Below are 57,671 nucleotides of genomic sequence, written 5' to 3'. Positions count from 1 at the left end.
GTCGATTCGACGCTGCTCCGCCCGGTTTAACGCCGAGCCGTCAGCCAGTTCTTCCTCACGAGTGGCCAGCGTGCGCGCCAACAACTCCAGGGACGCTTCTTTTTCGGCAACCCTCTCGGCACTCCGTTGGCTCCCCTGCTCGATGTCTGCCTTTTCCTGACGCAGTTCCAGGCGTAACTGCTCAAGCGCTTCCTCCTGCCTGAGCACGGTGAGCTTTTGCTGCGTCAACTCCTGCGCCACTCGGGCAAGATTGGCCAGCGTATCGTCCACTTCAAACAACGAAGCCGACTCTGGCCGGGCAGGTTCAGGTTGGCGGGCTGCCAGCGCCTGCGGTGGAGCGGCGACCACAGGTACCTCGGCAAGTGCTGGCGGTGGCAACTCAACGAGTGGCTCGGCTATTTCAAACACCTCCATGGTTGCCTGGGGCGCCGGTTCGGACACGGGTGGCGCAGGCTCCGAGTGTTCCGCCGCCCTTGGAGGAGAAACCATCCTTGAGGAGAAACGAATCGACGGCACGATCAATGAACTGCTTTCGATGGCGGGCAAACCGGGCGCCGAAGTGCCCAGGGTGATCACCTTCATCACCAGGGATTTCTTGATCGTCAGCGAGTGATGATCTTCGGGCCTGGCGGGGGGCAGCTTGCAACCTTTCAGATCGACGAAATGATAGGGAATCGGCGTCTCGCCGGTGCTCGCGGACTTTGCCCCGGGTGCAGCGGCAAGCGTCAGAATTTGCTTGAAGACTTGGGTCGCTGTTTGCAGATCCTCCTTGGAATCTATCGCCCCCAGAAAGTACCGTTCGGACTTTTTACGCAAAGCCGCAATATACACCCGTGAACTACCGGGCTCCGTCTCTTCATCCAGACTATAGGCAAGGAAGTTCGAAGCAATCTGAGCCACTGCAAAACCACACAGCAGGGCACCGTTGACCGGCGCATCATGCCCGGACTGTTCAAGAACAAGGGTACGTAGTAGCAGCATGATGATCAGGCTCCATTAAACACTGGCGGACTTCGAATACGCGCCAAATAAAAGACGACAGTAATTGAAGCATTAAAAACATAACAATTGTTTCAGCGAGCTATCGCTTGGCACGTAGGACTTATCTTATTCAGGCGTTTCAGCGTTTCCAACACAGCCCATTGAACGTACCATTTTTTAACAGTACGACACTGGACCGCGCCAATCATAAAGTTTTCAAGTTTTGACTTTTCGAACATCCACAACCTGCTGCTCAAGCAGGTTAATCGGGGCATCGATCTAATCGCGCCTTGCCATATCCTTTCAGTAGAAAAGCATAATGATCGAGATAACGAGCCTGACAAAAAAGATGGGCGCAAAAAGCATCATTCATAATATTTCGTTCAACGCCCAACCCCAGGAATGCCTGGGACTATTTGGAAGTGATGGCGCGGGAAAAACAACCATCATCAAAATGATTTCAGGCTCGATCGCCCCCTCTTCAGGCCATATAAAAATATTTGGTAATGATATAGCCCACAACCCACTCCAGGCGAAGAAGATGACGGGCTACCAGCCAGAATCATTACTGAGCCACAACGCAATGAGCGTGAAAGGTTTTCTTGAGTTTATCGCTGGAGTACGCGGATTCCACGGCGCGCAAAAGCGCAAAATGATTGACCGGGCGGTCGCACGGCTGGAGCTTTGGCGGATACTCAAATGCCCGATCGAAACCCTCCCGCCAGGCTTGAAACGCAAGGTCGCCATCGCCCAGGCAATCTTGCATGACCCCAGCCTGCTGTTACTCGATGAGCCAACGGAAGGCCTGAGCGCCGACCAAAAACACAAAGTCAGACTGCTCATCAAGTCGTTGAACGACGAAATGACGATCATTGTCGCGTCCCGGACTCCTGAAGAGCTGACCCGCATCTGTAACAGGGCATTGGTAATCGCCGACGGTCGCCTGGTGGCAGACACCTCCTTGCCCGAACTGCAGCGCAGTTCCCGTCATCACCAGGCGGTCACCCTTGCCGCAGACATGCCGCTGGACCTGCTCGCCCTGGCGGTATTACCCGGGGTCGCCGGCATCGAGCAAGACCGCGAGACCCCCGGCACAGTGACCGTGCTCGCCATACCGGGGCAAACCATTTACCCCCACATCAACGCACTGATCACCCACCGCCGCTGGAAAATCAACGCCCTGAACCTGGAGCCCGGGCGTTTGGACGACGTGGTCCACCATATGAGCCAGGAGGCATCGAATTGAAACGTCTACCGGTCATATTCAAGCGCCAACTTGCCAGTTACTTCTCAGCCCCCGTCACTTATCTGAGCACGGCAGCGTTCGTGACAGCCGCCACTGCATTTGGCTTCCATACAAGCCAGCTATTGGAGCAAAGCAGTGTCGACCTGCACGGTTTTTTCCAACTGCACCCCTGGCTTTATTTACTGTTGACTCCTGTGCTTGCCACCCAACTTTGGGCGGACGAGCACAATACGGGGCCCATGGACTTTCTAAAGAGTCTGCCGGTCACTGGCTTCGAAATGGTTGCCGGTAAATTTCTGGCAGCCTGGGTTGTTTCCGGTGTTGCCTTGATGCTGACTTTCCCCTTGGTTATCACCGTCAACTACTTGGGAAATCCGGACAATACCGTTATCGCCTCCCACTACCTGGCAAGTTGGCTATTAGCCGGAAGTTATCTGTCGGCGGGCTGTTTTATTTGCACACTGACCCATCACCGGGCAGTTATATTTACAGTAACCCTGTGCTTGCTGCTGGCCGCCAGCGGGTTGTCATCGATTCTTGATGCCATTGAACACCAAGCCCCCATCTGGCTTGTTGACCGGATTATCTCCCTGAGCCCATCGACGCGTTTTGATGCCATTGACCAGGGTGTTCTGGCTCTTCAGGACAGTTTGTACTTTATCAGCATGATCGTAACCTTTCTCGCTGCAACGATCATCGCCCTGAATGTCAGAAACGGTTGAGAAGGACAAATGACGATGAGAACGCCACTAAGCGCCAGCCTCACAATTCTCACCCTATTTTTACTCTTTCTTGCATTTAACCTGGTGTGGGCACATAAGCTTCCGAATATACGGCTGGATTTTTCAGAACAAAAAATTCATACACTCTCCTCACCAGTACAGGCACTACTCACCTCACTGGAACAGCCAGTTGACCTGTACTTTTTCAACTCCAGCAAACATCCGCAAAGAACCAACCCGCTGGAAAGTTACAGCAAACGTGTGGAGTTACTGCTCAGGGAGTATGAAAAAATCGCAAAGGGCAACATCAACCTTCACCTTATCGACCCCACCCCTTTTTCAGAGGATGAGTACAAGGCCAGGTTACTGGGACTTGACGACCAACAAGGGTTCTTCGGCCTCGTCGCAAGCAGCGCCGGTCATGGGCCACACAGCATCGAGTCATTCAGCCCGGACCGGGAATCACTGCTGGAATATGAAATCAGCCATCTGATTCATAAGGCGATTCACCCCGAGCAACCCGTCATAGGCCTGATATCCCGGCTGCCAATGGAGGGTGAGCGGGACGAGCGCAACGGCGTGAATACGCCTGCCTGGCAGCTGCTTCAAGAGATGCGCCGCCAATTCAGGCTCGTCACGCTGGAGCCAGGTATCGAGAAGATTCCCGAACACGTCAAAACCTTGATGGTGGTTCACCCCGGCAAACTGCCTGATCAAACCTTGTACGCAATCGATCAGTTTGTGCTGGGCGCAGGCAAATTGATGATGTTTATCGACCCGCTTACCGGCCTGGACGCCAGCCTCACAAGCCCGGAAAACCCCAGGCTGGAAGCGTTGCTGAGCGCTTGGGGCATCCAGATGTCGACGAACAAGGTACTCGCCGATCGCAACTATGCCACCTCAGTGATCATGACCACCGGGCAGTCAGCGGTGCGCCACCCCGCTGCGCTGACCCTGCCCCGCCAGGCGATGGCACAGGACGACATCAGCACCTGGAAACTGCACAGCGTGAATGTCTTGAGCAGTGGCGCACTGGCTCCCGCCAAAAAAAGCCGCATGACCTTTACTCCACTGCTCCAAAGCTCCGGGCAAGCGGCGCTGTTTGATGCCGAGCGCTTCGCCCTGCCAGCACCGTTTGACTCGCTGACCAGGGAGGCAACCGCGCGCGGCCAGCAACAGGTGATTGCCGCCCGCGTCGAGGGGCCTGCCTATTCCGCCTTTCCTGAGGGGATCAACGGGCGTGACGCCAGCGTGCAGAAGTCTGCGTACATCCACGTCGTGGTGGTCGCCGACACCGACCTGCTCAGCGACCGAGTGGCAGGAATGGGCCCAGGCAACCGCACGATGAGCGGAGCGTCGTCCGATAACGCGATGTTTGTCTTGAACACCCTGGATAACCTGGCGGCGCCCGATGCCCTGATGAACGTTCGCCCCCGCGCAGGCGGCGGTCGATCATTACAGGTGCTGCAGGCAATGCGCGAAGACGCTGCACAGACCTACCGGGAAAAATCCGCCGAACTGGTGCAACGCCTGGAACGAACGGAAAAGGAATGGCAATTACTGAACCCCCGCACCCTTTCGCCAGGAGTCCAGGCGATCACCTCCAACGTACTGCTGCAGGCACTCAACAAGGAACGCTTGCGAGTGCCCATGGAAATTCACGCGCTGAAGGTTCAGGCATACGCCCAGGTTCATGCCCTGGAGCGCAAGATTAAGTTGCTCAATATCCTGCCCGTACCGCTGATACTGTGCCTGATTGCGTGGGGTATGTTCCTTGTTCGTCGCCGTCGCCAGCACCTGCCTTCAGCGGCGTTTTACTGAGGGTTCAACGCCGGGCGATCAGCCCTTGACGGGCAATACGGGTCAACTGGCGTATCACTTCGCCCGCATCACTCGCACTCGGCGCTTGAATCACGGCCAGGTCAAAGCTGTTGGATGCAAAGCGCGCGAGGGAGTCGCCGTCTTCGACAAACTGGATCAGAAACGCCGAAGGCCGCCCCGTGCGGCGAGGCCAGCCGTCCAGATAGCGCAGCAGCGTCGGCTGGTGCTTGCCGCCCAGAAGGATTTTCGGATTGCGTTGGGTAAGGTCCGCGGTGATCGGGGCCAGGCGTATGAGGGGGCGTAGTGCATTCATCGTGTCGTGTCTCTGCCTCAAAAGTCTGCGGGCAGGTGAGAGGCAACACCGAACCAGCGCTTTAGCGGAATTTCGAAACCGGCCCATGGGCTCTGGCTTCTGTCGGGACTGTGATCAGTCACCGGTGGCGCCCCGCAATTAGCTGTTTAAATCGGCGCATGGGCAACATCCTAGAGAAGCCGCTAGGGCGGTGTCAAGAATCCCTGGCAACGAAAAGGCCCGCACGGGGCGGGCCTTTAAAGGGAATTTCGCGGGATCAGTGAGTGATGGCGCGGTCGGCAGACAGTTTGCCTGCACCTTCCAGCAACACCGCCAGCGTACCGCCCAGCAGCGCCAGGGCGAACTCATAACCGTTGTTGGCCATGAACAAACCGTTATGGATATGCACCGAGAAAATCGCCACCAGGGAAATGATCGTCAGGCCCAACGCCGCAGGCCGTGCCAGCAAACCGATGATCAGCGCCAGCCCGGCGAAAAACTCGGTACCGCCGGACAACACGGCCATCAAGGTACCCGGCGCCAGGCCGATACTTTCCATCCATTGGGCCGTGCCCGCCAGGCCGCCACCGCCAAACCAGCCAAAGAGTTTCTGCGAACCGTGAGCGGCGAAGATGATTCCGACAAAAATTCGCAGAACGGTCAGGCCGTAGCCGGCGCGGGTGGAGAGGATGCGGGTGATCAATGGGCTCATGCTGATAATCCTTTTCAATGTAGGGGTTGGTTGGCCGCTATATTAATCAGTTTAAACAATGATAAAAGCCGATAAATTGCCTAATTAACATCGAAAAAATAGATCACTTACGCGAGGCAATTTTCGCTGCCGGGGGCTCAAGGGACTCGCGCTCCCGATCAAACGCCAGGTAATACTTGTTCACGCTATTAACATAGCTGACGCCGCCCATTCCCACTTGCTCCATGGCAATGCGCTCGACCTGAAAAAACCATTGATTCGGGTTGAGACCCCGGCGCCGGGCTTCGGCGCGCATTCCCTGAACCCGCTCGGGGCCCATGTTGTAGGCCGCCAGGACGAAGGCCATGCGCTCGCGCTCATTGAGTTTGGGGCTTGAGAAAAACTTGCGCCGGATCATCGCCAGGTACCGCGCGCCCGCTTGCACGTTGCTGTCCAGGTTCTCGATGTTATTGACCCCGACCCGTTGCGCCGCCGACGGGGTGATCTGCATCAGCCCGGTGGGGCCGCCACTGCTGCGAGCACCGGGGTCGAGGGCCGACTCCTTGAACGCCAGCGCAGCCAGGTTCAGCCAGTCCATGCCTTGCTCCCGGGCATGCTTTTGCAGCACCGGACGCAGTTTTTCCAGGCGCTGGCGGTCGGCCCGGGCCAGTGGATAACGTACTTGATAGAGACGGCGGTAGATGCGCTGGAAGGCCACATCCTGGTCGGACGGGGTGCGGTAGGTCTTGAGGAAACGGTCGATACTGGCCCGCAGCATCGAGGCATCCTGGCGTACGAACCAATACTCTTCGCCCGGCTCGCTGATGGTTACTTGCCGGTCAAAACGCAGCTTGGGCAGGATCTTCGCCCAGCGCTCGGCAATCGGTCGCTCGACGATGGTCAGGTGGAAAATCCCGGCCTGGACCATCTCCAGCACGTCCTCCACCGCCAGGCTGGGGTCTACCCACTCCACCTTCACCGGCGGCAACTTGTGCAGCGCCAGTTTCTGGTTGACCTGATTGATCGCATCCGACGCGGCGCTGCCGGTGGTCAGCGCCAGCGTGCGCCCGGACAGTTGCTCCAGTTTGGTAAACCGTCGCTCGCCCTTGAGCCCCACCAGCCACAACGGCACGTCGCTCGCAATCGGGTCGCTGGTGGCAATCTTGTGCGCCGCCTTCACGTCGAGCAATTCGCCGGGCGCTACCAGGTCGCCCTCGCCGCGGGCCAACGCGCCGATCAACTGATCCTTGGCCTTGGGAATAATCTTGAGGTTGATTTCCTCTCCGTCACGGGCGTGACCGTTGAGGTACTGCTCGAAAGCGCGCAGGCGATGGTATTCAACACCGATGGCCTGGCCCTGGACTTCGCCGGAACTGTTGCGACTCTGGTTGACCAACACCCGCAGGGTGCGGCTGCTGCGGATTTCCGCGAGGTCGCGGACCTTGCCGGGTTTGGTCACTTCCAGCGGCCCGTCCAGACGCGCAACCGCCGCCATGGGCAGCAGTAACGTCAGGCACAACACAAGCAACGCCGAGGGTCGGATCATCCGCTCTCCGGAAGAAAGAATACTGCCCATTGCGTCGCGAAAAACGAGGCGTTGGGGGACAGAAACAGAGCGCCATGAGCGCAGGCTTTGGGCGCAAGGGTTGCACGGCAGATGGCGACAAACCAAACACGGTGTTACTTGCGACTTTCAAAGACAGCTTTAACTCGTTGTAGTTCTTGGCTTTTCTTATAAATCTACAGCTCTGATATGCTTTCCGACCGCAGGCGGAGGTAGCACCATGCAACTCATTGATATCGGCGTCAACCTGACCAACCCAAGTTTCGACGAAAAGCACCAGGCCGTTCTCGAGCGTGCCTACGCCGCCGGGGTGAGCCAATTGGTGCTCACCGGTACCAGTGTCGACGGCAGCGAACAGGCCCTGGAGCTGTGCCAGCAGTTGGACGAAAGCGAGCAACGCCTGTTCGCCACCGCCGGTATCCACCCCCACTCCGCGAGTGACTGGAATGCCGAAAGCGCCAGGCGCCTGCGCGGTTTGCTCAAGGAGAGCCGTGTACGTGCGGTGGGTGAATGCGGACTGGACTTCAACCGGGACTTCTCGCCGCGCCCCCAGCAGGAAAAAGTCCTCGAAGAGCATCTGGCCCTGGCCGTGGAGCTGAAACTCCCGGTATTCCTCCACGAGCGCGACGCCAACCAGCGCCTGCTGGAAATCCTGCGGGACTATCGCGATCACCTGTCGGCCGCCGTGGTGCACTGCTTCACCGGCGAGCAGCGCGCATTGTTCAGCTACCTCGACCTCGACCTGCATATCGGCATCACCGGCTGGATCTGCGACGAGCGTCGCGGGACGCACCTGCATCCGCTGGTCAGGGAAATTCCCCGGGGCCGTCTGATGCTGGAAAGCGACGCGCCCTACCTGCTGCCACGAACCCTGCGGCCCAAACCGAAAAACGGTCGCAACGAGCCGGCCTATTTGCCGGAGGTCCTGCGGGAAGTGGCCTTGCACCGCGAAGAGACCGTGGAAGACCTCGCGCAACACACTACCGCTTGCGCCCGCGCGTTTTTTGGATTGCCTGTGCCGGATTGACGCGGCGCATTGACCCATATCAAAACCTGTTGACTCGATAGCGGCACAATAATGGCACCTTGCCAATGCTGTTTCCGCTATCAGAGAAAACCTTCCATGGGTGCCTGGCTTAGCAACATCTCACTGAAGTACAAATTCTGGGCCGTCAACGCGGTCGCGTTCATCACCACCCTGTTGCTGGTGTTGTACGCCGTGCAGCTCGAACAGCAGGCCCGCAGCCACGCCTCCCAGGCGTCGGCGCAAGCCCAGGCGCACTTGCTCGGTGCCTGGCCTGCCGGCCAGCCACTGCCCAAGGGCGAGCACTGGCTGACATTTGCCAAGGGCAAACTCCCACAGCTGGGCGACCAGGATCTGTCAGCCCTCGACTCGGCCAACGGCTGGGTGGATATCAACCCCATGCCACTGTTCGGCGAAAACCCGCTGATGGGCGCCGAGGTGATCGCCCGCGCCGACGGCCAACACGTCGCCGTGCTGGCCTACGCCCCCAGCCTGAGCCAGGTGTTCGAAGAACGTTTCGCCAACTACGCGGTGGCGGTCATGATCCTGATGCTGGCGATGCTTGGCGCCTCACAGTTGCTGATCCGTTTTCTGCTGAGCCAGCTCAACACCTTGAAAGACGTGATGCTGCACGTCGAGAAAACCGGCGACCTCTCGGCCCGCGTGCCCCTGGCCTGCAAGGACGAGGTCGGGCAGATGGCCAGTGCCTTTAACGCGATGCAGGCGGGTTATCAACGGGTGGTCAACACCGTCGCGCGCACCGCCAAGCAACTGGACGACGGCGCCGCACGCCTGGCCAGCAGCATGAACGAGGTGCAGCACGGCATGCTCGGCCAGCAAAGCGAAACCGACCAGGCCGCCACCGCAATCAACGAGATGACCGCGACCGTCTACCACATCGCCCAGCACGCCGGCGCTACCCGCGACCTGTCCCAGACGGCCGACACCCTCGCCGGCAGCGGCCAGGAAGTGGTCAGCCGGGTACAGCGCTCGATTGCCGGGCTGTCCACCGGCGTGCAGCAGACCGCTGAAATGATCCAGAAACTGGCCGAGGACAGCCAGAAAATCAATGGGGGTGGTCGGGGTGATTCACAGCATCGCCGAGCAGACCAACCTGCTGGCCCTGAACGCCGCCATCGAAGCCGCCCGCGCCGGCGAAATGGGTCGGGGCTTTGCCGTGGTCGCTGATGAGGTGCGCAACCTGGCCAAGCGCGTGCAAAGCTCCACCGATGAAATCACGCGCATGGTTTCGGCCCTGCAAGCCGGCACCCGGGACGCGGTGGACTTCATGCAGGAAAGCTCGTTCAAGGCCGACGACTGTGTGCAACAGGCTCAGGAAGCCGGGATTGCCCTCGCCGAAATCACCGGCGCCGTGGCGCAAATGCGCGAGAGCAACACGCAGATTGCCGTCGCCGCCGAACAACAAAGCCATGTGGCCGAGGAAATGAATCGGGCAGTGGTGAGCATTCGAGACGTCACCGAGAACACCGTGCAACAGACTGTGGACTCGGCGACCACCAGCAATGAGCTGGCAACCCTGGCCGGGGAGCTGAGCAAGGCCATCGGCCAGTTGAAGCTGTAAACCTTAAAGGGACGGCTATGGCCCCCATAGCCATCCTTGATTCGCCGCCCCACCCTGCCCGGCCTACACTCTGTTCAAGATGTTTCAACGGACAGAGGAATCACGATCATGGGCAAACGTCATCCAAATCTCCCCGCCTGGCAATGGCGCACCCACCCGCAAAATCATCAGCATGGGACCAATCAAGTGTTGCAACTGCTGGCGCTGCCCCTGCTGGTGATCGGCTTCCTGTTGATGGTGTCCGGGGTGTTCAGCGAGAACCCGGCAAGTGTGGCTATTGGCGTTGTCGGCATTGTGGCGGCACTGGCATTGCAGCACCACGGTCGTCGCCTGGAGGCCCGCGCCAGCGACGCCTCCCATGACCAACACCTGCTGGTCTGAAGCCTCAGGCGAACACCACCACCGACTGACGGCTGATAGCAATCAACTGGCCGTCGGGGCTCCACAGCTGCGCAGCGGCATGCCCGTAGCCGTCGCGGGCATGTTCGATATGGACCAGGTACTGGCACCAGTCCAGGGTGCTGAGGGTTTGCAGCGGCTGCACGAATTCGATGGTCCAGGTCAGGGTGCTGCCCGCGGCCGGTTGGGTCAGGTGCGGTAACACCGACGGGGGCCACGCATCCACCAGCGCCAGGATATGCGCTTCGGTCAGCGGCTCTTCTTTCACATCGCCACGCAAGCGCACCCAGCCGCCCATCTCACGGGATTTATTGCCGGTGAACGGCAAGCCTCCCACACTCCAGCGCATCGCCAGGTGCCGCATGAACTCCGGTGTCACCCCTTTGATGTAAGGCAACTCCTGGCACTCATCCCAGTGTTTGAAGGTGGGCGCCGGTTCGGCTTCAACATCGATCTGCGATGGCCGCGAGGCGCCAAAACTGGCCTGCACCAGGGTCATCACTTCACCGTTCTGCACCACACGCCCCAGCAGTTGGCTGACAGCCTTGCCTTCGCGCAGCACTTCGACTTCGTAGCTTGCCGAAACATCCGGCGCCACCGGGCCGACAAAGGTAATCGCCAGCGAACGCAACGGGCGATCTGCCGGAACCTGCGCACGCAGGGCTTCGTATTGCAACGCCACCACCAGGCCGCCAAAGGTGGCACGACCCTGGGCCCATTCGGCAGGGATCGAAACGTCCAGGGGATGGTTGCGGGCAGCGTCGAGCAAATCACTAAAGCGCATGGCGATCTCAACTTGAAAAAAGGATTGAGGGATCTTAACCACCCGGCCTGCGCCGTACAGCACCTATTCCAGCCAAAAAGCCGGACAGATAGGCCGCGGACTCAAGCGAAGCAGTCAGCGCTCAGCTTATCCAGCACACGATCCGCCTGCCCTTCGGCCTTGGCCATGGTGCGGTGCCAGCCGGGCACGCACGGCTGCAAATCGGGCTCGTGCCCGGCTTGCGCCAGCCATTGCCAGCAATCGTGCCAATCGCCGAGGGCGCCTTGAGCGGCCTTGAGACGGGACACGGCTTTGGGGGGCAGCTTGTCCAGCTCGGGATAAGCCTCGGCCGCATAACGCACGCGCTTGATCAACAGGCGCAGGCGATGACGGTCATGGTTCGGGTCGTGGAGTGCCTCGCCGAGCCGGTTCCATTGCTTGGCCAATCGTTTTTCAATGCGCGCGCGCAGGCCCTTGAGCAGCTTCTGCCGTTGGGAAGCGCGGATAAAGCGGGGGAATGCCTCGAGGATCAACAGCAGTTGCGCCAGCTCCGGCCCTTGTGCGACCGAGCGGTAGGTGGCCGCCTGCTGCCGGGTGCGCCGGTCAGCCGCCTCGTGATAGCCGTGCTGATGGAGGTACGCGGCCAGCACTTCACGGTCGCGAAAGGGTGTAGTCAGTTGGCCGACGGCGCTGGCGGCCTGTTCGAGTTGCTCGACACCGGGCAACCCGCGCAATGGCCGCAACAGGCTGCGCAAGCGCCGCACGGTGGTGCGCAGGTCATGCAGGGCCTCGTCGTCCGTGACGGCGGCGAGGCGCGCCTGGCAGTTCAGCAACCCTACTTCCAGGCCAATGACCTGAGCGACCAACTGATCTACCAACCCTGCCATGCGCTTCCCCTGTTAACTGACTGGCGTGGCGCCTGGCAATACAAACGCCACGTACAACCCTAACGATTACCGCTCCCTGACACCCTGACCGGGATCAACGCCCTGCACGAGACTCACGAATATAGAAGCGGGCTTTTTCGGCCTTGTTCGAGCAGCCTTCGAAGGCTTCGAACTGCTGCTGGGTCTTGGCGCCAGTCAGCAATGAAAGGGCCTTGGAATAACTCACGGTGCCGGCAAAGCCTTCGGCCTTGGCCAGGTCCAGTTCGTGCCACGCAGCGTCCAGTTGCGTGCCGCAGCTGTCGCGATAAGCAGTTTTCCCGGCACAACCGGCCAGGGCCAACACGATCACAGGCACACACATCCAGGCTTTCATCAAATGACACCTCAAGAAAAGAAAAAACAGTCACAGGTGTAGACGTTGCCTACACCGAAAAGTGCCTTATCCGACTGCCTGAATCCGCAGTGCCGATTGCCAGAGCATACCCGAGCAGAGTAGCCCGATCGCGAAAATAATCGGTTGCAGCGCTGATGATTGAAGCGCGCCCCTTGATGGGTGCATTGTGGTCATCTGTTTTGCAAAGGATCAGGTCATGAAGAAACGTGTTGCATTGGTGCTGGGCTCCGGCGGCGCCCGGGGCTACGCCCATATCGGCGTGATCGAGGAAATTGAAAAGCGCGGCTACGACATCGCCTGCATCGCGGGCTGCTCCATGGGGGCAGTGGTCGGCGGAATCTATGCCGCAGGCAAGCTGGACGAGTATCGAAACTGGATCGAAAGCCTCGATTACCTGGACGTGCTGCGCCTGGTCGACGTGAGTTTTCGCCTGGGGGCGATCCGTGGCGAAAAGGTCTTTGGGCAGATCCGCAAGATCGTCGGCGAGATCAATATCGAAGACCTGCGCATTCCCTACACCGCCGTGGCGACCGACCTGACCAACCAGCAGGAAATCTGGTTCCAGGAAGGCTGCCTGCACCAGGCCATGCGCGCCTCGGCGGCGATTCCCAGCCTGTTTACCCCGGTGATGCAGGGCAACCGCATGCTGGTGGACGGCGGCCTCTTGAACCCTTTGCCGATCGTGCCGGTGGTGTCGAGCCACTGCGACCTGATCATTGCGGTCAACCTCAACTCCACCAACCAGAAGCACTACACGCTGCCGGTGATCCAGCGCCCGCCGGCGTTCAGGAGCCGCTTCGATAACCTGGTGCGCTCACTGGGTTCGCACTTGCCGTTTCGCCGCAAGCAGGCCGAGCAGTTGTTAATGCTGGAGCAAGAAGCGCTGTTGGCCCAGGCTGCCGATATCAACCCGTGGCTGGAGTCTGCCGAACCCGAGGCGCAGCAGCCGGCGGCCGCACCGGAAAAGGCCGGCGCGCCGAAGTCGGCGACCGGTTCGTTCATCATCGATAACGTGGGGCCGGCGTCGCTGCTGGATTTGATCAACCAGAGTTTTGAGGTGATGCAGACGTCGTTGGCGCAGTACAAGATCGCCGGGTACCCGCCGGATATTCTGATCAACGTGCCGAAGCGGGTTTGCCGGTTTTTCGAGTTTTACAAGGCGCCGGAGTTGATCGCACTGGGGCGGGAGATTGCCAGCGATACACTGGACCGGTATGAGAGTGAGCAACACTGACGCTTTATGAGCAGTGCTTTTGTGGCGAGGGAGCTTGCTCCCGTTGGGCTGCGTAGCGACCCCAAAATCCTGGGAGCGCTGCGCACGCCAACGGGAGCAAGCTCCCTCGCCACAGGTTGAGCTAACGCTTCAGGCTTCGGTGTTCAATAGCCGATACCCAACGCCGGCCTCAGTCACGATAAACCGTGGCTGAGTCGGATCATCTGCCAGCTTCTGGCGCAGGTGCCCCACCACAATCCGCAGGTAATGGCTGTCCTCGGTATGGGTCGGGCCCCAGATATCCTTGAGCAGTTGCTGCTGGGTAATCACCCGCCCGGGATGCCGCGCCAGCTGCGCAAGCACCGCGTATTCCTTGCGGGTCAGCGCCACTTCGACACCGTCAAGCAGCACCCGGCGATAGGCCAGGTCTACCGTCAACGGGCCAAAGCGCAACGCCGCTTCCTGGGCCTCCCCCGCCGGCGCCTGGCGCAGCAACGCGCGCACCCGCGCGAGAAACTCCTGGATGCCAAACGGCTTGGTCACATAGTCATTGGCGCCGTTGTCCAGCGCCTCGACTTTTTGCACTTCACTGGCTCGCACCGACAACACCAGCACCGGTACCGCGGACCACTCACGAAACTCACGCAGCACCTGCTGGCCGTCCATGTCCGGCAGGCCGAGGTCGAGCACCAGCAGGTCCGGTTTACTCAAGGCGGCCTGGGCCAGGCCTTCGTTGCCGGTGCCGGCCTCGATCACTTTGTAGCCCTGGGAGGCCAGGCTGATACGCAAGAATTTGCGGATCTGCGGTTCGTCGTCAATGACCAAAATCGTCGCAGTCTGGCTCATGGTGTCCAATCAAAATCCGTGAAGAAAAGAGGGTAGCTCAAGGTTCGCTTTCCAGGCCAGGCTGGGCCTGCAATGGCAGGAATAAAGTGATGCAGGTGCCGCGGCCTTCAATGCCGTCGGCCACGCTGATATGCCCGCCGTGGGCACCGACCATGCCCTGGCAGATCGCCAGACCGAGCCCGGTGCCCTGCCCGCCACGATCACCTCTGGCGGCGGTGTAGAACATGTCGAAAATTTTCGCACGCTCCTCCTCGGGAATGCCCGGGCCTTCATCGGCGACGGCAAAAAACAATTGGTTATCCACCACGCCCGCGCTGAGCTTCAAGCGGCCTTGGGGCGGCGAGAAGCGTGCGGCGTTTTCCAATACGTTGACCAGCGCCTGCTCGATCAAGGCCGCATGCACGTAGAGCAGTGGCAGCTCGGGCGGTACGTCGGTGGTCACTTGCAGCGGCGCCAATACCGCGCGCAAGCGGCCCAGGGAACTGCCGACGATATCGCCGGGAGAAACCCAATCCCGCGCCAGCTTCAGGGCGCCGTGGCCCAGGCGGGTCATGTCCAGCAGGTTCTGGATGTAGCGGTCGAGGCGCTCGGCTTCATCGCGGGTGCCTTCCAGCAACTCCCGGCGATCCTCCAGGGGAATCGCCTCGCCGAGGGCCAGCAGGCTGTCGATGCTGCCGCGCATGGAGGTCAGCGGCGTGCGTAAATCATGGGACACCGAGGCCAGCAAGGCACTGCGCAATTGCTCGGTTTCGCCGTGCAGGCGCGCCGCTTCCAGTTCCTGGCCGAGTTGCGCACGGGCCAGGGCCTGGGCCAATGGCTGGCTCAAGGCGGTGAGCAGGCGACGGCGTTGGCCGCTCAATTCGAGACCGGCTTTCGGGCTGACACCCAGCAGGCCCAACGGCCCCTCCTCGCTGGACAACGGCCACCACCACCAGCGACCAAACGGCAAGGTGCCGGTGCCCATGCCTGCCGGCTGATCATGCTGCCAGGCCCAATCGGCGGCGGCGCGTTCGGCTTCGGTGAAGGTGATCGGGCCGCCGGTCTCGACCTTCCAGTCGCCCTGGCCGTCGCGGTTAAGCAGGCACAATTGCAGGTCGCTCCAGCCTTCCAGATGGTGCGCGGCGGCACTGATCACCGCCTGGCGATCGGTGGCGGCGGTGAGCTTGCGCGACAGGTCGAGCAGCTCGGTGGTTTCTTCCTGGGTATCGCGCAACGCCTGCAACTGCCGACGCTGGCGCGCGGCGAGGTTGCCGGTGAGCGCCGCCATCAGCAGGAAGAACAACAGCGTCAGCACGTCCTCTTCACGCTGGATCGCGAAAGAGAAATTCGGCGGGATAAACAGGAAGTCGTAGCTCAGGAAGGACAACGCCGCACACGCCAGCGCCGGGCCCAGGCTGCTGCGCACCGCCACCAGGAGCACGGCGGCCAGGAACACCAGCGAGATGTTCGGCAACGGCAGCACACTGGCGACACCCCAGGCGACGGCCGCCGCGATCACGGTCGCTACCACCGCCAGCGCATAGTCAAACCACACCAGCCCACGCACATCCGGCAGGCGTGGCGGGGCCGGGATTTCGTCGCTGTCGAGGACGTTGATTTCCAGGCCCCGGGCATTACGCAGCAGGCGCGCGGCCAAGCCGCCGCCAAACAGATTACGCCGCCAGCGCGGCCGCGATTGCCCCACCAGAATCAAGCTGGCCCGCCGTTCGGCCGCATGCTGGATCAGCGTCTTCGCCACCTCCCCCGCCCGCAGCAACACCACTTCACCGCCAAGGCGCTCGGCCAGTTGCTGGGCGTTTTGCAGGCGCAGGCGCGACTGCTCGTCACGCACCCGGCCGTTATCCACGTGCACCAGGCTCCACGGCAAATGCCGACGCTGGGCCACGCGGCTGGCGTGGCGCACCAGGCGTTCGGCCTGGGCATCGCCGTCCACGCCCACCAGCAGCCGGCCGCGCACGGCGGGCGCGGCCTGGCCCAGTTGGCGGTAACCCTGGGCCAGGTCGTCGTCGACGTGGGCCGCAGCGGTTTGCATCGCCAGCTCGCGCAGGGCCATGAGGTTGGTCTGGGTGAAGAAGGCGTCGATGGCGGCGCGGGCCTGTTCCGGCACGTAGACCTTGCCGTCGCGCAAACGCTCCAGCAGTTCGCGGGATGGCAGGTCGATCAACAGCAGCTCGTCGGCTTCCTGCAGGACCCAGTCGGGCAAGGTCTCGCGCACTTGCACGCCGGTGATACCGCGTACCTGGTCGTTGAGGCTTTCCAGGTGCTGGACGTTGACCGTGGTGAATACGTTGATGCCGGCAGAGAGCAATTCCTGGATGTCTTGCCAGCGTTTTTCGTGACGGCTGCCCGGGGCGTTGCTGTGGGCCAGCTCGTCCACCAGCACCAGTTTGGGCTTGGCGGCGAGCAGGCCATCGAGGTCCATTTCCTCCAGCATCACGCCGCGGTATTCGGAGCGCAGCAGCGGCTGTTGCGGCAGGCCGCTGAGCAAGGCTTCGGTCTCGGCGCGGCCGTGGGTTTCCACTACGCCGGCGATCAGTCGCACGCCCTGGCGCATCTGAGTGTGGGCCGCCTGGAGCATGGCGTAGGTCTTGCCCACGCCGGGAGCGGCGCCGAGGAAGACTTTGAGCCGGCCGCGGCCGTCCCGTGGCAGTTCGGCTAACAGGGCATCGGCGCGGCCGGAGTCGCTCATGCGGGCAGTCTTCCTTCAGGTGTTGATGTGGATTTCTTAAGTCAGCCTTCGCGAGCAAGCCCGCTCCCACTTTCGACCGCATTCCAAAGATGAAACTCAGTCAACTGTGGGAGCGGGCTTGCCCGCGATTGGCGGCGCCACTGCTTACAACTTTTCCAAGGCCATGTTCAGCGCCAAAACGTTCACCACCGGCGGCCCCACCAGCGGGCTTTCGATGTGCTCGTCCATCAGGCGCTCCAGGGTCGCCACCGGCAGATTACGCGCGGCGGCTACCCGGGCCAGTTGATAGGCAATCGCCTGTGGTGGCAAGTGTGGATCAAGACCGCTGCCGGAGGTAGTCAGCATGGCCATCGGCACCGGCCCCTGGCCTGGCACCAGCAGTTTGTTGGCGTCGTCGAATACCCGGGTAGCCAGCGCCGGGTTGCTTGGGCCGAGGTTGCTGGCACTGCTGGAAACGGTAGCAAACGCACCCGCAGATGGCCGTGGGTGGAACCAGCCGTCACCGGTGAAATCCTGGGCAATCAGGCTCGAACCCCGCACCTTGCCGCTGGCATCGTGTACCAGGCTGCCGTTGGCCTGGTCGGGGAACGCGACTTGCGCCACACCGGTGACAACCAGGGGATAGGCCACGCCGGTGATCAGCGACATCAACACCAGCAGGCTCAGGGCCGGGCGGATCATGTTGGACATTTCAAATTCCTCAATTCGGTCATTGCAACCTGCAGGCGCCGGTGTGCCGGCACCTGCAGGCATCGGGTCAAACCAGGTGCAGCGCGGTCAGCAGCATGTCGATCGCCTTGATGCCCACAAACGGCACCACAATCCCGCCCAGGCCGTAGATCAGCAGGTTGCGACGCAGCAACGCCGCCGCGCTCGCCGCCTGCACACGCACACCGCGCAGTGCCAGCGGGATCAGCACCACGATGATCAGGGCGTTGAACACGATGGCCGAGAGGATCGCGCTCTGCGGGCTTTGCAGGTGCATCACGTTGAGCACACCCAGTTGCGGGTAGATCGAGGCGAACAGCGCCGGCAGGATCGCGAAGTACTTGGCCACATCGTTGGCGATGGAAAAGGTGGTCAGCGCGCCTCGGGTCACCAGCAATTCCTTGCCGATCTGCACCACGTCCAGCAGCTTGGTCGGGTCGCTGTCGAGGTCGACCATGTTGGCGGCTTCACGGGCGGCCTGGGTGCCGTCGTTCATCGCCATGCCGACGTCCGCCTGGGCCAGCGCCGGGGCGTCGTTGGCACCGTCGCCGCACATCGCAACCAGGCGACCGTCGTTCTGCTCATGACGAATGCGTGCCAGCTTTTTCTCTGGAGTGGCTTCGGCCAGCACATCATCCACGCCGGCTTCAGCAGCAATCGCAGCAGCGGTCAGCGGGTTGTCGCCGGTCACCATCACGGTGCGGATCCCCAGCTTGCGCAGCTCGGCGAAACGCTCGCGAATGCCGGGCTTGACCACGTCCTTGAGGTGAATCGCGCCGAGCAATTTGCCGTCGGCACACACCAGCAACGGGGTGCCGCCGCTCTGGGCGATCTTGTCGATTTCCCGGGACAGTGCCGGTTGCAGGTCGCGGCGTTGCAGGCCAATGAAGGCCAGCAGCGAATCCACCGCGCCTTTGCGGAACACGCGGCCCTGGTAGTCGACACCGGACAGGCGGGTTTCCGCGCTGAATGGCACGGAGGTCAACTCATCCGTCGACGGCTCGGCTTGCGGGTGCAAGCCGCGCAGGTATTCGACGATGGACTTGCCTTCGGCCGTGTCGTCCGCCAGGGACGCCAGCAGCGCGCCTTCGGCCAACTCCTTGCCGCTGACACCGGGCGCGGCGATCACGTTGGTGCAACGACGGTTACCGAACGTGATGGTGCCGGTCTTGTCCAGCAACAGTACGTGCACGTCCCCCGCTGCTTCCACCGCGCGACCGGATTTGGCGATCACGTTGAGGCGCACCAGGCGGTCCATACCGGCGATACCGATGGCCGACAACAGGCCGCCGATGGTGGTCGGAATCAGGGTAACCAGCAGCGCTACCAGAAACACCAGCGGCAGGTTGCCATTGGCGAAGTGGGCGAACGGCTGCAGGGTCACGACCACCAGCAGGAAGATCAGCGTCAGGCCGATCAGCAGGATGTCCAGCGCGATTTCGTTGGGGGTTTTCTGGCGTTTGGCGCCTTCCACCAGGGCGATCATGCGGTCCAGTGTCGACTCGCCAGGGTTAGCGGTGATGCGGATCATCAGCCAGTCCGAGACCAGGCGGGTGTTGCCGGTGACAGCCGAGCGGTCGCCGCCGGATTCGCGGATCACCGGGGCGGACTCACCGGTGATTGCCGCTTCGTTGACCGCGGCAATACCTTCGATGACTTCGCCATCGCCCGGGATCATTTCCCCGGCGGCCACACGCACCACATCACCTTTGCGCAGGCTGGTGGCCGGCACGACCTTGAAGCTGCCATCGGCTTCCTTGCGGCGCGCGCTGAGGCCCTCGCTGCCGGCCTTGAGGCTGTCGGCGCGGGCCTTGCCGCGACCTTCAGCCAGGGCTTCGGCAAAGTTGGCAAACAGCACGGTGAACCACAGCCACACGGCGATTTGCACCGCGACGTAGGTCGGTACGGCCACCTCCGGCACGAAGCACAGAATCGTGGTGAGGATCGCAGTCAGCTCGACCACCAGCATTACCGGCGAGCGTTGCAGTTGGCGCGGGTCCAGCTTGACGAAGGCCTGGACCAGCGCCGGGCGCCACAGGGCCGAGATTGCGGTCTTGGCCGGCTCCTGGGTCTTCACGGGAGCCGCGTTTTTTGCAGGCATATTCATTTTCATATCCCCTTAGAAGCCCATGCTCAGATGTTCAGCGATAGGCCCAAGTGCCAGCGTCGGCAGGAAGGTCAGGCCGCCCACCAGCAAAATGGTCACGGTCAACAGGGTCACAAACAGCGGGCCGTGGGTCGGGAAGCTGTTCTGGCCAATCGGTGCGGTCTTCTTCATCGCCAGGCTGCCGGCCAACGCCAGAACCGGGAGGATGTAGCCGAAGCGGCCCAGCAACATCGACAGGCTCAACATCAGGTTGTGGAACGCGGTGTTGGCGCTGAAGCCGCCGAACGCCGAACCGTTGTTGGCACTGGCCGAGGTGTAGGCGTACAGCAACTGGCTGAAACCGTGGGGGCCAGGGTTACTGATGGCACCGGCCGGGCCAGGCAGGCTGGCGGCGATGGCGCCCAGTACGAGGGTACCCACCGGCATCACCAACAAGGTCACCACCAGCAATTGCACTTCCCGGGCCTGGAGTTTCTTGCCGAGGTATTCCGGCGTGCGGCCAATCATCAGGCCGGCGAGGAACACCGCGATCAACACGTTGAGCAACATGCCGTACATGCCGGCACCGACGCCGCCGAAGATCACTTCGCCGACCATCATGTTGACCAGCGACACCATACCGCTCAGCGGGTTGAGGCTGTCTTGCATACCGTTGACCGAACCGTTGGACGCGGCGGTGGTAGCCACCGACCACAACACAGTGCCGGTAGTGCCGAAGCGCGCTTCTTTACCTTCCTGCGGCGCGGCCTGTTCCACCGCCGGGTTGTTCAGCGCCGGGTTGGGCTGGTACTCGGCCCACATCGCGGTTGCACCGCCGATGATGAACAAGGCCAGCATGCAACCGAGGATCGCCCGGCTCTGACGCAGGTCTTTCACGTAATGGCCAAAGGTGAACACCAGCGCTACGGGAATCAGGATGATCGCGCCCAGCTCAAACAGGTTGGCCCAGGCAGTCGGGTCCTCGAACGGATGCGCCGAATTGACCCCGAAGAAGCCACCGCCGTTGGTGCCCAATTGCTTGATCGCAATCTGGCTGGCGGCCGGCCCCAGTGGAATCACCTGGTCAACGCCTTGCATGGTCACGGCGTTAACGTAGTGAGCGAAGGTTTGTGGCACGCCCTGCCACACCAGGAACAACGCAAACACCAGGCACAACGGCAACAGGCCGTAGAGGGTGGCGCGGGTCATGTCGACCCAGAAGTTGCCCAAGGTCTTGGTGGATTTGCGACCGATCCCACGGCACAACGCGACCAGTACGGCGAGGCCGGTGGCGGCACTGACGAAGTTCTGCACGGTGAGGCCGACCATCTGACTGAGGTAGCTCAGGGACGCTTCACCGCTGTAGTTCTGCCAGTTGGTGTTGGTCATGAAACTGATCGCGGTGTTGAACGCCAGGGTCCATTCCTGACCCGGTAATTTCTGCGGGTTCAGCGGCAGGTATTCCTGGAACACCAGGATGCCGAACAGCAGCACAAAACCGGCAAGGTTGAACGCAAGCAACGCCAGCGCGTATTTCTGCCAGCTTTGCTCCTGGTCTGCATCGACACCCGAAAGGCGATAGCAAACACGCTCAACCGGGCCGAACACCGGCGTGAGCCAGGTTCGCTGCCCTTCCATTACCTTGTAGTAGAACCGCCCCAGGGCCGGTGCCGGAATCAGCACCAAGGCAAAGAAGGCGATGATCAGCCAATAGTCATAACTGTGCATAGCCTGCTCCTAGTTCCGATCCGCGCGTAGCAGCGCAACCAGCAGATAAATGAACAGCGCCACAGCCAACAGCAGTGACACCCCGTCCAGAACGCTCATGGAAGTTTCTCCGTCGTGCGGCGACTGCCGCGTGTAGGAGGATTGTCCGCAGGAGTGGCGTAAAGGAACGAGAGCGACGGTATGGGTGGGGCGTAAAGACGGCGTAAAGAGTGGGTTTATGCGGGGTTTACAGGGGGATTTGTGAGCGTTTCCTGTAGGCCGCGCCCTTATCTGGTGCAGGCCCGGAACCCATTCAAACGCCAAACCGTTCCCTCGGCGACAGTTCGGCGCCTTTACGACACGGGCCAGGTGAATGGCATGCCCGCTGCAATGCCCTGAAACATTCCAAACCGTTCAGGGAGAGCTACACGATGAACACACAACTCAAACCCACCTTGGGCACCCTGCATTTGTGGGGCATCGCCGTCGGGCTGGTGATTTCCGGCGAGTATTTCGGCTGGAGCTACGGCTGGGGCGTCGCGGGAACGCTAGGCTTCCTGGTGACCTCTTTGATGGTCGCCGCCATGTACACCTGCTTTATATTCAGTTTCACCGAACTGACCACCGCCATTCCTCACGCTGGCGGTCCGTTCGCCTACAGCCGCCGGGCATTTGGTGAGAAAGGTGGCCTGATCGCCGGGCTGGCAACGCTGATTGAGTTCGTCTTCGCCCCACCGGCCATCGCCCTCGCAATCGGTGCGTATTTGAACGTGCAGTTCCCGGCGCTGGATCCGAAACACGCCGCCGTCGGCGCCTACATCGTGTTCATGGGCCTGAATATTCTCGGCGTGAAGCTGGCGGCGACTTTCGAACTGGTGGTGTGTGTGCTCGCCGTGGCCGAACTGCTGGTGTTCATGGGTGTGGTCGCCCCCGCCTTCAGCTTCAGCAACTTCGCCCTCAACGGCTGGGCCGGCTCCGACACCTTCGGCGCACCGGCGATCGCCGGGATGTTTGCGGCCATTCCATTTGCCATCTGGTTCTTCCTCGCCATCGAAGGTGCCGCCATGGCGGCCGAAGAAGCGAAAGATCCCAAGCGCACCATTCCAAAGGCCTACATCAGCGGCATCCTCACCCTGGTGATTCTGGCCATGGGCGTGATGTTCTTTGCCGGCGGCGTCGGTGACTGGCGCACCCTGTCGAACATCAACGACCCGCTGCCCCAGGCGATGAAAACCGTGGTCGGCGACAGCTCGGGCTGGCTGCACATGCTGGTGTGGATCGGCCTGTTCGGCCTGGTGGCCAGCTTCCACGGGATCATCCTGGGCTACTCCCGCCAGTTCTTTGCCCTGGCGCGCGCAGGCTACCTGCCCTCTTTCCTGGCCAAACTGTCGCGCTTCCAGACGCCGCACCGGGCAATCATCGCCGGAGGAATCGTCGGCATCGCCGCCATCTACAGCGACGGGCTGATCAACCTGGGTGGCATGACCCTGACTGCGGCCATGATCACCATGGCGGTGTTCGGTGCGATCGTCATGTACATCATGAGCATGCTCAGCCTGTTCAAACTGCGCAAAACCGAGCCGCTGCTGGAACGTACCTTCCGCGCACCGGGCTATCCGATCGTGCCGGGGATTGCCCTGGTGCTGGCGGTGGTATGCCTGGTGGCAATGGCGTGGTTCAACGCGTTGATCGGGCTGATCTTCCTGGGCTTCATGGTGGTGGGTTTTGTGTACTTCCAACTGACCGCACAAGACCGCGCCGATGCGCCGGCAGATGCGATGTTGACTGGGCTCTGAGACCTTGCGCAGGAACGGGCCTACAATGAACTACTAAGAAAGCCCGTTACTCAAAGCAGCAACTACCGTGGGAAATTTTTCCACGGTTTGCTGCCTCAAGGAGAACCCTATGCCGTGGTATGCCTGGTTGATTTTAGTGGTCGCGATCGGCTCGATCGTCGGTGGTTTGTTGATGCTGCGAGACAGCGCCAACAAGGTTGAACTGACCGAGGAACAACGCCAACGCGTGGCCGAACGTAACGCCCAAGCGGACGCCAAGGACGCACAGGATCGCTGATCCTGAAGCGGCTCCACCCTGGAGCCGCACAATTTTGTAAACACCCGCCTATGCCCAGGCAAGCTTGGTTAATATGGCCTGATGTTTCGGAGGCCGCCCCATGCGCTATTCACAAGACCACAAAGCTCAAACCCACCAGCGCATCATCAAGGAAGCCTCTGTCCGCTTTCGCCGCGACGGCATCGGTGCGACCGGTTTGCAGCCGCTGATGAAAGCGCTGAACCTGACCCATGGCGGGTTTTACGCTCACTTCAAGTCCAAGGACGAGTTGGTGGAAAAGGCCTTACAAGAGGCCGCCGCGCAATTGGATGAACACTGTGAACAACTGTTCAGCCAGGAACGGCCATTGCACGCGTTTATTGACAGCTACCTGTCGGAATGGCACCAGACCTCCCCGCATGAAGGATGCCCGCTGACGACAATGTCGTCGGAAATGGGCTTGCGCGGGCAGCACAGCCCCACGACGGATGAGGTGCTCAATGCTCGACTCAAGCAGGTTGAAGCGGCACTTGGCAGCCCGAATGCCGGGGAACAGAGCCTGGTGCTGATGTCGACGCTGGTGGGGGCGTTGGTATTGGCGAGAAGTGTGGAGAATGCCGAGCTGGCGACACGGATACTCGATGTGGTTCGGGGAAGCTTGAAAGCAGAACTTGCTGAACAGAAGAAAGCCGGTCGATGACCGGCCTCCTCGCCTGCTTTCAGATCCTCAATTCACCTCAAGCCGGTCGCGGTTCTTTTCCAGAAGCGCCTTGCCGATGCCCTTTACTTCCAGTAACTCATCTATCGCAGTGAAGGGGCCGTTGGTTTCGCGGTAGGCGATGATGGCCTTGGCTTTGGCGGCGCCGATGCCGAAGAGGTCTCGACGCAGGGTTTCGGCGTCTGCGGAGTTGAGGCTGACCTTGGTGGCTTGGTCGACCTTGGTCAGTTGGGTGGTGATGGGGGTTGGGGTTTCGGGTTGCCGGGAGGGTGCTGCAGTGATGGCTAGCGAAATGCTGGTGAAAAAAGTAAAAACGAGGGCTGAGACATAAGCTTTACGCATTGGTGACGCTCCATGACATCGATAAGAGAAAAGCAGCTTTCCGAAGCTGCTTTTCAAACTTAGGCGATGTCCGGGGAGAGTCAAAAACGGGTGAGTTACAGGGTGTAAGTTCAGGGTTCCAGGCGGCGCTGCTGGTAGATCCAGTCGACGATTTCACCGTCCGGGGCGTAACCACTGACGGTGTCACGTAGAAGCTGGCGAACCCGTGTGTAATCGTCCTGGTCGACAGCAGCGAGCAACTCAGTGAGCTTGCCTTTGAGAACGTCCCAGGAAAGATAGTCCTCGTTGGCGCTCATGATCATTGGGTGCTGGGTAGCGACCACGTTGTCACCGATCAGCAGCTCTTCGTACAGTTTTTCACCAGGACGAAGGCCGGTGAACTCGATGGCTATGTCACCGTGGGGATTTTTGTCCGAGCGCACGCTTAGCCCGGACAGGTGAATCATTTTTTCTGCCAATTCGGCAATCCTGACGGGTTCTCCCATATCAAGAACAAAAACATCCCCCCCACATCCCATGGAGCCAGCCTGAACGACCAGTTGCGCAGCCTCAGGAATAGTCATGAAGTAGCGGGTGATTTTCGGGTGGGTCACGGTCAATGGACCGCCTGACTTAATCTGCTTGTGAAATAGCGGAATCACCGAACCCGAGGAACCGAGTACATTGCCAAAACGTACCATGGTGAAACGCGTTTTATTGACCCTTGAAATATTGGAGTTATCTCCAAAAAACACAGGGGCCAATTCGCGGCTCAATGCCTGGAGGGACATTTCAGCAAGACGCTTGGTGCTACCCATGACATTTGTCGGCCGCACCGCCTTGTCAGTGGAGATCAACACAAAGTTAGCCACTCCTGCCTGTAGGGCAGCCTGGGCAGTGTTCAATGTGCCTATCACATTATTTAGCACACCCTCAGCGATATTATGCTCAACCATAGGAACATGTTTGTAGGCAGCAGCATGATAAACAGTCTCGACGTGCCAGGTTCTTAATACGTCGGCTATTTTTTCCTGATGACGCACAGATCCCAAAATAGGCAAAAGACGAACAGATAGCGCCTCCCTGGCAACTCGATGCTCAAGTTCAGAGAGAATATTATAAAGGTTAAACTCGCTGTGCTCGAACAGAATCAGGCAAGTCGGACGCAACTCCAAAATTTGACGGCACAGTTCAGAACCAATAGAACCTCCGGCACCGGTGACCAGGACGGCCTTGCCCGTAATGCAGCGCTCTAAAAGCTCTTCCTGGGCTGGCACGGGATCTCGACCGAGTAAATCCGCGATATCAACTTCCTGGATATCATCGACTTTGACCCGTCCACTGGCCAAATCCATAAAACCCGGAACGCTTCGAACATGCAACGGATAGCCTTCCAGGAAACCCAGAATCTCCCTACGTCGACCTCTGGAAGAGGACGGCACAGCCAGCAGGACTTCCTGTGCGCCCGTGACGTCTATCATCTTTTGAATATGCCTGGAGTTATAAACCTGAAGCCCGGAAATGACCCGATTGGTTATAGTCTCATCGTCATCTATAAACGCAACCGGACGCATACTTCTTCCAATCCGCAACGCGGCAACCAATTGATTACCGGCGGCTCCAGCACCATATATCGCAACGCGCGGGAGTCCGTCGTCGCGGTTGGTAAAGGGAACATATTGAGCGGCAGAAGACCAATCACCCAGAAAAAACTGGCGCATGGCTAAACGCACGCCACCCACCATAATCAAACTCAACCACCAATAATTGAAGATAATAGATCTAGGAACGATAGTCTGATGATTGCTGTACCAATAAACAACAACACCCAATATCAGGGACGATAGACTGACTACCTTGATAATGGTGATAAGTGCGTCATTCCCAAAATATCGCATCACCGCCCGATAGAGCCCGAACCTGATAAAGAGGGGTATCGCCACAACGGGAGCACTTACGAATAACCAAAGGTGTTGAACCAATGGATTGACCATATCATCAATGCCCAAGCGCACGATAAAAGCCATCCATAACGCACACCAGATAAGCACCACATCAACGGTGACCTGGATTAACCTTTTTTGCCTGCGCGGGAGGCCTAGCAAAAATCCCCTGACCTGATCCATAGCTCCCTCAGAAATTCATATATTTTTAACCACAATCCTACAAATAATTCTATCAGGATCACTCCGCTTTAGCTTCCGCTTCACCTGCGCGAAAACGCACTACCAGAGCGATCAAGGGAAGATAGGCAATAATCAACGCAGTGGCTCCGCTCACAAGCGAATAGGCGACACAGGCCGCCAGGGGTAAAAGCCAAAAAACGTTGATTAGACACACCGTCACGGTTACCGGAACGTGCCTGCCAAAATGGCGCGATGCATATTGGTACGCATGGCTGCGATGCGCCTCATAGACAAGGGCGCCACGCAGCAGACGGCGCAACAAAGTGACCGTAGCGTCAACAACAAACACGCCCAGCAGGATGAGCCAGCACCACAGCAAGTCAGCAGATGCCCAGGCTGCCTGAAGGGAGAGCCCTCCCAGCAGAATGCCTATAAAACCACTGCCCGCATCCCCCATGAAAATTTTCGCCGAAGGGAAATTCCAGCACAAGAAACCCGCTGTCGCGCAAGCGAACAATACGTTTACCGGAATCAAGGTGGCATGTCCGGCGATCAAATAAATCACGCACATCCCTAAACAGACACTGATGGCCTCGACACCCGCCAAACCATCAATTCCGTCCATGAAGTTGTAGAGATTGAGCATCCAGACCAGATAAAGCAGCGCACCTACATAACCCACGTAGCCCAAGTCCACCTGCCACCCGAAAAACGCAATTACCGGTAGCCCGCCCGTCCACCAAAGAACGATAGCCGCAGCGATGAAATGCCCCAGTAAACGCCAGCGCGCGGCTATATGACCATGGTCATCCATAAAGCCGATAACGGCGACTATCCCACCTGAGACAAATAATGAAATGAATGCAGGGAAATCAATTTCACCCACAAGATAAAGGCTGATCAAGGAGAGCATGACGGTGACCACGACGGCCACCCCGCCGCCCCGAGGCGTTGGAACAGAATGGGAACTGCGTGCATTCGGAACGTCGATCAAGCTGCGGGACAATGCGTATTTGCGCAACATGCCCGTTAGCAGAAACGACGTCAAAAACACCAACAAAACGGCCAAATAATTCATCTCGCGTTATTCCCCAAGTAGTGTTCTGCGGTCAACTTAAGACCTTCATCGACCTTCATTCGGGGACTCCAACCCAAGAGCGTACGATTTTTTTCAATGTCGACTTGCAAGCTACCGCATAGACGTTGAGACAATGACTTTCTGTTCAGTACCGTCGCGGCAGCGACAAGCAATGCGCTCGGCACTGGTAATAACCGTGCACGACAACCCAATGCACGAGCCATTTTATTCAGCAACTGCGTAGTGGATACATCCTCTCCGTCGCTCACCAAAAACGTTTGATTGGCTGCAGCGGGATGCTCAAGGCAAACACGTATCAAATCCGTAAGGTTATACAGAGATACGAGACTTCTCTTATTGTTGATTGCTCCGAAGGGCAGGATCGCCCCCTTCTTCAACCACGTCATCATCTTGAGGAAGTTAGCTTTGACGCCTGGCCCATATACGAGAACCGGACGAATAATGACCACCTCCATCCCTGTTTCGGTTGCGATACGCTTAAGGCCCTCCTCCGCCTCCATTTTAGAAAGTCCATAGGGGTCTTCGGGGCCAGGAACGTCGTCTGCACGGTAGGGCTTGTCCCGCTGCGTAGACTCGCCATTTACCTTGATTGAGCTGATGAAAATGAAGCGTTTCACACCGCTCTGCGCTGCCTGCGTCGCAAGATTATGTGTTGCCGCCACGTTCGTAATCCTGAACTCTGCCATTGGATCGGTGGCACGTTCATCCATGACGTGCACTCGGGCGGCACAATGAACAACGACATCCACCCCTTCCAAGGCATCCCTGAAATCTGTGTCCGGCTTCAGAGCGCCACACACAAACGTTTCGCAATCGTCCAAAGGATGATCGGGCAAAGATCTGTAAATGGCCCTGGCCGTATACTTTTTATCAACGGCAAGTAACTTGAGCAGCGCACCACCTACAAAACCGCTTGCGCCAGTCACTGCAATACAAGAAGCCTGCTCAAACCCATCAGCGCTCATTCAACAGCCTTTTATAATCGTTCAACAGCAATGTGGCGCACTTGACCGAATCAAAATCAGCACGTGCCCTCGCGGTGGCGCACTCAGCCATGCGTAGGCGCGCCTGATCATCAACTAATAAACTTACCAACGCACTTCCGAGGGCTTGCGAGTTTCTTGGAGGGACCAGCAAGCCGGTGACGCCATCTACAACCGCGTCAGAAAGACCATAAATATCAGTCCCTACAGTTGGCAGCCCCATTGCGGCCGCTTCGATGACTACTGTGCCAAATCCTTCACGATAACTGGGCAGGCAAAGCAAGTCCGCGATAGCCATATATTTCTCGGGCTCATCCGAAAAGCCCACACTGTGTATACGGCTCGCTACTGTGCTATCACCGACAGATTCCACAATCGCCTGGCCGTTGTCCTCAAAGGGCCCCACCAGTACCAAGTGAAAAACCTCATTACTTGACGCGATCCTCTGGAACGCATCGACCAACTCCTGGATGCCTTTGTCCTGGGTGATTCGCCCCACAAACAGTATGACCTTATCACCATCCGAAATACTTAACTGGCTTCTCAACGAAGCGAGATCGTCTGCGGAATACCTGGCTCTGTCAAAGCGCTTAAGATCCACACCGGCCAGTGATCCACATCCAAGAACGGTCAAACTTTCCGGCTTTACAATTTTGCTTGCAACAAGAAACCGCCTCTGACTATCACTGTCGGTATAGCAATGCGTATTCAAAGCGCCAATCAATTTATCGCAGCACTTCAACGTAAAACTTTTAATACCAGACATCGTTACCCAAGGCTGGCCAGTAAACGTATGAATTCGAACTGGCGTGCCTGCCAGGAAAGCGGCAATTGAACACAGCAGGCCCGCTTTGGGTGTGGTTGAATGAACGATATCAAACTTCCCAGACTTGAACGCCCAAAACAGCTTCACCAAGCTGACTAGATCTTTTAGCAGACTGATGTTTCTTGAAATATTTATCGGCTTAAACGCCACATTTCGCAATGTGCCCATTTTCCCTGAAAATTCGTCGTCACTCGCGACCACTGTAATTTCTGCGCCAAGCGCCTGAAGCGTTTGAATCTGAGAGCTCAATTGTGTAATCACGAAAAATGGCACCGTCGAAACACGTGCCACCTTCAATATCCTGTCAGCCAACTCTCACCCCACGGCCCGTTTCGAGATTTGTATATTTTGCCACACATGACGCGCTATCTGTTCAACCAATCCTTTCACGAACCAGGCCGGGAGGCGACTTGGCGCTAGGGTTGCCTGCCGCAGGAAAATCGTATTCGGGTGCATAATTACCATGGTGCTCTTTCGGCCGCATGTCAGCGCCGGGGCGGCATGTGGCGAAAAAAGCTCCCACAGGGGCGATGCTGAGTACCAGCCAATCAGCTCTGCGCGGGACCCGCCGGAACAGACCGAAAATCCCTGGCCGTCCCGGGAGTTCGCACCGTTTGACGGGTATGGCCTCCTCCCAGTGATGTCTGCCGCTGAAGCGATTGTCGAGTAGCAGGAATGACAGCAGACAAGCTCTTGTCAGCACCTGCAGAATTCGTTCGCATCTGTCCAACCGCCAACGTCCCGGTTTTTGAAGATGCAGCCAACCCGATGTGCTAACCACGTCGGCAGTTGTGAATGATCACTACCAGCGTTCAATTTCCCGTTGCAGACTACAAACAACCCGCTTACCCTGTCGCGCAAGTTAGCTCGCTCGAAGTGACTGGGCAAGCGTGTGATACTGTAATTCCCCTACCTTGTTTTCCCGGCCAAACAGGCGAAGAAGTTGATCGCGTTATTGAGGCTGTCACTACTTACTTCTCCAGGGAGGAAATAACTTTGCTGACATTGGTCATTCCCGTTTATCGCAACGAGGACAATCTGCCAGATTTGCTCTCGGCCCTAAATAGCCTGAACACGCAACTCGAAAACGATATAGAGTTCGTGTTCGTTGTAGATGGCAGCCCAGATCGCTGTTACGAGATTCTTCGCGAACGGCTGCCATCGCAGCCTTTCCGGTCAAAGCTCATTTTGCTCTCGCGAAATTTTGGCTCGTTCATGGCGATTCGCACAGGATTGCAGAATGGCAGCGGCGATCGATTTGCGGTAATGGCCGCAGACTTGCAAGAACCGCCGGAACTGGTGCTCGAAATGAATCGGGTTCTTTTACGCCAAGACACCGACGTTGTGGTCGGTGTCCGAGAAGGACGGCAGGATCCATGGGCCAGCCGGATGGCATCCAAGGTTTTTTGGGGCCTCTACCGTCGTTATGTCATTCCAGAGATACCTCCCGGCGGCGTTGATATGTTCGCGTGTAACCGGGCATTCAGGGACACGCTGCTGACACTGGATGAACGACATAGCTCTCTGATTGCTCAAATCTTCTGGCTCGGATATCGCCGAGAGGTCGTCACCTACTCTCGCCAAGAAAGAGTTCACGGCAAGTCAGCCTGGACCTTGCGCCGAAAAGTCAATTATCTGATGGACAGTGTGTTCTCATTCACAGACCTGCCCATCAGGCTGCTTACCCGGGTCGGTGCTTTTGGCTCAGTCATTGCGGCCATTTTTGCCGTCATCACTCTTATTGCGAAGCTGCACGGCATCATTCAAGTCCCGGGCTACGCGATGATTATGCTAACCATCACCTTCCTGGGCTGCCTGAATCTCCTGGGGCTAGGTATCGTTGGCTCCTACGCATGGCGCACTTACGAAAATACAAAAAATCGGCCGTTAGCAATCCCAATGCGGATTGAAGGTTATGGAGGTATTAATGAGCAGCACTAAAAACTTTTTCGTACACAGCCATGCGCTTTGTGAGTCTGAAAATATTGGCGACGGCTCGCGTATCTGGGCCTTCGCACACATCCTTCCGGGCGCTAGCCTCGGTAGCGAATGCAATGTCTGCGACAACGTTTTCATCGAAAATGATGTGATTATTGGTGATCGGGTAACGTTGAAGTGTGGTGTGCAAGTCTGGGATGGCATCACCATTGAGGACGATGTTTTTATCGGGCCGAATGCAACGTTCACAAATGACCTTTTCCCACGTAGTAAGGTTTACCCAAAAACGTTTGCTCGTACGATCATTCGAACGGGTGCATCGCTTGGCGCCAACTGCACCATTTTGCCAGGCCTGACCATTGGTACTAACGCCATGATTGGCGCTGGCGCAGTCGTGACAAGGTCCATTCCGCCCAATGCAATCGTTGTCGGTAACCCTGCGAAGATTATTGGCTATGTCGATGCCAAACCGGTTAATACCACGCAAGATGTTTCCGAGCATACGGCCCCGATGCCAAGTGCAGTTAAAACTTCTGTCAATGGGGTAACATTACACACAATGACGGAAGTTGCTGATATTCGCGGCAGCCTTTCTGTTGGAGAGTTTGAACGCACAGTACCTTTCAAATCAGAACGTTACTTCTTGGTCTACGATGTTCCCACCGCAGAAACGCGGGGTGAGCACGCTCATCGCGTTTGTCACCAGTTCCTGATCGCCGTAAAGGGCTCAATCCATGTAGTTGCCGACGACGGTCGAAACCGAGAGGAGTTCGTGCTAGACAAACCAAACAAAGGGATTTATCTGCCGCCTATGACGTGGGGTATCCAATACCGCTATTCCCATGATGCTGTACTCATGGTATTTGCTTCGCACTACTATGACTCAGCTGATTATATTCGGAACTACGACGAATTTAAGGCGTTAATCTCCGACGCTGGATGACTCAGATGATCAAGTACGTCGCCACTAAAATTTTCAAGAAAGACTTCTCGAGGTTCCTGTTGTCAGGTGGTTTCAATACCATCGTGACCTACGGAGCCTATTTATTGCTGTTGAAATACTTCTCTTACAACACAAGTTATACAATGGCCTATGTTGGCGGAATAATACTTGCTTATGTACTGAATCGCTTCTTTGTCTTTGGAAGTCATAAAGGTATCAAATCCGTAGTGTTATTCCCCTTGGTTTATCTAGCCCAATATCTTGTCAGCCTGATAGTTCTTTGGGCATGGGTCGAGAAGTTGGGTCTTGATGAGCGTGCTGCTCCATTGCTGGCGATTGCTATTACAGTGCCGATGACCTTCATACTTACTAAACTTTTGTTTTCAGAACACCGGACACACAAAGATCCAAGCTAGTCAATCTTGGAAACCTGAAGCTAACCCCCTGGGCAGTCGCCCACAAAAAAGCCTGCGAGAGCAGGCTTTTTTGTGCTGGCTTAAAATTAGCGCTACGACTCACCCACCGTGTAATCTTTGGTTACTCCTAAACCAATATAAACAGCCGCCGCCCCAACCAGCGCAATCAGGCCAACTTTATAAACATCAACGGACATCCAGGGCCCTTGCCGTCCGAAATAGTATTGCCATTCAGGACTCTGAAATCCCAACCCGTTTTGTACTGCAGTTGCAGTGCTGGCTTGAATGCCGAACATGGTAAACAGTGACGCAATTGATGCCAGGACCAGGAAAACCTGCTGGCGCCTCGTGTTTTCGGTCAACGCATAAATAACCACACATGCCGGAAGAACCCCGATCCACTGACGGCTTTCTGATCCAAAACACAGGAATGGAAGAAAAGAGATGACAATAAATAGCAAACCGACCGGCATATTCGTGTTCCCACGGAAGCACCACCGTATGCACTGAGCAGCGACAAGTGGAACAACGAGACCAAAATACAGGAAATGTGAAACCCACGGTTTAAAAGGGGCGCCAACAGCTTGCAACATCAAGTTTTTTATTAAGGGAGGACCTTTAAACCCTGACGAAAAATTGATGATCAGCTTCATTGCCAGATAACTAGCAGCTATCGTGCAAATACCAAGCACAAGACTGCGTATGCTAAGTGACTGTTGAAGTTTAGGGCTGCATAAAAAGCTTGCACCAGCCCAAGCAAGGATGACGATAGCCAACGCCTGGATCGCAATCGAAAACGGAACGAGAGATGCAATACCAGTACTTCCTCCGCTCGCCATGTAGGTTGCCACCTTTACGATTGTGATTTTCCTCATCCAGTAGCAGTAGAGCAACAGCCCAATCACGGAAAAAAAAGCGAAAAGCCTGACTTTAAATCGATCTGTGACGTCGATTTCGTGGTTTTTTTTGTCTCGTTTATAAGGAAAAGCAACCAACCCCAGCGGTACTAAAAACAATCCAGGAAACAGCCACACAAACCAAGCGCACAGTATATAAAGACACACGCTTTTTTGCTTAACCCAACACCACATGGCCATACAGCAAAGAGGGAGTGCCAAGTTATCACTGAGTACCGGATAGAAAACAGGCATCACTAAACCGGCCCAACTGAACATTAACAATGCTACTGAACAACCAGCCTTGCGAGAATCTACACCAAGCGCTCTCAAGCAACTGAAGAGACTTCCCGCACCCACTGCCATCATACCGATATTAAATACCAACTGAACAAGCACCAACGTTGCCGTCCCTGCTCCACCCCAAGCGAATGGAAGCAGTTGGAGAAACCCTGAAAGTCTTACTGAGCGATAGGGATCACCCACTATAGGCTCGCCAGCCGCTAGTAACTTTACATAGCCCAGATAATCATTTCCATCCCAACCTGAACCGTTATTCAGGGGTATAAAACCAATCCATATGTATGCAAGAAGCATCAACATGAACACTGCTATAGCGACATGCATCCCCGATAGGGCATCAGCGTCGCGTGCGAACATTTTCAAAACTAATCCTTCCTTCTTCACGATAGGTTCAGCCACCCGAGCTAAATTAAGCTTATGTGGTAGCCGCGATCCAGTGCGACCTGAAACTTAGCGGCATCACCATCTAAATAGTAGATGCAATATTCCTTGATAAAATCTTGGTTCCGAGTAGCTATGGAAATTAACCAAAAGCTTGCGAAGTAGGTGTATCGCTTCCGTCTTTCGGCCCGTGGCAAGATTTCTGAATCGAACACAACTCAAGACGCACTGCACTCGGTCATATAGGGGATGATCCCGATGCTGCTCAGCAACCATCAATAGGCCATTATGCACAAGATCAAGTTGCTTCATCGTGTTACCTGGGTGCATGCGATATTTTGCCAGTACGAGAGGAAGGACCTCTACAAACTTATTATTCCCTTTAGTCAATCGCGTCCACATATCCCAGTCTTCTATCTTCACTTCCGGGTTGTAACCGCCCGCATCCAAAATGGCCTGCAGCACCACCATGCTCGCGGGCGCTGGCAATTCGGCCCTGAGTAGAAATACCTCATCAAACCGGTACTTCCCGCCCCTTTTTCGAACCCCCCTTTCAACGCCATCATCGTCAATAAGCGACACCGAGCCAAATGACGCTACACAATCGGGATTCCCCAGCATGTGCTCTACTAATACAGCCGTCTTATCTGGATAAAGAATGTCATCAGACGCCAGCGCGGAAAAATAAGTACCCGAAGCCCACTGAAGTGCATCATTTAAAGTTGCTGACAATCCTTTATTTGGCCGCGACACAAACTTAAAACGAGTGAATCGCGCCTCACATTGCTCTAGAAATCTGCTCACGACTTCAGCCGATCTATCTGTCGAACCGTCGTCTATAATGATCAGCTCTATATTTTTATACGTTTGCGCAACAACGCTTTTTATGCTCGCCTCAACAAAACCCTCATGATTATATACGGGCACACACATAGTGACTAATGGACCGAGTGCGCAATCTTTACTATCCAAAACTAACCCTCTGTCAGGAACACGCTATTATCAGCAGATAAACAGAAAACCGACACGTCAAAAACAATACAAATCCAGTAACGCAACACGCCAATCATGCAAGAATCCCTTTTTTCTTCAGAATCACAAACATGGAAAACAGGTATAAACCGTAGGCGATTGCGTGTGCAACTACAGCACTTTTTAGACCAAAAGCAGATAGCGATATCACCAACATATAAAATATCAGGGCAAATGCAATCTCTGAAACTATGAAAATCCGCCAGTATGCCTTGGCGGCCAACACGTAACCTAAAATCCAACTGGCAATTTTCATGACGTCACCAACCATCTGCCAACCGAACAACTCGCGCATCGGCAAAAAATCAGATGTAAAAAGTACTGAAATAATAAAGTCACGTAGCGCGTACATGATCAAACCACATACAACCGCCACCGGAAAAATCACCTTGTAGACTTTCAATATCTCTAACTTTATGGATTTTGCGTCCTTTAACTCTGACAATCTTGGCAAATAGTAGACACTTAGCGTCGTTGTTACCAACATAAGGTTGGCCGTACTTAAACGCCACATAGCCTCCCAATACCCTGCCGCCTCCCATCCAAAGGTTGCCCCAAGATGATTCCGCACAAGGATATGGCTTAGCGGCATACACAACGCTGATGAAAGGGCCATAAGTGTGAACTTAGACAGATTGACAGCCGTGCCTCTGTCTAAGTTTCCAACAACATAGGATAGCTTGAACCATGGAGTCTTAAAGCATATGAACAATGTAATGAAAAAGCTGAGCGACTGGTAGACAGCCAAGGCAACCAATGCTCCAAGCAAGCCATAGAACATTGACATCACTGTTGTAACTAGAATTGCGAATAAGCTCCCCGCAATACTCGCCAACACGTATTTGCCTATCTCCTTTTTCCCATTCAATATAGCCAACATCAAAGTGTTAAATGTAAAAAACACCAATGTCGCACCAAACCAAATAAAAACACCGCTATAACTTTCATCCTTCAGAAACAATGCCGCCAATGTTTTACTGAAAACAATAATCAAAACCGAAAAAAACAGTGATCCTGATAGAGCTATTGTCCCCGCCGTTCGCCACACCCGATGCTGCGCAGCCACATCATCTTTAAACTCAGCTGTATATTTAGTAACCCCTGTATTGACAGCACCACTGGCAAAGGTAGTGATCATTTGTACCGCGTTTTGAAACTGACCAATAGCAGCGTAACCGCCTGGACCGACATAGACAGCGAGGACCTTATTGATACCCAATAGCGTAAGCATTTTTATGAATACAGCAATTGCATTCAACAGGCTCGTCCGTATAAAAGTCATGCCCGATCAGCCATTCCCTGAAAAACTATTACAAGCATCAACAACGCGCCGTGCATCATCCAAACTCAAGGAAGGCCCCATTGGAAGACTCAACACGCGACGGTGCATTTGCTCTGAAACGGGAAAAGAATATTCACGCCACTCGGAATAAGCGGGTTGCTGATGCGGCGGAATTGGATAATGAATCAGTGTTTGTACACCACACGCGGTCAAGTGTTCCTTGAGCGCTTCGCGCTGATCGCAACTGATGACGAAAAGATGCCAAACGTGACTTTCATCGCAACCATCCCCAGTCCCTGTGACAGGCAGCTTGATATTTGGGTTTTTAATACCCTCCAAATAAAGCGTGGCAATTTCTCGCCGGTGCTGGGTTTGCACATCCAAATATTTAAGTTTGACACTCAACATCGCAGCCTGAATTTCATCCAGCCGGCTATTAACCCCTTGATACAGGTTTTTATATTTTTCCTGAGAGCCGTAGTTGCGTAACGCTCTAAGCGTATCGGCCAGTTCTAAATCATCAGTAGTGATTGCACCAGCGTCCCCTAAAGCCCCCAGATTCTTCCCAGGGTAAAAACTAAATCCTGATGCATCCCCCCAACTGCCGGCTTTTCTACCACCAATACTTGCACCGTGCGATTGTGCGGAATCTTCTAAAACAAGCAAATCATGCTCAGCCGCGACTTTCAACAACGCTGGCATATCAGCCAACTGGCCATATAAATGGACCGGTAAGATCACGCGTGTTCTTGGAGTAATCGCTTTTCTGACATTGGATGGACACAAGTTAAACGTATCCGCATCTGGCTCAACTAAAACGGGAGTCAGACGATTTTCCGTAATGGCCAGTATGCTTGCAATGTAGGTATTGGACGGAACGATGACTTCATCACCCTCCTGGATTTTTCCCAAAACTTTCCAGGCACGTAATGTCAAGATTAATGCATCAAGGCCGTTCGCGACGCCGACACAATACCGAGAACCACAAAACTCAGCATATTCCGCTTCAAATTTTGCCAGTTCACGACCACCAATGTACCAGCCCGAATCAATTACACGTGTACAGGCCGCTACCAACTCATCACGGAACGCAGCATTAACCGACTTCAAATCCAAAAAATCTATCATTTCCATGTCCCCAATTATTTTACGGAGTTCCTTAACACTACTGCGCACTCGGGAATATCCTTGGTCGCAGCCACATCAACGCTGACCATTGCGCAATGCCCAATCAATACACCGGGCATGATCGTGACGGTGGCCTTTGGGCAAGCGAAGCCGCCATCCACGACTACTCCATCCATTTCCTATGAGCCCCCCAGATTTCACCGTGGCATTGTTCCCGACAACAACCTCACTTTCAATCAATGCGTGCGCACAAGTTGCATCCATTTTCGATAACGGCACCTCTCAGATGCGACTGCCCCAACACTAAAGCGTGCTTAACCGCAGAAACGCGCAAAGGGAGGGGAGGCGTACAGGCGCAAAAAAGCGGACCGTGCACTTGAGGAAAGTACACGATGAATCCACTGCCTAACCTGTTCTGAATGATATAGCGGCGTTAACGCTGAAGAGGCGTACTCGACCGCTCACGACGCGTTGCGTACCTGACTAGCGCGCCGAATATCGGCCCGATCAGCATACCGACGATTAATGCCAAGGTAACAAACACTGCGGCAGGCCACTGCGCACTACTCCAGCCAAAAAATGACAGGGTAACGGCTTGTTGGTTTTCCAACACAAACGCTAAAATCGCCAAAACGACGACAAAAATAGCTAATATCAATATAAATCGCTTAACCCCGCGCATAATCCTCTCCTACCTAAAAAGACTCAGACGCCGTCTTCCTCATCTTCATTGACTCGGTCTCGCAATTCCTTCCCCGGCTTGAAGTGAGGTACGAACTTTCCGTCAAGACTGACGGATTGCCCGGTCTTAGGATTGCGACCTACACGCGGCGCCCGGTAATGCAGCGAGAAACTACCAAAGCCACGAATTTCAATCCGGTCCCCGGTAGCCAGGCACTGGGACATTTGTTCAAGCATAGTCTTGATAGCAAGCTCCACATCCTTGGATGAGAGGAGCCCTTGATGGGTGACAATTCGTTCGATCAACTCCGACTTCGTCATATTTTTCCCTTCTTTTTCAAGCAGCTAGGAAAAGCGCTTCGAAGGTTTTAGCATGACCGGAGGAATTTGAACAGCCCAAGTATTGACTTATATTCAAAGAGTTGGGGCGTAACTCTCAGAGCCACGGCTTTAGAGCCCGCCACCCCTCGCTTCGCCTAGCGGCACAGAAGCCACTCAAGAGTGATAACTGGCTGATGGAGCCTATGAGCGCGAACGCGCTACCAGCAAGACCACAGCGCCCCAGCCGCAGAACACCGGGACGAAGTTCGCATAACACCAAATCCAAGGCACAAAAAAGGGCGACCGAAGTCGCCCTTTTTCTATGGTCTGACAGAACTTAGTTCTGCTTTTCCATTTGTGCACGCAGCAGGTCGCCCAGAGTGGTAGGACCAGCAGAAGGCTCAGAGGTAGCTGGCTTGTCGCGCAGGCTCTGGATTGCTTCTTTCTCTTCAGCATCGTCTTTCGACTTGATGGAGAGCTGGATTACGCGGCTCTTGCGGTCAACGCTGATGATCTTGGCTTCTACTTCTTCGCCTTCTTTCAGAACGTTGCGCGCGTCTTCAACGCGGTCACGGCTGATTTCGGAGGCTTTCAGAGTCGCTTCGATATCGTCGGCCAGAGTGATGATGGCGCCTTTGGCGTCAACTTCTTTCACGATGCCTTTAACGATTGCGCCTTTGTCGTTCTCTTGAACGTACTCGGAGAACGGATCGCTTTCCAGTTGCTTGATACCCAGGGAGATACGCTCGCGCTCTGGGTCAACCGACAGGATAACGGTGTCCAGCTCGTCGCCCTTCTTGAAACGACGAACAGCTTCTTCGCCAACTTCGTTCCAGGAGATGTCGGACAGGTGAACCAGGCCGTCGATGCCGCCGTCCAGACCAATGAAGATACCGAAATCGGTGATCGACTTGATGGTGCCGGAGATTTTATCGCCCTTGTTGAACTGGCCAGAGAAATCTTCCCATGGGTTAGATTTGCACTGCTTGATGCCGAGGGAGATGCGACGACGCTCTTCGTCGATGTCCAGAACCATAACTTCCACTTCATCGCCGACTTGTACGACTTTCGAAGGGTGGATGTTCTTGTTGGTCCAGTCCATTTCGGAAACGTGTACCAGGCCTTCCACGCCTTCTTCCAGCTCTGCGAAGCAGCCGTAGTCGGTCAGGTTGGTAACACGCGCGGTTACGCGAGTGCTTTCTGGGTAACGAGCCTTGATAGCGACCCATGGATCTTCGCCCAGCTGTTTCAAGCCCAGGGAGACACGGTTGCGCTCACGATCGTACTTCAGAACCTTGACATCGATCTCGTCGCCAACGTTGACGATTTCCGATGGATGCTTGATACGCTTCCAAGCCATGTCGGTAATGTGCAGCAGGCCATCGACGCCACCCAGATCGACGAATGCGCCGTAATCGGTGAGGTTCTTGACGATACCTTTGACTTGTTGGCCTTCCTGCAGGGATTCCAGCAGAGCTTCACGCTCGGCGGAGTTTTCTGCTTCCAGGACGCTGCGACGGGAAACGACAACGTTGTTGCGTTTCTGGTCGAGTTTGATGACCTTGAATTCGAGTTCTTTGCCTTCCAGGTGCGTGGTGTCGCGCACAGGACGAACGTCGACCAAAGAACCTGGCAGGAACGCACGGATGCCGTTAACGTCGACAGTGAAGCCGCCTTTAACCTTACCGTTGATAACGCCCTTGACCACTTCTTCAGCTGCGAAGGCTGCTTCGAGAACAATCCAGCATTCAGCGCGCTTGGCTTTTTCACGGGACAGCTTGGTTTCACCGAAACCGTCTTCAACCGAGTCCAGAGCAACGTGAACTTCGTCACCGACATTGATAGTCAGGTCACCAGCATCGTTGTAGAACTGTTCCAGCGGGATCAGAGCTTCAGACTTCAGACCAGCGTGAACGGTTACCCAGCGAGCTTGGTAATCGATATCAACGATAACACCGGTGATGATGGAGCCTGCCTGAAGGTTCAGGGTTTTTAGGCTTTCTTCAAAGAGTTCCGCAAAGCTTTCGCTCATTTTAATTCCTGTTGATAAGGGCGAAGAATACGCCCATCTCCACACCCCAGACGGTGTGGGTCAGTTTCAATTAAAAGAAGCACCACAGGACTATGACTGGTCCCCTGCGGCCTTCTTGGTCACCCGGCGATATCGCGAATGGCGATTTCACTCAAGATGCGTTGCAGCACCTGCTCGATGGACAACTCCGTGGAATCCAGCTGTATGGCGTCAGCCGCCGGCTTGAGCGGGGCTACCGCACGCTGGGTGTCACGCTCATCGCGTGCACGGATCTCATCTAGCAGACTCGACAGACTAACACCATCGACTTTGCCCTTCAACTGCAAGTAACGGCGACGGGCCCGCTCCTCGGCGCTGGCGGTCAGGAAAATCTTCAGCGGTGCCTCGGGAAAAACCACCGTGCCCATGTCGCGGCCGTCAGCCACCAGGCCCGGCGGCTCCTGAAAAGCTCGCTGGCGCTGCAGCAAAGCGTCGCGCACAGCCGGCAAGGCGGCAACTTGGGACGCCCAGGAACCGACCTGTTCGTTTCGCAGATCATCCGTCACATCGTCCCCTTCCAGGATGATGCGCTGGGGATGACCTTCCGTCGCCCCGACGAACTGCACATCAAGATGGGCAGCCAGCAGCTTCAGTGATTCTTCGTTGGTCAGGTCGACGCCATGGTTGCGCGCAGCAAAAGCCAGCAAGCGGTACAGCGCGCCGGAATCCAGCAGGCACCAGCCCAGGCGCTTGGCCAGGATGCCGGCGATCGTGCCTTTGCCCGAGCCACTTGGCCCGTCGATGGTAATCACCGGTGCTTTGATATTCACAATTGAGCCTCTTGGGCAACACGGATGCCGACTTGGGCACACAGTGTAAGAAAATTCGGAAAAGACGTAGCCACGTTGGCACAGTCATGGATACGAATCGGCGCAGCCGCTCGCAGGGAGGCCACGCTGAAGGCCATGGCAATCCGGTGATCGCCATGGGCATGGACTTCACCACCACCGATTACGCCGCCTTCAATGATAATCCCATCAGGTGTCGGTTCACACTTTACGCCCAACGCCAGCAGCCCATCGGCCATCACCTGGATCCGATCGGACTCCTTGACCCGCAGCTCCTCTGCCCCACGCAATACCGTCCGGCCTTGCGCGCACGCCGCCGCCACGAACAACACCGGGAACTCATCGATAGCCAGCGGAACAAGGGCTTCGGGAATCTCGATACCCCTCAACGGCGCCGCGCGAACACGCAGATCGGCAACCGGCTCGCCACCCACTTCCCGCTGGTTTTCCAGGGTGATATCCGCGCCCATCAGCCGCAGGATATCGATCACCCCGGTACGAGTCGGATTGATGCCCACGTGCTCAAGCAACAGCTCAGAGCCTTCGGCGATCGAAGCCGCCACCAGGAAAAACGCCGAGGACGAAATATCCCCCGGCACTTCTATATGCGTCGCGGTCAGCGAGTGACCGGACTCGACCGACGCCGTTGCCCCCGCCACCTCCACCGGATAACCAAAACCACGCAACATCCGCTCGGTATGGTCACGGGTCGGCGCGGGCTCGGTAATCGAGGTTTTACCCTCGGCATACAACCCAGCCAGCAGCAGGCAGGATTTAACCTGGGCGCTGGCCATCGGCAATGCGTACGTCAGCCCTTTCAGTGTCTGGCCACCACGAATCGTCAGTGGCGGACGCCCTTCCGGCCCGGTCTCGATTACCGCGCCCATTTCACGCAATGGCTTGGCCACACGATTCATTGGGCGCTTGGACAACGAGGCATCGCCCGTCAATACGCTGTCAAAGCTTTGCGCCGCCAGCAAACCGGACAACAGCCGCATGGAGGTGCCGGAATTACCCAGATAAATCGGACCTGGCGCCGGCTTCAAGCCATGCAGGCCAACCCCGTGAATGGTGACGCGCCCGTGGTGCGGGCCTTCAATCACCACGCCCATGTCGCGAAACGCCTGCAGGGTCGCCAGGGCATCCTCACCTTCCAGGAAACCTTCTACCTCGGTGATGCCATCCGCCAGCGACCCAAGCATGATCGAGCGATGAGAAATCGATTTATCCCCAGGCACCCGAATCCGCCCGCTCAAGCGGCCAGCCGGGCTGGCGAGAAACACCAGGTCATCCGCGTTTACAGCAGCATCCATATAAGCCCGACGCGCCAGAATCTTGCTGAAATGCTCCCGCGCCACCCGCGCACGGGTGAACACGCCCAACAACTGATGCCCGTCGCCTGCATCGACCGCGTCGCGCAAGGCGTCGAGATCACTGCGGAACGTATCCAGGGTGCGCAACACCGCATCGCGGTTGGCGAGGAAGATGTCGTGCCACATCACCGGGTCGCTGCCGGCGATCCGGGTGAAGTCACGGAAACCACCGGCGGCGTAACGGAAAATCTCGAGGTTCTCGTTGCGCTTGGCCAGCGAGTCCACCAGGCCAAACGCCAGCAAATGCGGCAAATGACTGGTCGCCGCCAACACTTCATCGTGGCGCTCGACCTGCATGTGCTCGACGTCCGCCCCCAGCTCGCGCCAGAGCCGATCCACCACGGCCAATGCCGCAGGATCGGTTTCATCCAGTGGCGTCAGAATCACTTTATGGCGGCGGAACAGTTGCGCATTGGACGCCTCCACCCCGCTCTGCTCGGACCCGGCAATCGGGTGCCCGGGAACAAAGCGCGCAGGCATGCCACCAAAGGCCTGCCGGGCGGCACGCACGACATTGCCCTTGGCACTGCCGACGTCGGTCAGGATCGCCCGGCCCAGGTCCATGCCAGCCAACAGCGCCAGCAACTTCTCCATGGCCAGGATCGGCACCGCCAACTGAATGACATCCGCGCCCTGGCAGGCAATCGCCAGGTCCGCCTCGCAGCGATCCACCACCCCCAATTCAACCGCCAACTTGCGCGATTGCGGGTCCAGGTCCACACCGACCACTTCGCCACACAGGCCGCTTTCCCGCAGGCCCTTGGCGAAGGAGCCTCCGATCAATCCCAGACCGACCACCACCAGGCGACCGATCATAGGCACAGCAGGTTGCAATGCAGTGACATCAACCACGAGCCAGAACCTTGGCCAGTGCCTCAAGGAAGCGGCTGTTTTCTGCAGGCAAACCGATGGTGATGCGCAGGTGGTTCGGCATGCCGTAATTGGCAACCGGACGTACGATCACGCCTTCGCGCAGCAGGCCCTGGAACACCGGCGCCGCAACTTGGCCGAGATCGACACAAATGAAGTTGCCCTTGGACGGAATCCAGCCCAGACCCAACTCACGGAAGCCTTCCTGCAATTGCAGCATGCCGCTTTCGTTGAGGCGACGACCTTCTTCCAGGTACTCGGCGTCCTGCACCGCAGCGCAAGCCGCTGCCAGTGCGAGGCTGTTGACGTTGAAGGGCTGGCGAACACGGTTCAGCACATCGGCCACCACGGCGGTGGACAGGCCGTAACCGACCCGCAGCGATGCCAGGCCATAAGCCTTGGAGAACGTGCGCGAGACCAGCAGGTTCGGATAGGCCGCGAGGAAGTCCAGGCCGTCCGGCAAGTCGCTGCCTTCGGCGTACTCGATGTAAGCCTCGTCCAGCACCACCAGCACGTGCTCCGGAACGTCTTGCAGGAAATTGTCCAGCACCTCGGCGCTGAACCAGGTACCGGTCGGGTTATTCGGGTTGGCGATAAACACGACACGGGTCTTGTCATCGATGGCCGCCAGCATGGCCGGCAGGTCATGGCCCCAATCCCTGGCAGGAATGACGCGAGCTTCAGCCCCTACCGCCTGAGTGACAATCGGATAGACCGCAAACGCGTGCTCACTGAACACCGCATTCAGGCCCGGCGCCAGATAGGCACGGCCGACCAGCTCCAGAATGTCGTTGGAACCGTTACCCAGGGTCACCTGGTTCAGCTCAACCCGGCACTTTTCCGCCAACAGGGACTTGAGCGCAAAGCCATTGCCATCGGGGTAACGGGTCAGCTCAGCCAGCGCATCACGAATCGCGGCCAGTACCTTGGGGCTTGGGCCCAACGGGTTTTCGTTACTGGCCAGCTTTACGATCTTCGATGGATCCAGATTCAACTCACGCGCCAACTCGTCCACAGGCTTGCCCGGAACGTAAGGCGACAGTTGTTGCACGCCCGGCTGTGCCAGGGCGAGGAAGTTGCCACTCATGTTAAAGCCTCACAAAACCGCTTTCGGGTAAGAGCCCAGCACCTTGAGTGCTACGGCTTCCTGACTGATTTTCTCGAGCACACCCTTGACCAGTGGGTCGCGGTGATGGCCGACGAAGTCGATAAAGAACACATAAGTCCATTTACCGCTGCGCGAAGGACGAGTCTCGATTCGCGTCAGGTCAATCCCGTTGTCGTGGAACGGCACCAGCAGCTCATGCAGCGCGCCGGGCTTGTTGCTCATGGAGACGATGATCGAGGTCTTGTCGTCGCCGGTGGGCGGCACTTCCTGGCTGCCGATCATCAGGAAGCGCGTGGAGTTATCCGGGCGATCCTCGATTTTCTCGGCCAGGCGCGTCAGGCCATACAGGCCAGCGGCCATGTCACCGGCAATTGCCGCCGAATTCCACTCACCCTTGACCCGCTTCGCCGCTTCGGCGTTGCTGGACACCGCCACACGCTCCACGTTCGGATAGTGCGCGTCCAGCCACTTGCGGCACTGGGCCAGGGACTGGGCGTGGGAGTAGATGCGGCTGATGCTGTCGGTCTTGGTGTTTTCGCCCACCAGCAAGTGGTGGTGGATACGCAGCTCAACTTCGCCGCAGATCACCATGTCGTGCTCAAGGAAGCTGTCGAGCGTGTGGTTGACGGCGCCTTCGGTGGAGTTTTCCACCGGCACCACGCCAAAATTCACCGCCCCGGCGGCCACTTCACGGAACACTTCGTCGATCGCAGCCATCGGCTTGCTGATCACGGCGTGACCGAAGTGCTTCATGGCTGCAGCTTGAGTGAAGGTGCCTTCCGGGCCGAGGTAAGCCACTTTCAGCGGCTGCTCCAGTGCCAGGCACGAAGACATGATTTCACGGAACAACCGCGCCATCTCTTCGTTGCCCAGCGGGCCCTTGTTGCGTTCCATCACGCGCTTGAGCACCTGGGCTTCACGCTCCGGACGGTAAAAAACCGGCACTTCGCCTTCAGCCAGGGACGCCATTTTCACCCGTGCAACTTCCTGGGCGCACCGCGCGCGCTCACTGATCAGCTCCAGGACTTTCTCGTCCAGGCTGTCAATGCGTACGCGCAGGGCCTTGAGTTCTTGCTCAGACATTAGCCGTGTTCCTTTTCGAACTCTGCCATGTAGGCCACCAACGCCCTGACGGCGTGGATATCGACAGCGTTATAGATGGAGGCGCGCATGCCACCTACCGAACGGTGGCCCTTGAGGTTCAACAGGCCGCGCTCATCGGCGCCGGCCAGGAATGGCTTGTCCAGACGGTCGTCCGCCAGGCGGAACGGCACGTTCATCCACGAACGATCGGTCAGGTTGATCGGGTTGCTGTACAGGCCGCTGGCGTCGATGAAGTCGTACAGGGTACGTTTCTTCTCTTCGTTGAGCTTGCCCATGGCAGCCACACCGCCCTGCTCTTTCAGCCATTCGAATACCAGGCCCGACAGGTACCAGGCGAAAGCCGGCGGGGTGTTGTACATCGAGCCGTTATCGGCCGCGACCTTGTAGTTGAGCATGGTCGGGCACAGCGAACGCGCACGACCCAGCAGGTCTTCGCGGATGATGTTGACCAGGATGCCGCTCGGGCCGATGTTCTTCTGCGCGCCGGCGTAGATCATGCCGTACCTGGACACATCGATCGGCCGCGAGAGGATGTCCGAGGACATGTCGCACACCAGCGGAACATCACCCACCTCGGGAACCCAGTCGAACTCCAGGCCGCCAATGGTTTCGTTCGCCACATAGTGAACGTAGGCGGCGTCTTTCGAGAGCTTCCACTCGTTCTGACCAGGAATGGCGAAGTAGTCGTAAGGCTTGGCAGTGCCCGCCACATTGACGTGACCGTAACGGGAGGCCTCTTCAATCGCCTTCTGGCCCCAGATACCGGTGTCGATATAGTCGGCCGTGCCGTCTTCCGGCAGCAGGTTAAGCGGGATCTGGGCGAACTGCTGGCTTGCGCCGCCTTGCAGGAACAACACTTTGTAGTCAGACGGGATGTCCAGCAAGTCGCGCATATCCTGCTCGGCCTTGGTGGCAATGGACACGAACTCATCGCTGCGATGGCTCATTTCCATCACGGAGAGGCCTTTTCCATGCCAGTCGAGGAGTTCACCCTGCGCGCGCTGCAGGACTGCTTCAGGAAGCGCCGCGGGACCGGCACAGAAGTTATAGGCTCTCTTGCTCACATCCAATCTCTCTGATCTGGTGGGACTGCAATCAACATCCCGCAACGCGGAACCCTGTAGGAGCTGGCTTGCCAGCGATGCAAACGACTCGGCGCTTCACTTGAACCGAGTTGATGCCATCGCCGGCAAGCCGGCTCCTACAAGAGCGGCGCGGCGTCGTATTTCAAAAGGGACAAACAACAAGGGGGCGAATCTTCATCCGCCCCCTGTGTGTCCGCTTATTCCTGCGGTTCTTCTTCGTCTGCGGCAGCGTCGAGTGTTGGCTCGTCGACGTTGTCATCGCCACCGGCGATCACGTCACCCTCAAGCTCTTCACCTTCCAGCTCCTCACCCTCGACTTCCGATGGCTCCTGGACACGCTCCAGGCCTACCAGGGTTTCGTCGCTGGCCAGCTTGATCAAGGTCACGCCCTGGGTGTTACGCCCCAGGCTCGACACTTCATCAACCCGGGTACGCACCAGGGTGCCCTGGTCGGAAATCAGCATGATTTCCTCACCATCCAGCACCTGGACCGCGCCGACCAGACGGCCATTGCGATCGTTGCTGACCATGGCGATAACGCCCTGGCCGCCACGCTTGTACTCAGGGAACTCGCTGATGGCCGTACGCTTGCCGTAACCACGAGCCGAAGCAGTGAGAATCTCGCTGCCTTCTTCCGGGATCAGCATCGAAATCAGCTTCTGCCCTTCCGGCAGACGCATGCCGCGCACACCGCGGGCGGTACGGCCCATGGCGCGAACGTCGGATTCCTTGAAGCGCGTGACCTTGCCGCCGTCGGAGAACAGCATGACTTCACGCTCGCCGTCGGTGATGGCCGCGCTGATCAATACGTCGCCTTCGTCCAGTTCGAGGGCGATCAGGCCCACGCTGCGTTGACGGCTGAAGGATTCCAGCGGGGTCTTCTTCACGGTGCCCTTGGCGGTGGCCATGAAGATGAAGTGACCTTCGGTGTATTCGTCTACTGGCAGCATGGTGGTGATGTATTCATCACTGTCCAGCGGCAGCAGGTTGACCAACGGACGACCACGGGCAGCACGGGACGCTTCCGGGATTTCGTAGGTTTTCAGCCAGTACACCTTGCCCTTGCTGGAGAACAGCAACAGCGTGGTGTGGCTGTTGGCAACCAGCAGGTGAGCGATGTAGTCCTCATCCTTGACGCCGGTAGCCGATTTGCCTTTACCACCACGGCGCTGGGCCTGGTACGCAGCCAATGGCTGGGTCTTGGCATAGCCACCGTGGGAGATGGTCACGACGCGATCTTCTTCCGGGATCATGTCACCCAAGGTCAGGTCGAGACGGGCATCGAGAATCTCGGTGCGACGCACGTCGCCGTATTCGGCGCGGATCACTTCCAGCTCTTCGCGGATCACTTCCATCAGGCGCACGGCGCTGTTGAGGATGCGGATCAGCTCGCCGATCTGGTTGAGAATCTCCTGGTACTCGGCCAGCAGCTTCTCGTGCTCCAGGCCGGTCAGGCGGTGCAGACGCAGTTCCAGGATGGCCTGGGCCTGTTCCGGGGACAGGAAGTACTTGCCGTCGCGCAGGCCGTATTGTGGGTCCAGGGTCTCCGGACGGCACGAATCGGCACCGGCACGCTCAACCATCGCCACTACGGCGCTGGATTCCCACGGCATCTTGATCAGGGCTTCCTTGGCTTCCGACGGCGTCGGCGAGGCCTTGATCAGGGCGATGACCGGGTCGATGTTCGACAGCGCAACCGCCTGGCCTTCCAGGATATGGCCGCGTTCACGTGCCTTGCGCAGTTCGAACACGGTACGGCGGGTGACCACTTCGCGGCGGTGACGCACGAAGGCTTCCAGCAGATCCTTGAGGTTCAGGATGCGCGGGCGGCCGTCGATCAGCGCTACCACGTTGATACCAAACACGCTTTGCAGCTGGGTCTGGGCGTAGAGGTTGTTGAGGATCACCTCAGGCACTTCGCCACGACGCAGCTCGATCACTACGCGCATACCGTCTTTGTCAGATTCGTCGCGCAGCTCGGTGATGCCTTCCAGCTTCTTCTCTTTAACCAGCTCGGCGATCTTCTCGATCAGACGCGCCTTGTTCAACTGGTAAGGAAGCTCGGTGATGACGATCTGCTGGCGGCCACCGACCTTGTCGATGTCTTCGATGATCGAGCGGGCGCGCATGTAAATGCGGCCACGACCGGTGCGGTAGGCTTCGATGATACCGGCGCGACCGTTGATGATCGCGGCAGTGGGGAAGTCTGGCCCCGGGATGTATTGCATCAGCTCATCGACGGTCAGCTCGGGGTTGTCGATGAGGGCCAGGCAACCGTCGATGACTTCACCGAGGTTGTGTGGCGGGATGTTGGTGGCCATGCCCACGGCGATACCGCTGGAGCCGTTGACCAGCAGGTTGGGAATACGGGTCGGCATGACCGCCGGGATCATTTCGGTGCCGTCGTAGTTCGGCACCCAGTCCACGGTTTCTTTGTGCAGGTCAGCCAGCAGCTCGTGCGCCAGCTTGGTCATGCGCACTTCGGTGTATCGCATGGCCGCAGCGTTGTCGCCGTCGACCGAACCGAAGTTGCCCTGGCCGTCTACCAGCAAGTAGCGCAGGGAAAACGGCTGGGCCATCCGAACGATGGTGTCGTAAACCGCAGTGTCGCCGTGAGGGTGATACTTACCGATCACGTCACCGACAACACGGGCAGATTTCTTGTACGGCTTGTTCCAGTCGTTACCCAGCTCGCTCATCGCGAACAGCACACGCCTGTGCACGGGCTTCAAGCCATCGCGCGCATCAGGCAGTGCCCGACCGACAATTACGCTCATCGCGTAGTCGAGGTAGGACTGTTTCAGCTCGTCTTCGATATTGACCGGGAGGATTTCTTTGGCCAGTTCGCCCATGAGAAGCCTGATTCCTTTTTCGGGTGAAACCTCGTCACATCCATATGGGACGAACGAAGCTCGCCGCTGCTGGCATGGTGCCTGGCAACGACTTACGACAAATCAACGAGTTATGACACGGATCTGCGCATTAAAGGTTACCCCTTGAGGTGACCCTGGAAACCGCCGGATGTTATCACAATCGCCGCCACGCACCTATCCCCCTGATGCGCATGGAGCATAGTAAGTTGACGGATGACAGGCTTGACGGCGACGAGAGGGCCTTAGAGCTGGATCCAAGGCGTTTTTCGCGGGCAAATTGCCTTAATGCAGGCGTTTACGACACATCAGTTGCGCCAGCTTCGCCGTGTCGGGGCGTTCGACGATGCCTTTTTCGGTGACAATCACATCAATCAGGTCCGCCGGCGTTACGTCAAACACCGGGTTGAAGGCGTCCACATCAGCCGCCACACGGGTGCCGCCGACTTCCAGCAACTCCCGGGCATCGCGCTCTTCAAGCGGTACGTCATCGCCGCTGGCCGCCATCATGTCGATGGTGGAGCTGGGCGCCACCACCATGAAGCGCACGCCGTGATGCATGGCGCACACCGCCAATTGATAGGTGCCGATCTTGCTGACCACGTCACCGTTGGCGGCAATGCAATCGGCGCCGACGATCACCCAGGTCACGCCCTTGGTCTTGAGAATGTGCGCGCCGGCCGAATCGGCATTCACCGTGACCGGGATTCCCTCATTGGCCAGCTCCCAGGCCGTCAACCGCGAGCCTTGCAACCAGGGCCGGGTTTCGTTGGCGTAGACCCGCTCCACCATGCCTTCCAGGAACGCCCCGCGAATCACCCCGAGAGCGGTGCCCACGCCGCCCGTGGCCAGCGCTCCGGCATTGCCATGGGTCAGGATTGCCTGGACGTTGCCCTGATGCTTGCGGATCAGCTCCACGCCCAACTGCGCCATGGTGAGGTTGGCTTCACGATCACTTTGGTGAATCGCCACCGCCTCGGCCTCCAGCACCGCCAGCGGATCGGCGTGTTTCTTAAGGCGATCGAGGCAATCGCGCATGCGCTTCATGGCCCAGAAAAGATTCGACGCGGTCGGACGGGTATCCGCCAGCAGCGCGTAGTCCTCTTCCCAGGCAGCCTGCCAGTCGTCGCCCTCGGCGATGTGAGCACGCGCGGCCAGCACCAGGCCATATGCCGCACTGATGCCAATGGCCGGCGCGCCGCGCACCACCATCAAGCGAATGGCCTCGGCCACCTCGGCGGCACTGGTACAGGCCACCCAGGTTTGCGCGGACGGCAAAATACGCTGATCGAGCAGGTACAGTGCGCCATCACGCCACTCGATGGCCTTCACTTTCTCCGCAGCCAACAGTCGATCGCGCATCCCTCACCCCGCACTCATGAACAAAAGCCGCCGATTATAGCGATCCGCCAGCCAGGACGCTCGGGTATACTTCGCCGTTCTTTATAGATGCCTGGGAAACCGCCCTCGATGACACCGACTGCCGCCCCGCTCGACTTATTGCTGCTGCCCACCTGGCTGGTACCTGTCGAGCCTGCCGGCGTAGTGCTCAAGGAGCACGGCCTGGGCATTCGCGACGGGCGCATTGCATTTATCGGCCCACGCGCGGCGGCCTTGAAGCTCAAGGCTACCGAGGTGCGTGAACTGCCGGGCATGCTGCTCAGCCCCGGCCTGATCAACGCCCACGGCCACGCGGCGATGACGCTGTTTCGCGGCCTGGCCGACGACCTGCCGCTGATGACCTGGCTGGAAAACCACATCTGGCCCGCCGAGGCCAAGTGGGTCGATGAAGCCTTCGTGCGCGATGGCACTGACCTGGCCATCGCCGAGCAGATAAAGGGCGGCATCACGTGCTTCTCGGACATGTACTTCTTCCCGAAAGTCGCCAGCGAACGCGTGCACGACGCCGGTATTCGTGCGCAAATCGCCATTCCGATCCTTGATTTCCCGATTCCTGGTGCCAGTGATGCCGATGAGGCCATTCGCCAGGGCGTCGAGCTGTTCGGCGACCTGAAGCACCACCCGCGGATCAAAATCACCTTCGGCCCCCACGCGCCGTACACCGTCTGCGATGAAAACCTGGAAAAAATCCGGGTGATCGCCGAGGAGCTGGACGCGTCGATCCATATGCACGTGCATGAAACCGCTTTCGAAGTGCAGCAGTCCGTTGAGCAGCGCGGTGAACGCCCGCTGGCACGGCTCGGTCGCCTTGGCTTGCTGGGGCCGCGCTTCCAGGCCGTTCACATGACCCAAATCAGCGATGACGACCTGGCTTTGCTGGTAGAAAGTAACACCAGCGTGATCCACTGCCCGGAATCCAACCTGAAACTGGCCAGTGGCTTCTGCCCGGTGGAGCGCCTGTGGCAAGCCGGCGTCAATGTGGCAGTAGGCACCGACGGCGCCGCCAGTAACAATGACCTCGACCTGCTGGGCGAAACCCGCACCGCCGCGTTGCTGGCCAAGGCCGTCGCCGGCTCGGCCACTGCCCTGGATGCCCACCGCGCGTTGCGCATGGCCACCCTCAACGGCGCCCGAGCCATGGGCCAGGAAAGTGAAATCGGCTCGCTGGAAGTGGGCAAGGCCGCCGACATCGTAGCCTTCGACTTGTCGGGCCTGGCGCAACAACCGATCTACGATCCGGTCTCACAGCTTATATATGCCACCGGACGCGATTGTGTGAAACACCTTTGGGTCGGCGGCAAGCAATTGCTCGACGACCGGCAACTGACCCGCCTGGATGAAGAACAGTTGTGCGCCACGGCCATCGCCTGGGGCCAGCGCATCAGCGGACACAGCGAATAACGCCCGCCCTGGCAACGAACGCCAGGGCCGGCAAAACGTTTTATCAGATTTAGAGGATTCCCCATGAGCAACGTCGACCACGCTGAAATCGCCAAATTCGAAGCCTTGGCCCATCGCTGGTGGGACCGCGAAAGCGAGTTCAAACCCCTGCACGACATCAACCCGCTGCGGGTCAACTGGATTGACGAGCGCGTCAACCTGGCCGGCAAGAAGGTGCTGGACGTGGGTTGCGGCGGCGGCATTCTCAGCGAATCCATGGCCCAGCGCGGCGCCACCGTGATGGGTATCGACATGGGCGAGGCGCCACTGGCCGTCGCCCAGTTGCATCAGTTGGAATCGGGCGTGAACGTCGAATACCGGCAGATCACCGCCGAAGAGCTGGCCGAAGAGATGCCCGGGCAGTTCGACGTGGTCACCTGCCTGGAAATGCTCGAGCACGTGCCAGACCCGTCCTCAGTGATCCGCGCGTGCTTCAGCATGGTCAAGCCCGGCGGCCAGGTGTTCTTCTCCACCATCAACCGCAACCCGAAGGCGTACCTGTTCGCAATCATCGGTGCCGAATACATCATGAAGTTGCTGCCCCGCGGCACCCATGACTTCAAGAAATTCATCCGCCCTTCCGAGCTGGGCGCCTGGAGCCGCCAGGCCGGGCTGACCGTCAAGGACATCATCGGCTTGACCTACAACCCGCTGACCAAGCACTACAAGCTGGCGAGCGACGTTGATGTCAACTACATGATCCAGACCCTGCGCGAGGAGTAAGCCTGTGAAGTTGCAAGCGGTTCTTTTCGACATGGACGGTACCCTGCTGGACACCGCGCCGGACTTTATCGCCATCTGCCAGGCCATGCGGGCCGACCGCGGCCTGGCGCCGATGAACGACCAGCACATCCGCGATGAAATCTCCGGCGGCGCCCGGGCGATGGTCGCCGTGACCTTTTCCATGGACCCCGAATCCCCAGGCTTTGAAGAGCTGCGCCAGGAATTCCTGGAGCGCTACCTCAAGGGCTGCGCGATTCACAGCAAGCTGTTCGAGGGCATGGAAGAGCTGCTGGCCGATATCGAGAAATCCAGGCTGATCTGGGGCGTGGTCACCAACAAGCCGCTGCGCTTTGCCGAACCGATCATGCAGCAACTGGGCCTGGCGGAACGCTCGGCGCTGTTGATCTGCCCGGACCACGTGAAGAACAGCAAGCCAGACCCGGAGCCGCTGATCCTGGCGTGCAAGATGCTCAACCTGGACCCGGCCAGCGTGCTGTTCGTGGGTGATGACCTGCGGGATATCGAGTCGGGCCGCGACGCCGGTACCCGAACCGCGGCGGTCACCTACGGCTATATCCACCCGGACGACAACCCGCGCAACTGGGGAGCCGACGTGGTGGTGGATCACCCGCTGGAATTGCGCAAAGTGCTGGATAGCGCGCTGTGCAGCTGCTGATCGGGAATGCTTGAGGTTGATGCGCCTTTGTGGCGAGGGAGCTTGCTCCCGTTCGACTGCGCAGCAGTCGCAAACAGATGGGCTGCTTCGCACCCAACGGGAGCAAGCTCCCTCGCCACAGAAGCCTTAGCCGCAATGAATCACATGGATTTTCTGTGAACTTTGTCGAGGTTGTTTATGTTTGATTACTCCGCACGTCCAGAACTGCTCAAGGGCCGGGTCATCCTGGTCACCGGCGCCGGTCGCGGGATTGGCGCGGCGGCGGCAAAAACCTATGCCGCCCATGGCGCCACTGTGCTGTTGCTGGGCAAGACCGAAGCCAACCTGGCGCAGGTCTATGACGAAATCGAAGCGGCCGGCCAGCCACAGCCCGTGGTGATTCCGTTCAACCTGGAGACCGCCCTGCCCCATCAATACGATGAGCTGGCAGCGATGATCGAAAAGGAATTCGGCCACCTCGACGGCCTGCTGCACAACGCCTCGATCATCGGCCCGCGCACGCCCGTCGAGCAGTTGTCGGGTGAGAATTTCATGCGGGTGATGCACGTGAACGTCAACGCGATGTTCATGCTGACCAGCACGTTGTTGCCGCTGCTCAAGCTGTCCCAGGATGCATCGGTGGTGTTCACCTCCAGCAGCGTGGGCCGCAAGGGCCGCGCTTATTGGGGCGCGTACGGGGTGTCGAAGTTTGCCACCGAAGGCCTGATGCAAACCCTGGCGGACGAGCTGGATAACGTCGCACCGGTGCGCGCCAACAGCATCAACCCGGGCGCCACCCGCACCAGCATGCGGGCGCAGGCGTATCCAGGGGAGAACCCGACCGATAACCCGACACCGGAAGACATCATGCCGGTGTACCTGTACCTGATGGGGCCGGACAGTACCGGCATCAATGGCCAGGCGTTTGACGCGCAATAACAGACACTGGCTGGCTTTCGTGGTGAGCGGGCTTGCCCCGCGCCGGGCTGCGAAGCAGCCCCATTAAAGACACCGCATGCTTTCAGATAAATGAGATGACCGGCTTCAGGGCTGCTTCGCAGCCCAGCGCGGGGCAAGCCCGCTCACCACAAAAGGGCTGGCCCCACATTGGGTTTACAACGCTTAGTTCTTCACCACTTCCTCAAGCGTGAAGCGCCCCAACGGGTTTTGCAGGAAGTTGCTGACGTTCTTGCGTGAGATGTTGATGTACGGGCTGTAGTACAAGTCGATCCAGTTCACATCCTGTTTCGCCATTTTCTGCAGGTCGATGTACATCTGCTCACGCTTCACCGGGTCGGCTTCGATCCGCGCGGCCGCCACCAGGTCCTTGACCTTGTCGTTCTTGTAGCGGGTCATGTAGTTCTGGTTGGTGTCGTGGCCCAACACGAAGGTGGTCTTCTGGTCCGGGTCGAGGATGTCGTTGGTCCAGTACATCACCGAGATGTCGTAATCGCCGTCCACCAGCATCTGCCAGCTTTGGGTCGGGTCGACCTTTTGCAGGTTGGCCGTCACGCCGACCTTGGCCAACTGATCCTTGATCATCACCGCAATCTGCTCGTCGGCTTCGTTGCCGGCGTTGACCACGTAGTTCAGCTTCAAATCCTGGGCACCGGCAGCAGCCAGCAGCTTCTTAGCTTCGGTCGGGTCGTACGGGCGTTGCAGGTTGTTGGCGTAGTGGTACAGCGAACCTTTCGGAATGTAGGAATAGGCCACGGTGCCTTGACCGAAGGTGGCGGTTTTCACCAGCGACTGTTTATCGATGGCCATGTCCAGCGCCTGGCGCACTTCCGGCTTGGCCAGCAGGCCGTGGGCATGGTTGATCAACAGGTGATCTTCACGGGTCGACGGGTCGGAGTGGACCACCACGTTCTTGTCTTTTTTCAGTTCTTCAACCCGGGAGAACGGGACGAAGATCGCTGTGTCCAGCTCGTTGTTCTGCACCATGCGCATGCGCGTATTGTCATCGGTGACCGACACCCATTCCACGCCATCCAGGCTCACCTTGCCGGCCTGCCAGAAGTTCGGGTTCTTCTTCAGAATCACCCGATCACCCTTGCGCCACTCGCCCACGGTAAACGCGCCAGAGGTCACCGGGTTTTCCGAGTAGGCGTCCTCGCCCATGGTGGTCATGGCCTTTTCCGACAGGATCGATACCGTCGGTGAAGCGAGTTGCGAGAGGAAGGCCACCGCCGGGGTTTTCAGCGTTACCACCAGGGTTTGCGGGTCGCTGGCCTTGGCCGTGTTGATCAGGCTGAACGGGTCGCTCCACAGCGAGGCCTTGTTGTCGCGGATGCGCAACAGGCTGAATGCGGCGTCGTCAGCGGTGATCGGCGAACCGTCCGAGAACTTTGCGGCACGCAGCTTGAAGGTATACGTCAGGCCGTCCTTGGAAATGTCCCAGCTTTCTGCCAGCCCCGGTTCCATCTTGGTGCCCAGGTTATCCACGCGCACCAGGGTGTCGTAGACGTTGGCGAACACCCAGGTGTCGCGGTTCTGCGCACTTTTGATCGGGTCAAACGTGGTGCTGTCTTCGCGGCAGCCGATGGTGAGTACACCCGCGGCGTGGGCGATACCGGCGGTCAGCGACCACGCGGTGAGCGTGGCGGCGGCGAGCAACTTCAAGTGACGGGATTGCATGTCATAACTCCTTGTCTATAACGGCGGTTGTTCACGAGTGGCAGATAGGGTCAAAGGCTCTTCAAGCACGCAACTGTACCGATGCGTTTGCACAAAGTGAGTCGGCGGCAATACCTCGGAACACACGGCGCGTGCATGCCGGCAACGCGGGTGAAAGGCGCAGCCATCGGGCAGTTTCAGCGGGCTCGGTGGCTCGCCTGGCAACGGTTCGCTGGGCAGCGGGCGGTGCGGATCAATCTCCGGAATCGCCTGGATCAGGGCCGCCGTGTACGGATGACGCGGCGTGGTGAACACCGCTTCCACCGGGCCTTCCTCGACGATTTTCCCCAGGTACATCACCGCCACCCGGTCGCACAGGCGGCGGACGATGGCCAGGTCGTGGGCGATAAACAGGATCGCCAGGTTCATGCGCTGTTGCAGTTCCAGCAGCAGGTTGATGATCTGACCCTGGATCGACACATCCAGGGCGGCCACGCATTCGTCGG

At 57.9% G+C, this 57,671-nt stretch carries 49 protein-coding genes and 2 pseudogenes (2 of these 51 running past the window's edge); 17 read left to right on the top strand and 34 right to left on the bottom strand.

Features of this window, described 5'->3' with window-relative positions; translation table 11 throughout:
- Positions 1-981: the 5' portion of a hypothetical protein gene (locus tag P3C29_RS00980; protein ID WP_275963721.1), read on the bottom strand. Its footprint begins 222 nt before the window's first position; the window shows 981 of its 1,203 coding nt (coding positions 1-981); its start codon is at positions 979-981; its stop codon lies off the left edge, out of view.
- A gap of 319 nt (positions 982-1,300) precedes the next feature.
- Here P3C29_RS00980 and P3C29_RS00975 point away from each other — a divergent pair, with 319 nt between their 5' ends.
- The 3 genes from P3C29_RS00975 to P3C29_RS00965 are packed head-to-tail and all read left to right on the top strand — an operon-like array spanning position 1,301 to position 4,770.
- Positions 1,301-2,227, top strand: a complete 927-nt coding sequence (locus P3C29_RS00975; protein WP_201122442.1) for an ABC transporter ATP-binding protein — start codon at positions 1,301-1,303, stop codon at positions 2,225-2,227.
- On the top strand, positions 2,224-2,949 hold the full coding sequence (locus P3C29_RS00970) for an ABC transporter permease subunit (protein ID WP_275963720.1): 726 nt from the start codon (positions 2,224-2,226) through the stop codon (positions 2,947-2,949). Before P3C29_RS00975 ends, P3C29_RS00970 begins: the two co-directional genes overlap by 4 nt.
- Positions 2,950-2,964: 15 nt before the next feature.
- Positions 2,965-4,770, top strand: coding sequence for a Gldg family protein (locus P3C29_RS00965; protein WP_275963719.1), 1,806 nt, complete (start codon positions 2,965-2,967; stop codon positions 4,768-4,770).
- A gap of 4 nt (positions 4,771-4,774) precedes the next feature.
- On the opposite strand, the gene P3C29_RS00960 is transcribed toward P3C29_RS00965, so the two are convergent.
- From P3C29_RS00960 to P3C29_RS00950, 3 genes are all read right to left on the bottom strand, one after another.
- A complete protein-coding gene (locus tag P3C29_RS00960; protein WP_003218736.1) occupies positions 4,775-5,083 on the bottom strand; it encodes a hypothetical protein in 309 nt (102 codons plus the stop codon).
- 256 nt (positions 5,084-5,339) lie between these two features.
- Complete coding sequence (locus tag P3C29_RS00955; protein WP_010176187.1) at positions 5,340-5,774, bottom strand: DoxX family protein; 435 nt, start codon at positions 5,772-5,774, stop codon at positions 5,340-5,342.
- Positions 5,775-5,877: 103 nt separating this feature from the next.
- Positions 5,878-7,299, bottom strand: coding sequence for a transglycosylase SLT domain-containing protein (locus P3C29_RS00950; RefSeq protein WP_201122437.1), 1,422 nt, complete (start codon positions 7,297-7,299; stop codon positions 5,878-5,880).
- Between the two features lie 238 nt (positions 7,300-7,537).
- Here P3C29_RS00950 and P3C29_RS00945 point away from each other — a divergent pair, with 238 nt between their 5' ends.
- The 3 genes and pseudogenes from P3C29_RS00945 to P3C29_RS00935 form a co-directional block, all read left to right on the top strand.
- Complete coding sequence (locus tag P3C29_RS00945; protein ID WP_275963718.1) at positions 7,538-8,344, top strand: TatD family hydrolase; 807 nt, start codon at positions 7,538-7,540, stop codon at positions 8,342-8,344.
- A gap of 96 nt (positions 8,345-8,440) precedes the next feature.
- A pseudogene (locus P3C29_RS00940) lies at positions 8,441-9,923 on the top strand (methyl-accepting chemotaxis protein).
- 108 nt (positions 9,924-10,031) lie between these two features.
- Positions 10,032-10,274, top strand: a pseudogene (locus tag P3C29_RS00935) (terminase); the annotation flags it as partial.
- 34 nt (positions 10,275-10,308) lie between these two features.
- Here P3C29_RS00935 and P3C29_RS00930 read toward each other — a convergent pair.
- The 3 genes from P3C29_RS00930 to P3C29_RS00920 form a co-directional block, all read right to left on the bottom strand.
- Entirely contained in the window at positions 10,309-11,106 is a 798-nt protein-coding gene (locus tag P3C29_RS00930) for an acyl-CoA thioesterase domain-containing protein (RefSeq protein ID WP_275963717.1), read from the bottom strand.
- Positions 11,107-11,207: 101 nt separating this feature from the next.
- Positions 11,208-11,972: a CHAD domain-containing protein gene (locus tag P3C29_RS00925; protein WP_275963716.1), complete on the bottom strand. Its 765-nt coding sequence runs from the start codon at positions 11,970-11,972 to the stop codon at positions 11,208-11,210.
- A 94-nt stretch (positions 11,973-12,066) separates the two neighbouring features.
- Complete coding sequence (locus tag P3C29_RS00920) at positions 12,067-12,345, bottom strand: hypothetical protein (RefSeq protein ID WP_010176194.1); 279 nt, start codon at positions 12,343-12,345, stop codon at positions 12,067-12,069.
- Positions 12,346-12,562: 217 nt separating this feature from the next.
- On the opposite strand from P3C29_RS00920, the gene P3C29_RS00915 reads away from it, so the two are divergent.
- Positions 12,563-13,600, top strand: coding sequence for a patatin-like phospholipase family protein (locus P3C29_RS00915; protein ID WP_010176195.1), 1,038 nt, complete (start codon positions 12,563-12,565; stop codon positions 13,598-13,600).
- A 129-nt stretch (positions 13,601-13,729) separates the two neighbouring features.
- On the opposite strand, the gene P3C29_RS00910 is transcribed toward P3C29_RS00915, so the two are convergent.
- From P3C29_RS00910 to kdpF, 6 genes are all read right to left on the bottom strand, one after another.
- A complete protein-coding gene (locus P3C29_RS00910) occupies positions 13,730-14,425 on the bottom strand; it encodes a response regulator (protein ID WP_201122430.1) in 696 nt (231 codons plus the stop codon).
- A gap of 37 nt (positions 14,426-14,462) precedes the next feature.
- Positions 14,463-17,114, bottom strand: coding sequence for a sensor histidine kinase KdpD (locus P3C29_RS00905; RefSeq protein WP_275963715.1), 2,652 nt, complete (start codon positions 17,112-17,114; stop codon positions 14,463-14,465).
- 144 nt (positions 17,115-17,258) lie between these two features.
- Positions 17,259-17,804 carry a potassium-transporting ATPase subunit KdpC gene (kdpC, locus tag P3C29_RS00900; protein ID WP_010176199.1) on the bottom strand — a complete coding sequence of 182 codons (546 nt, stop codon included), beginning with the start codon at positions 17,802-17,804 and terminating at the stop codon, positions 17,259-17,261.
- A gap of 67 nt (positions 17,805-17,871) precedes the next feature.
- Positions 17,872-19,929: a potassium-transporting ATPase subunit KdpB gene (gene kdpB / locus P3C29_RS00895; protein WP_275963714.1), complete on the bottom strand. Its 2,058-nt coding sequence runs from the start codon at positions 19,927-19,929 to the stop codon at positions 17,872-17,874.
- A 12-nt stretch (positions 19,930-19,941) separates the two neighbouring features.
- The gene (gene kdpA / locus P3C29_RS00890) at positions 19,942-21,636 is read right to left on the bottom strand and encodes a potassium-transporting ATPase subunit KdpA (protein WP_010176201.1); all 1,695 of its coding nucleotides are present in this window, start codon (positions 21,634-21,636) and stop codon (positions 19,942-19,944) included.
- Positions 21,637-21,645: 9 nt separating this feature from the next.
- Entirely contained in the window at positions 21,646-21,735 is a 90-nt protein-coding gene (gene kdpF / locus P3C29_RS00885) for a K(+)-transporting ATPase subunit F (RefSeq protein ID WP_003218754.1), read from the bottom strand.
- Positions 21,736-22,046: 311 nt separating this feature from the next.
- Here kdpF and eat point away from each other — a divergent pair, with 311 nt between their 5' ends.
- The 3 genes from eat to P3C29_RS00870 all read left to right on the top strand — a co-directional run bounded on the left by eat (position 22,047) and on the right by P3C29_RS00870 (position 24,367).
- Positions 22,047-23,411 carry an ethanolamine permease gene (eat, locus tag P3C29_RS00880; protein WP_003218757.1) on the top strand — a complete coding sequence of 455 codons (1,365 nt, stop codon included), beginning with the start codon at positions 22,047-22,049 and terminating at the stop codon, positions 23,409-23,411.
- 109 nt (positions 23,412-23,520) lie between these two features.
- A complete protein-coding gene (locus tag P3C29_RS00875) occupies positions 23,521-23,688 on the top strand; it encodes a DUF2897 family protein (RefSeq protein WP_010176203.1) in 168 nt (55 codons plus the stop codon).
- Positions 23,689-23,788: 100 nt separating this feature from the next.
- Positions 23,789-24,367, top strand: a complete 579-nt coding sequence (locus P3C29_RS00870) for a TetR/AcrR family transcriptional regulator (RefSeq protein WP_201122421.1) — start codon at positions 23,789-23,791, stop codon at positions 24,365-24,367.
- A gap of 27 nt (positions 24,368-24,394) precedes the next feature.
- Here the strand turns inward: P3C29_RS00870 and P3C29_RS00865 are convergent, their stop codons facing one another.
- The 5 genes from P3C29_RS00865 to P3C29_RS00845 form a co-directional block, all read right to left on the bottom strand.
- Positions 24,395-24,727: a helix-hairpin-helix domain-containing protein gene (locus P3C29_RS00865; RefSeq protein ID WP_275963713.1), complete on the bottom strand. Its 333-nt coding sequence runs from the start codon at positions 24,725-24,727 to the stop codon at positions 24,395-24,397.
- Between the two features lie 110 nt (positions 24,728-24,837).
- A complete protein-coding gene (locus P3C29_RS00860) occupies positions 24,838-26,832 on the bottom strand; it encodes a nucleoside-diphosphate sugar epimerase/dehydratase (RefSeq protein ID WP_201122417.1) in 1,995 nt (664 codons plus the stop codon).
- 58 nt (positions 26,833-26,890) lie between these two features.
- Entirely contained in the window at positions 26,891-27,910 is a 1,020-nt protein-coding gene (locus P3C29_RS00855) for a glycosyltransferase family 4 protein (RefSeq protein ID WP_201122415.1), read from the bottom strand.
- Entirely contained in the window at positions 27,907-28,896 is a 990-nt protein-coding gene (locus tag P3C29_RS00850; RefSeq protein WP_275963712.1) for an SDR family oxidoreductase, read from the bottom strand. Before P3C29_RS00850 ends, P3C29_RS00855 begins: the two co-directional genes overlap by 4 nt.
- A complete protein-coding gene (locus P3C29_RS00845) occupies positions 28,886-30,031 on the bottom strand; it encodes a glycosyltransferase family 4 protein (protein ID WP_275963711.1) in 1,146 nt (381 codons plus the stop codon). Before P3C29_RS00845 ends, P3C29_RS00850 begins: the two co-directional genes overlap by 11 nt.
- A gap of 699 nt (positions 30,032-30,730) precedes the next feature.
- On the opposite strand from P3C29_RS00845, the gene P3C29_RS00840 reads away from it, so the two are divergent.
- Genes P3C29_RS00840 through P3C29_RS00830 form a run of 3 tightly spaced genes read left to right on the top strand, consistent with a single transcriptional unit; the run spans position 30,731 to position 33,037 of the window.
- Positions 30,731-31,681, top strand: a complete 951-nt coding sequence (locus P3C29_RS00840) for a glycosyltransferase family 2 protein (protein ID WP_275963865.1) — start codon at positions 30,731-30,733, stop codon at positions 31,679-31,681.
- The gene (locus P3C29_RS00835; protein WP_275963710.1) at positions 31,668-32,621 is read left to right on the top strand and encodes a WxcM-like domain-containing protein; all 954 of its coding nucleotides are present in this window, start codon (positions 31,668-31,670) and stop codon (positions 32,619-32,621) included. Before P3C29_RS00840 ends, P3C29_RS00835 begins: the two co-directional genes overlap by 14 nt.
- Positions 32,622-32,626: 5 nt before the next feature.
- The gene (locus P3C29_RS00830; RefSeq protein ID WP_275963709.1) at positions 32,627-33,037 is read left to right on the top strand and encodes a GtrA family protein; all 411 of its coding nucleotides are present in this window, start codon (positions 32,627-32,629) and stop codon (positions 33,035-33,037) included.
- A gap of 92 nt (positions 33,038-33,129) precedes the next feature.
- Here the strand turns inward: P3C29_RS00830 and P3C29_RS00825 are convergent, their stop codons facing one another.
- From P3C29_RS00825 to mtnA, 14 genes are all read right to left on the bottom strand, one after another.
- Complete coding sequence (locus P3C29_RS00825; RefSeq protein WP_275963708.1) at positions 33,130-34,620, bottom strand: hypothetical protein; 1,491 nt, start codon at positions 34,618-34,620, stop codon at positions 33,130-33,132.
- Between the two features lie 75 nt (positions 34,621-34,695).
- Entirely contained in the window at positions 34,696-35,589 is an 894-nt protein-coding gene (locus P3C29_RS00820; RefSeq protein ID WP_275963707.1) for a glycosyltransferase, read from the bottom strand.
- A 94-nt stretch (positions 35,590-35,683) separates the two neighbouring features.
- A complete protein-coding gene (locus tag P3C29_RS00815; RefSeq protein ID WP_275963706.1) occupies positions 35,684-36,907 on the bottom strand; it encodes an O-antigen translocase in 1,224 nt (407 codons plus the stop codon).
- 30 nt (positions 36,908-36,937) lie between these two features.
- Positions 36,938-38,059, bottom strand: coding sequence for a DegT/DnrJ/EryC1/StrS family aminotransferase (locus tag P3C29_RS00810; protein WP_275963864.1), 1,122 nt, complete (start codon positions 38,057-38,059; stop codon positions 36,938-36,940).
- A 433-nt stretch (positions 38,060-38,492) separates the two neighbouring features.
- On the bottom strand, positions 38,493-38,741 hold the full coding sequence (locus P3C29_RS00805) for a lipopolysaccharide assembly protein LapA domain-containing protein (RefSeq protein WP_275963705.1): 249 nt from the start codon (positions 38,739-38,741) through the stop codon (positions 38,493-38,495).
- Positions 38,742-38,764: 23 nt separating this feature from the next.
- Positions 38,765-39,061, bottom strand: coding sequence for an integration host factor subunit beta (gene ihfB / locus P3C29_RS00800; RefSeq protein ID WP_032888918.1), 297 nt, complete (start codon positions 39,059-39,061; stop codon positions 38,765-38,767).
- A gap of 337 nt (positions 39,062-39,398) precedes the next feature.
- Positions 39,399-41,093, bottom strand: coding sequence for a 30S ribosomal protein S1 (gene rpsA / locus P3C29_RS00795; RefSeq protein WP_003218806.1), 1,695 nt, complete (start codon positions 41,091-41,093; stop codon positions 39,399-39,401).
- Between the two features lie 119 nt (positions 41,094-41,212).
- Positions 41,213-41,902, bottom strand: coding sequence for a (d)CMP kinase (gene cmk, locus P3C29_RS00790; protein ID WP_275963704.1), 690 nt, complete (start codon positions 41,900-41,902; stop codon positions 41,213-41,215).
- Positions 41,899-44,109 carry a bifunctional prephenate dehydrogenase/3-phosphoshikimate 1-carboxyvinyltransferase gene (locus tag P3C29_RS00785; protein ID WP_275963863.1) on the bottom strand — a complete coding sequence of 737 codons (2,211 nt, stop codon included), beginning with the start codon at positions 44,107-44,109 and terminating at the stop codon, positions 41,899-41,901. Before P3C29_RS00785 ends, cmk begins: the two co-directional genes overlap by 4 nt.
- A 28-nt stretch (positions 44,110-44,137) precedes the next feature.
- Positions 44,138-45,250 carry a histidinol-phosphate transaminase gene (gene hisC, locus P3C29_RS00780; protein ID WP_010176229.1) on the bottom strand — a complete coding sequence of 371 codons (1,113 nt, stop codon included), beginning with the start codon at positions 45,248-45,250 and terminating at the stop codon, positions 44,138-44,140.
- Positions 45,251-45,259: 9 nt separating this feature from the next.
- A complete protein-coding gene (gene pheA, locus P3C29_RS00775; protein ID WP_003218812.1) occupies positions 45,260-46,354 on the bottom strand; it encodes a prephenate dehydratase in 1,095 nt (364 codons plus the stop codon).
- Entirely contained in the window at positions 46,354-47,439 is a 1,086-nt protein-coding gene (serC, locus tag P3C29_RS00770; protein ID WP_010176230.1) for a 3-phosphoserine/phosphohydroxythreonine transaminase, read from the bottom strand. Before serC ends, pheA begins: the two co-directional genes overlap by 1 nt.
- 218 nt (positions 47,440-47,657) lie before the next feature.
- A complete protein-coding gene (gyrA, locus tag P3C29_RS00765; RefSeq protein WP_010176232.1) occupies positions 47,658-50,312 on the bottom strand; it encodes a DNA gyrase subunit A in 2,655 nt (884 codons plus the stop codon).
- 303 nt (positions 50,313-50,615) lie between these two features.
- A complete protein-coding gene (gene mtnA / locus P3C29_RS00760) occupies positions 50,616-51,692 on the bottom strand; it encodes an S-methyl-5-thioribose-1-phosphate isomerase (RefSeq protein WP_201122395.1) in 1,077 nt (358 codons plus the stop codon).
- A gap of 108 nt (positions 51,693-51,800) precedes the next feature.
- Between mtnA and P3C29_RS00755 the strand changes: the two genes are divergently transcribed.
- From P3C29_RS00755 to P3C29_RS00740, 4 genes are all read left to right on the top strand, one after another.
- Entirely contained in the window at positions 51,801-53,132 is a 1,332-nt protein-coding gene (locus P3C29_RS00755; RefSeq protein WP_275963703.1) for a TRZ/ATZ family hydrolase, read from the top strand.
- Positions 53,133-53,195: 63 nt separating this feature from the next.
- Positions 53,196-53,894 carry a bifunctional 2-polyprenyl-6-hydroxyphenol methylase/3-demethylubiquinol 3-O-methyltransferase UbiG gene (gene ubiG, locus P3C29_RS00750; RefSeq protein WP_010176235.1) on the top strand — a complete coding sequence of 233 codons (699 nt, stop codon included), beginning with the start codon at positions 53,196-53,198 and terminating at the stop codon, positions 53,892-53,894.
- A 4-nt stretch (positions 53,895-53,898) separates the two neighbouring features.
- The gene (gene mupP, locus P3C29_RS00745) at positions 53,899-54,570 is read left to right on the top strand and encodes an N-acetylmuramic acid 6-phosphate phosphatase MupP (protein ID WP_010176236.1); all 672 of its coding nucleotides are present in this window, start codon (positions 53,899-53,901) and stop codon (positions 54,568-54,570) included.
- A gap of 177 nt (positions 54,571-54,747) precedes the next feature.
- Positions 54,748-55,488, top strand: a complete 741-nt coding sequence (locus P3C29_RS00740; protein ID WP_275963702.1) for a YciK family oxidoreductase — start codon at positions 54,748-54,750, stop codon at positions 55,486-55,488.
- A 183-nt stretch (positions 55,489-55,671) separates the two neighbouring features.
- Here the strand turns inward: P3C29_RS00740 and P3C29_RS00735 are convergent, their stop codons facing one another.
- Positions 55,672-57,186, bottom strand: a complete 1,515-nt coding sequence (locus P3C29_RS00735) for an ABC transporter substrate-binding protein (protein WP_275963701.1) — start codon at positions 57,184-57,186, stop codon at positions 55,672-55,674.
- Between the two features lie 15 nt (positions 57,187-57,201).
- Positions 57,202-57,671, bottom strand: the 3' end of a protein-coding gene (locus tag P3C29_RS00730) for an ABC transporter ATP-binding protein (protein WP_275963700.1). It continues 532 nt past the right edge of the window; the window shows 470 of its 1,002 coding nt (coding positions 533-1,002); the start codon falls outside the window, past its right edge; it ends in the stop codon at positions 57,202-57,204.

The organism is Pseudomonas sp. 1912-s, from assembly GCF_029269205.1.
Taxonomy (GTDB): Bacteria; Pseudomonadota; Gammaproteobacteria; order Pseudomonadales; family Pseudomonadaceae; genus Aquipseudomonas.
The sequence above is the reverse complement of the archived record's forward strand: the minus strand, read 5'-3'. Positions and strand labels throughout refer to the sequence as shown.

Bases quoted from the DNA above. Each gene is read 5' to 3' on its own strand.
- eat (WP_003218757.1), top strand. From the start codon at position 22,047: ATGAACACACAACTCAAACCCACCTTGGGCACCCTGCATTTGTGGGGC.
- P3C29_RS00755 (WP_275963703.1), top strand. From the start codon at position 51,801: ATGACACCGACTGCCGCCCCGCTCGACTTATTGCTGCTGCCCACCTGG.
- P3C29_RS00965 (WP_275963719.1), top strand. From the start codon at position 2,965: ATGAGAACGCCACTAAGCGCCAGCCTCACAATTCTCACCCTATTTTTA.
- P3C29_RS00735 (WP_275963701.1), bottom strand. From the start codon at position 57,186: ATGCAATCCCGTCACTTGAAGTTGCTCGCCGCCGCCACGCTCACCGCG.
- kdpC (WP_010176199.1), bottom strand. From the start codon at position 17,804: ATGTCCAACATGATCCGCCCGGCCCTGAGCCTGCTGGTGTTGATGTCG.
- P3C29_RS00875 (WP_010176203.1), top strand. From the start codon at position 23,521: ATGCCGTGGTATGCCTGGTTGATTTTAGTGGTCGCGATCGGCTCGATC.
- P3C29_RS00865 (WP_275963713.1), bottom strand. From the start codon at position 24,727: ATGCGTAAAGCTTATGTCTCAGCCCTCGTTTTTACTTTTTTCACCAGC.
- pheA (WP_003218812.1), bottom strand. From the start codon at position 46,354: ATGTCTGAGCAAGAACTCAAGGCCCTGCGCGTACGCATTGACAGCCTG.
- hisC (WP_010176229.1), bottom strand. From the start codon at position 45,250: ATGAGTGGCAACTTCCTCGCCCTGGCACAGCCGGGCGTGCAACAACTG.
- gyrA (WP_010176232.1), bottom strand. From the start codon at position 50,312: ATGGGCGAACTGGCCAAAGAAATCCTCCCGGTCAATATCGAAGACGAG.
- P3C29_RS00810 (WP_275963864.1), bottom strand. From the start codon at position 38,059: ATGATAGATTTTTTGGATTTGAAGTCGGTTAATGCTGCGTTCCGTGAT.
- kdpA (WP_010176201.1), bottom strand. From the start codon at position 21,636: ATGCACAGTTATGACTATTGGCTGATCATCGCCTTCTTTGCCTTGGTG.
- P3C29_RS00950 (WP_201122437.1), bottom strand. From the start codon at position 7,299: ATGATCCGACCCTCGGCGTTGCTTGTGTTGTGCCTGACGTTACTGCTG.
- P3C29_RS00855 (WP_201122415.1), bottom strand. From the start codon at position 27,910: ATGAATTATTTGGCCGTTTTGTTGGTGTTTTTGACGTCGTTTCTGCTA.
- P3C29_RS00805 (WP_275963705.1), bottom strand. From the start codon at position 38,741: ATGCGCGGGGTTAAGCGATTTATATTGATATTAGCTATTTTTGTCGTC.
- P3C29_RS00915 (WP_010176195.1), top strand. From the start codon at position 12,563: ATGAAGAAACGTGTTGCATTGGTGCTGGGCTCCGGCGGCGCCCGGGGC.
- P3C29_RS00905 (WP_275963715.1), bottom strand. From the start codon at position 17,114: ATGAGCGACTCCGGCCGCGCCGATGCCCTGTTAGCCGAACTGCCACGG.
- ihfB (WP_032888918.1), bottom strand. From the start codon at position 39,061: ATGACGAAGTCGGAGTTGATCGAACGAATTGTCACCCATCAAGGGCTC.
- P3C29_RS00975 (WP_201122442.1), top strand. From the start codon at position 1,301: ATGATCGAGATAACGAGCCTGACAAAAAAGATGGGCGCAAAAAGCATC.
- P3C29_RS00785 (WP_275963863.1), bottom strand. From the start codon at position 44,109: ATGATCGGTCGCCTGGTGGTGGTCGGTCTGGGATTGATCGGAGGCTCC.
- P3C29_RS00740 (WP_275963702.1), top strand. From the start codon at position 54,748: ATGTTTGATTACTCCGCACGTCCAGAACTGCTCAAGGGCCGGGTCATC.
- P3C29_RS00830 (WP_275963709.1), top strand. From the start codon at position 32,627: ATGATCAAGTACGTCGCCACTAAAATTTTCAAGAAAGACTTCTCGAGG.
- P3C29_RS00850 (WP_275963712.1), bottom strand. From the start codon at position 28,896: ATGAGCGCTGATGGGTTTGAGCAGGCTTCTTGTATTGCAGTGACTGGC.
- kdpB (WP_275963714.1), bottom strand. From the start codon at position 19,929: ATGAATATGCCTGCAAAAAACGCGGCTCCCGTGAAGACCCAGGAGCCG.
- P3C29_RS00920 (WP_010176194.1), bottom strand. From the start codon at position 12,345: ATGAAAGCCTGGATGTGTGTGCCTGTGATCGTGTTGGCCCTGGCCGGT.
- P3C29_RS00925 (WP_275963716.1), bottom strand. From the start codon at position 11,972: ATGGCAGGGTTGGTAGATCAGTTGGTCGCTCAGGTCATTGGCCTGGAA.
- rpsA (WP_003218806.1), bottom strand. From the start codon at position 41,093: ATGAGCGAAAGCTTTGCGGAACTCTTTGAAGAAAGCCTAAAAACCCTG.
- mtnA (WP_201122395.1), bottom strand. From the start codon at position 51,692: ATGCGCGATCGACTGTTGGCTGCGGAGAAAGTGAAGGCCATCGAGTGG.
- ubiG (WP_010176235.1), top strand. From the start codon at position 53,196: ATGAGCAACGTCGACCACGCTGAAATCGCCAAATTCGAAGCCTTGGCC.
- P3C29_RS00955 (WP_010176187.1), bottom strand. From the start codon at position 5,774: ATGAGCCCATTGATCACCCGCATCCTCTCCACCCGCGCCGGCTACGGC.
- P3C29_RS00930 (WP_275963717.1), bottom strand. From the start codon at position 11,106: ATGCGCTTTAGTGATTTGCTCGACGCTGCCCGCAACCATCCCCTGGAC.
- P3C29_RS00835 (WP_275963710.1), top strand. From the start codon at position 31,668: ATGAGCAGCACTAAAAACTTTTTCGTACACAGCCATGCGCTTTGTGAG.
- P3C29_RS00960 (WP_003218736.1), bottom strand. From the start codon at position 5,083: ATGAATGCACTACGCCCCCTCATACGCCTGGCCCCGATCACCGCGGAC.
- P3C29_RS00870 (WP_201122421.1), top strand. From the start codon at position 23,789: ATGCGCTATTCACAAGACCACAAAGCTCAAACCCACCAGCGCATCATC.
- P3C29_RS00945 (WP_275963718.1), top strand. From the start codon at position 7,538: ATGCAACTCATTGATATCGGCGTCAACCTGACCAACCCAAGTTTCGAC.
- kdpF (WP_003218754.1), bottom strand. From the start codon at position 21,735: ATGAGCGTTCTGGACGGGGTGTCACTGCTGTTGGCTGTGGCGCTGTTC.
- P3C29_RS00910 (WP_201122430.1), bottom strand. From the start codon at position 14,425: ATGAGCCAGACTGCGACGATTTTGGTCATTGACGACGAACCGCAGATC.
- P3C29_RS00860 (WP_201122417.1), bottom strand. From the start codon at position 26,832: ATGGATCAGGTCAGGGGATTTTTGCTAGGCCTCCCGCGCAGGCAAAAA.